Source organism: Streptomyces massasporeus (genome assembly GCF_014648995.1).
Taxonomy (GTDB): Bacteria; Actinomycetota; Actinomycetes; order Streptomycetales; family Streptomycetaceae; genus Streptomyces; species Streptomyces massasporeus.
In genome coordinates this window covers 1-55,358 of sequence record NZ_BMSE01000005.1, presented here as the reverse complement: position 1 = coordinate 55,358, position 55,358 = coordinate 1, and the positions used below count along the sequence as shown (strand labels likewise).

Sequence of the window (55,358 nt, the reverse complement as noted above, 5' to 3'; positions counted from 1 at the left end):
GCCCTGCTCCCGGTGCGCTCGGCCCTGCCGGTCCTCACGCGTGCGCGTGCCGACGGGCACGGACACCGGTCCACCGTCTTCTGGGGCGCGGCCGCCCTGCACGCCCTGCACCTCGTGGCGCGCGGACTGCTGCTGCCCGGACTGTCCCCGGGCGACCACGACGCCTGGCGTACGGGCCCGCTGCGCGCCCAGGACATCGAGGCCGTTCGCCGCCTCGCCGCCGCGATGCCGCCCGAGGCGCACGCGACGCCTCTGGAAGCCACCGGGCCGCTGCTGCTGCCCGGCCCGGAGCAGCTCCTGCGCGCCTTCCTCGACGCCGTCGCCGACACCCTGCCCCGCTCCCCCGCGGCGCCCCTGGTGACGGGCGGCCCCGCCTACGCCGGGCCGGGACCGGTGCAACTGCCCGAGCAGCGCGCCTGGGCCGCCGATGTCGCCGCGGGCCACGACGCGGGCGTGCGGCTGTCGCTGCGGATCGAGGCGGACGGTCTGACGAACGCGGCGGACGAGGCGGACGTGAGGTTCCGGGCTGTGCTGCAGGTGCACAGCGTCAGCGATCCGGCGCTCGTCGCGGACGCCGCGGACGTCTGGGCCGGCGCCGCGGGCGAGGCCTTCGGTCCGCGCGCGCGGATGGACGCGCTGCTGGCGCTGCGCCGGGCGGCCCGGGCCTGGGCCCCGCTGACGCCCCTGCTGTCGGCCGCCGTGCCGGACGCGGCCGAACTCGCCGACGAGGAGGTCACCGACCTTCTCGGAGCGGGTGCCCGCGCGCTGGGGACGGCCGGGGTCGACGTGCACTGGCCGAAGGGGCTGTCCCGTGAGCTCAGCACGCACGCGGAGGTGGGGCCCTCCGACGGCGAGCCGGAGTCCGGCAGGGAATTCGCCGCCCTGCCGTCGTTCCTGTCCGCCGACGCCCTCCTCGCCTTCACCTGGTCGTTCGCCGTGGGTGACAGGCGGCTGGACCGTGATGAGCTGGACCGTCTCGCCGAGGCGAAGCGCCCGCTGGTGCGGCTGCGCGACCAGTGGGTCCTGATCGACCCTCGGGAGGCGCGCCTGGCCCGCTCCGGGCAGGACCGCAAGGTGACACCGGTGGACGCCCTCGGGGCGGCCCTGACGGGCTGGGCGGAGGTGGAGGGCCGCCGGGTCGAGGTGCGGCCGACCGGATGGCTGGCGACGCTGCGGGAGCGGCTCGCGGACCCCGAGGCGCAGCAGCCCGTGGAGCAGCCTGCCGCCCTCGCCGCCACCCTGCGGGACTACCAGCGGCGGGGCCTGAACTGGCTCGCCGGTATGACGTCCCTCGGCCTGGGCTGCTGCCTCGCCGACGACATGGGGCTGGGCAAGACGATCACGCTGATCGCCCTCCACCTGCACCGGCAGTCCGACGCCGGGTCCGCCGGACCGACCCTGGTGGTCTGCCCGACGTCCCTGATGGGCAACTGGCAGCGGGAGATCGAACGGTTCGCGCCCGGTACACCGGTGCGCCGCTTCCACGGTGCGCGTCGCGGCCTGGACGGGCTGGCCGACGGGGAGTTCGTGCTCACCACGTACGGCACGATGCGCCTGGACGCGCCCCGGCTCGCCGGCGTGCCATGGGGGATGCTCGTGGCGGACGAGGCCCAGCACGTGAAGAACCCGTACTCGTCCACCGCCCGGGAGTTGCGTTCCATCGGTGCACGCGCGCGCGTGGCGCTCACCGGCACCCCGGTGGAGAACAACCTGTCGGAGCTGTGGGCGATCCTCGACTGGACGACTCCGGGGCTGCTGGGCCGGCTCGGCACCTTCCGCCGACGGTACGCGGAGGCCGTCGAGGGCGGTCAGGACCCGGCCGCGGCCGACCGGCTGGCCCGGCTCGTACGGCCCTTCCTGCTGCGGCGCCGCAAGTCGGACCCCGGCATCGCGCCCGAGCTGCCGCCGAAGACGGAGACCGATCACGCCGTGTCGCTCACCCGGGAGCAGGCGGCACTGTACGAAGCCGTCGTGCGCGAGGCTCTCGCGGAGATCTCCGGCGCCGGCAGCATGGCCCGGCGTGGTCTGATCGTGAAGCTGCTGACCGGCCTCAAGCAGATCTGCAACCACCCGGCGCAGTACCTCAAGGAGGAGCGGCCGGTGATCTCCGGGCGGTCCGGGAAGCTGGAGCTGCTGGACGAGTTGCTCGACACGATCCTCGCCGAGGAGGCGGGCGTGCTGGTGTTCACCCAGTACGTGCAGATGGCCCGCCTCCTCGAACGGCACCTGGCAGCCCGCGGCACGCCCTCGCAGTTCCTGCACGGAGGGACGCCCGTCGCCGAGCGCGAGGCCATGGTGCGCCGCTTCCAGGACGGCGAGGTGCCGGTGTTCCTGCTGTCGTTGAAGGCGGCGGGCACCGGGCTGAATCTGACCCGGGCCGAGCACGTCGTGCACTACGACCGCTGGTGGAACCCGGCCGTCGAGGCCCAGGCCACGGACCGCGCGTACCGCATCGGCCAGCTGCGGCCCGTGCAGGTGCACCGGATCATCGCGGAGGGAACGATCGAGGACCGCATCGCCGAACTGCTGCTGCGCAAGCGGAAACTGGCGGACTCGGTCCTGAGCGCCGGTGAGGCGGCACTCACGGAACTGACGGACGCGGAACTGGCGGATCTGGTCGCACTGCGAGGGGGCCTGCGATGACTCGGCACGATGACGGCGACATGGAACGCACCTTCGCGGCACTGCCGCCCGCGCAGGGGAAGGGCTTCGCGCAGACCTGGTGGGGCCAGGCCTGGCTGACGGCCCTGGAGGGCACGGCGCTGGACTCGGCGCAGCTCAAGGCGGGCCGCCGACTGGCCCGCGCGGGTGCGGTCGGGGCGGTGTCGGTGCGCCCCGGGCGGCTCACGGCCGTCGTCCTGGACCGCGACCGTACGGCGCACCGGGCCGACGTCCTGCTGGAGGAGCTCTCGCCCGAGCAGTGGAACCGCTTTCTGGACATGACAGTGGAGCGGGCCGGTCATGTGGCGGCGCTGCTGGACCGGGAGATGCCGCCGCACCTGGTCGAGGACGCGGCGGACGCGGGCGTGGAACTGCTGCCGGGCCTGGGCGACCTGGAACCGGAGTGCGACTGCGAGGCATGGGACCACTGCGGGCACACGGCGGCGCTCTGCTACCAGGTGGCCCGGCTGCTCGATCAGGACCCGTTCGTGCTGCTGCTGATGCGGGGGCGCGCCGAGGGCTCGGTGCTGGACGATCTCCAGAGCCGTAGTGGTACGTCCGCGGCGGAGGCCTCGGCTCCGGAGGGTGTGGACGCCGCCGAGGCCTACGCGGCCGGTGACATCCTGCCCCCGTTGCCGCCCCTGCCCGAGCTCCCCGTCGAGCCGGGCGTACCGCCGTCCCTCGACACCGAGACGCCACCGGCCTCCGGCATCGACCCGGCCGCGCTGGAGTTCCTGGCCGCGCGGACCGCCGTACAGGCCCACGGCCTGCTCCGGGGAGCGCTCCAGGCGGGGCCTCACGTGGAGTTGACGTCGGCTCAGGACGCGGTACGGCTGGCCGCGGGTGCTCCGGGCCCGGAGATGACCGACCGGCTCGCCGCCGGGTCGGGACGCGGCAGGGAGGGGCTGGCGACGGCCGTGCGCGCCTGGCGTCACGGCGGTACGGAGGCACTGTCCGTCCTGGACGAGGAGTGGCAGCCGCAGGACGAGACGCTCGCACGCGCGCGTGCCGCCCTGGACTCGGCCTGGGACACCGGCGAACGACCGGAGTTGCGTGCCCGGGCCAACCGCTGGACGGTCGCCGGCGCACCGGTCCAGCTGCGCCTCGGACGGGACGGCCGCTGGTGGCCCTACCGCAAGGAGCGCGGCCGCTGGCAGCCCGCCGGAGGCGCCGCCCAGGATCCGGCGACGGCTCTGGCCTCGGTGACGGCTCCGGCCTCGGCGGAACCCGCCCCCGGAGAAGTGAACTCCCTCTGAAGATCTTCGGGGCGCGGGCGTCAGGGCAGTAGTTCGCCCGGATCCAGGGACGGAAGGAGCGATTCGAGATCGCTCGGAAGGTCGCTGGGCAGATCGCTCGGCAGCTTGGTCGGGAAGCCCGACGGCAGCCGGGTCGGCAGCTCGCTCGGCAGCCTGGTGGGAAGCTGGGTGGGGATGCGGAAGGACGGGGCGGGAGTGGCGCTCGTGCTCTCTCCGGACGGCTCCCTGTCCGACGAGTCCCCCCTGTCCGAGACCATCAGCACCACGAGCGACACGGCGGCGACGGCCACGAACACGACGAGCAGGAGGAACAGCGGGTTCCGGCGCCGGGGAGGCCCGGGCGGATGCGGCGGTACGGGCGGCATGGCCATACCGACCAGAGTCGCCGCGCGCCCCTCGGGCCGGGAGGGGCGCACGGAAGCTGATACGGACTCATGGCGTGGACCGCATGATTCCGGAGCATGACGGGCCCGTCGGCCGGCCGGAGTGACCGGCCGACGGACCGCACGCACCGCCGACGAGGCCGAGGCCCTCTTCCTCGCCGGCGCCCCGGGCCCGCCGCCCAGCGCGCGTGGACTCAGCCACGTGCCCCCAGCAGATGGTCCATCGCCAGCTGGTCCAGGTGCTCGAAGGCCATGCCGCGTGCGGCAGCCGCCTCCACGTCGAACGCCTCGAACGCCGTCCGGTCGGCGAGCAGCGCCTGGAGGCCGTCCGCGGCGGTGGGCTGGGCCAGCTCGTCCAGCCGGGCCGCGCGCAGAGCCTCCTGGACCTCCGGGTCGGCGCGGAAGGCGGCGGCGCGCTCCTTGAGGATGAGGTAGTTGCGCATGCAGCCGGCCGCCGAGGCCCACACGCCGTCGAGGTCCTCGGTCCGCGGCGGCTTGAAGTCGAAGTGCCGCGGACCGGTGTATCCGGCCGACTCCAGCAGGTCGACCAGCCAGAACGCGGCACGCAGGTCGCCGGCGCCGAAGCGCAGGTCCTGGTCGTACTTGATGCCGGACTGGCCGTTGAGGTCGATGTGGAACAGCTTGCCCGCCCACAGCGCCTGCGCGATGCCGTGCGGGAAGTTCAGCCCGGCCATCTGCTCGTGCCCGACCTCGGGGTTGACGCCGTACAGCTCCGGCCGCTCCAGGCGCTCGATGAACGCCAGGGCGTGGCCGACGGTCGGCAGCAGAATGTCGCCGCGGGGCTCGTTGGGCTTGGGCTCGATGGCGAAGCGCAGGTCGTAGCCCTGGGAGGTGACGTACTCGCCGAGCAGGTCGAAGGCCTCCTTCATCCGGTCCAGGGCCGTGCGGACATCCTTGGCCGCGCCCGACTCGGCGCCCTCACGGCCGCCCCAGGCCACGTACACCTGGGCGCCGAGCTCGGCGGCGAGGTCGATGTTGCGGATGGTCTTGCGCAGGGCGTAGCGGCGCACGTCGCGGTCGTTGGCGGTGAACGCGCCGTCCTTGAAGACGGGGTGGGTGAAGAGGTTGGTGGTGGCCATCGGGACCTTCATGCCCGTGGCGTCCAACGCCTGACGGAAGCGCTTGATGTGCGCCTCGCGCGCGGTGTCGCCCGAGCCGAACGGGATCAGGTCGTCGTCGTGGAAGGTCACGCCGTGGGCGCCCAGCTCGGCCAGGCGCTGCACCGTCTCGACGGGGTCCAGGGCACGCCGCGTGGCGTCGCCGAAGGGATCCCGTCCCTGCCAGCCGACGGTCCACAGGCCGAAGGTGAACCTGTCGTCGGGGGTGGGCTGGTAGCTCATGCCGCGGCTCCTTGCTCGCTGAGGCTATTTCGTCATGCCGATTTACAAATTAGTATGCGGGCACCTCTCTGGGAAGAGACAAGGTGCCTCCGAACGGAGACACGTGCCGCGCGCAGTAGGGAGAAGCCCGATGTCAGCAGCCGAGGGTCCGCTCGTCGTCGGTGTGGATTCGTCCACCCAGTCCACCAAGGCGCTGGTCGTCGACGCGTCCACCGGCCGGGTGGTCGCGAGCGGCCAGGCGCCGCACACGGTCTCCTCGGGGGCCGGGCGGGAGACCGACCCGCGCCAGTGGTGGGACGCGCTGTGCGAGGCCCTGCACCAGTGCGGCGAGGCGGCACACGAGGCCGCCGCGGTGTCGGTCGGCGGGCAGCAGCACGGCCTCGTCACGCTGGACGGCCGGGGCGAGCCGGTGCGGCCCGCCCTGCTGTGGAACGACGTGCGCTCGGCGCCGCAGGCCCGCCGGCTGACGGAGGAGCTGGGCGGCGCGAAGTTCTGGGCCGAGCGCACCGGAAGCGTGCCCGCCGCCTCGTTCACGGTCACCAAGTGGGCCTGGCTGGCCGAGCACGAGCCGGAGGCGGTGCGCGCCACGAAGGCCGTGCGCCTCCCCCACGACTACCTCACCGAGCGGCTCACCGGGCAGGGCACGACCGACCGCGGCGATGTCTCCGGGACCGGCTGGTGGGCGTCCGGGACGGAAGCGTACGACGAGGAGATCCTGGCGCACGTGGGGCTCGACCCGGCCCTGCTGCCCCGCGTGGTCCGGCCCGGCGAGGTGGCGGGCACGGTGCGCGACGGCCACGACCTGCCGTTCTCCCGGGGCACCCTGGTCGCGCCCGGCACGGGTGACAACGCCGCCGCCGCGCTGGGCCTCGGGGTGCGGCCGGGTGTGCCGGTGATGAGCCTCGGCACCTCGGGCACGGTGTACGCCGTGTCCCGGCACCGGCCCGCCGACCCGAGCGGCACGGTGGCGGGTTTCGCCGACGCCCGTGGCGACTGGCTGCCGCTGGCCTGCACCCTGAACTGCACGCTCGCCGTCGACCGTGTCGCGGCGCTGCTGGGCCTGGACCGCGAGTCCGTGGAGCCCGGCACGGCAGTGACCTTGCTGCCCTACCTGGACGGCGAACGCACCCCGAACCTGCCGAACGCCTCGGGCCTGCTGCACGGCCTGCGCCACGACACGACCGGCGGCCAGCTCCTCCAGGCCGCCTACGACGGTGCCGTGCACTCCCTGCTCGGCGCGCTCGACCTGGTCCTCGACGAGGACGCGGACCGTTCGGAACCCCTGCTGCTGATCGGCGGCGGAGCCCGGGGCACGGCCTGGCAGCAGACCGTGCGGAGGCTCTCGGGACGCCCCGTGCAGGTGCCCGAGGCCAAGGAACTGGTCGCGCTCGGCGCCGCGGCGCAGGCTGCCGGGCTGCTGACCGGGGAGGATCCGGCGGCTGTCGCGCGACGCTGGGACACGGCGGCCGGGCCGGTGCTCGACGCCGTCGAGCGGGACGAGGAGACGCTGGCCAGGATCGCCGGGGTACTCTCCGACGCGGCTCCGCTGCTGGAGCGGCCCACGAACACCCACTGAGGACTGGCGTCAGGCATGACCGCACCGCTGCACGAGGCCCGTCCCGCCGGGCCGGGACGCGCCCTGCCCGACACCCAGCAGGGCATGCGCCGCCGCAACCTCGCCCGTGTCCTGCACACCGTCCGCGACGAGGGTCCGCTGTCCCGGGCCGCCGTCGCCTCGCGGATCGGTCTGACCCGGGCGGCGGTCTCGACACTCGTCGACGAGCTCATCCGCTCGGGGCTCCTCGAGGAACTGGGGCCCGAGCGGCCCGGCCGGGTGGGACGGCCCGGTTCCGCGCTCGCCGTCAGCGGTCGCGGTCCGGCCGGGATCGGCGCGGAGGTCGGCGTCGACCACCTCGCGGCCTGCGCCGTCGACCTGCGCGGCACGACCCGGTCGCGGGCGATACGGCAGGGAGCCAACCGCGGCCGCTCCCCCGGGCCCGTGCTCGCGGAGCTCACCGAGCTGATCCGGCAGGTCGTCGCCGAGGCGGAGGATGAGGGCCTGTGGCCGGCCGGACTCGCGGTGGCCGTGCCGGGCCTGGTGGCGCGCGACGCCCGGACCGTCGTGCGCGCCCCCAACCTCGGCTGGCACGACACGGACCTCGGCACACTGCTGCCGGCGGACCTGCCGCTGACGGTGGACAACGAGGCCAACTTCGGCGCCCTCGCCGAACTCTGGCTGGGTGACGGCACACCCCGCGACTTCCTGCACGTCTCGGCGGAGATCGGTATCGGTGCCGCGGTCGTGGTGGACGGCGGGCTGCTGCGCGGAACCCGCGGTTTCGCGGGCGAGCTGGGGCACGTGCCGGTCCGGCCGGACGGTCCGGAGTGCGCCTGTGGCGGGCGGGGCTGTCTGGAGCAGTACGCGGGAGAGGAGGCGGTGTTGCGTGCGGCCGGTCTGGAACCCGACGAGGACCGGGTCGGGCTGCTCGCGGGCCGCGCGGCGGACGGCGACGAGTCCGTACGGCGAGCCCTGCGCGACGCGGGTACGGCGCTCGGTGTGGCCCTGACGGGGGCGGTCAATCTGCTCGACCCGGAGAGTGTGGTCCTGGGCGGGGAACTGTCCGGCCTCGCTCCCTGGCTGCTGCCCTCGCTGCGGGAGGAGCTGGCGCGGCGCACGGCAGGTCCGGCCTGCCCCGTGTCCGTATCCGGGCTGGGCCCTCAGGGAGCTCTGCTGGGGGCCGCGCACTCGGTGGTCCGGGCGGTGCTGGACGATCCCGCGGCCGTCGCCGGGCAGGCCTGAGCGGGCGCTGGACGATCCCGCGGCCGTCGCCGGGCAGGCCCGAGACGGGCCCGACCCCGTTCGCCGGCATTTCCGGACTCTTCCAATCACCCGACCAGGTGAGGGAGTTGTCCACATCCGAGGGCCCGTCCACCGATTCGCACCGCATCCTCCCGACCGACCGGCAGGCGCCGTAACTTGATCACGGCGGGCCGCGCGCAACGGCCGCAGCGCGCAGTTGAGCAAGAGACCCCTCCCGTCGAGCTCGGAAGGCACACACCCATGCAACGGACCACCCCCCTCCCCAGCAGGCGAGGCATCCTCGCGGGCGCCGCCCTCACCGCTCTCCCGGCGGCCCTGCTCCACAGCACTCGGGCGGACGCCAGGCCCCAGACCGTCGACCACCCCGGAGCGGCATGGCAGCCGGCGAGCCGCGGCAACTACACGCCGTCGAACCGACCTCGTGCCCATCCACTGCGCTACGTGGTCCTCCACGTGGCGCAGACGACCTACTCCGGCACACTGAACGTCTTCCGGAGCCCGGAGAAAAAGGTGTCCGCGCACTACGTGGTGCGCTCCTCCGACGGACGCGTGGCGCAGTGCGTGCGCGAGTCCGACATCGCCTGGCACGCGGGGAACTGGGACTACAACACCCGCAGCATCGGCATCGAGCACGAAGGCTGGGTGGACCGGCCCGGGTACTTCACCGACGTCATGTACGAGCGGTCGGCCCGGCTCACCGCCGCGATCTGCGAGAGGTACGACATCCCGAGGAACCGCACGCACATCATCGGCCATCACGAAGTACCGGGCAGCGACCACACCGACCCGGGCCGGCACTGGGACTGGAAGCGCTATCTCAGACTCGTCAAGTCCGCCTGAACACCTGGCCGGTACCCCGGCGATCCACCTCACGTCCCGGTTACAAATCGCTCAACCCCTGGTTGCGGGCCGGTAAGCAGGCGACGATGGGGTCATGACTCTGGCCCAGCGCGCCATGGAGCGCCTGCAGGCCTGGCCCGACCTGATGGCGGGCCCGGCGAGTTGCGGTACCGGACGGGCGCTCCGTTCCGTCCGTGACGAGATCGTCCACTTCCACTCCGCACGGGACGTGGACCTCCACCTCACCCGCCGGGCCATCCAGCGCTTCCACTACGACCTCGCCGGTTCGAGTGCCATCCATCTGCTGCCCGGATCATGCTGGGTGACGGTCCACCTCGACTGCGAGGCGGACGTCGACCTGCTGCTGAGCCTGGTGAGCATCGCCCTCAAGGCCCATCAGACCCCGCCCGCCGACGACGGCGAGCCGCGGCTCGCCGGGTGCAACTTCCACCGGGTCACGGTGCTGCCGCGTGACGCCGTGGCGGGCGGCTGAGCCTTGGCGGACGAACCGGAGGCGGCCAACGCCGAGGCCTGGGACGCCTACGGGGCGCACCATGTGCGACGGGGCACGGCGCTGCCCGAGGCGGCCGGGATCGACTGGGGATTCGAGGGCGGCGGACCGGACAGCGAGGTGCTCGGGGAGCTGACGGGCCGGCGGGTGCTGGACCTCGGCTGCGGTCCGGCCCGGCACGCGGCCCATCTGGTCCGGGACCACGGTGCGCTGGTGGACGCGGTCGACGCCTCGGACGGGCAGTATGAGCGGGCCCGCGCCCGCTACGGCTCGCTGCCCGGGCTGCGGCTGGTCCTGGGCGACGCGGTGGACCATCTGCGCTCGGCCGAGCCGTACGACGTCGTCTACTCCGTCAACGGCGTTCCGTACATCGATCCGCATCGGCTGCTGCCCGCTCTCGCCGGGGCGCTGCGGCCGGGCGGCAGGCTCTGCTTCACGGTCCTGCACACGAACAGTCGTGGTGACGGGCCGTCGGACCGGGTGGTCGCCCGGCCCGAGGTCCTGCGGCTTGCGGGGGGCGGTGAGGTCACCGTCCACATGTGGGTTCTCACCCCGGAGCTCTGGACGGCGTTGCTCACCGAATCCGGGCTGCGTGTGGAGGGGATCGACGTCCTCGACGCCCCGGAGGACGGCAACCAGGCCTCCTATCGGCTCTTCCGGGTGACTCGGCCGGTCCGGGTCTCCTCCCGGCCGCGCGTCGACAGGCCGCCGCCCGCGCACGCCGCGCTCGGGGTGGGTGCCATCCTGTACGGACCTCGCGGACTGCTATTGGGCCGGCACCGGCGCGGGACGTGGGAGCTGCCCGGTGGGACGGTGGAACCCGGGGAGTCGTTGCAGGAGACGGTCGTGCGCGAGCTCGGCGAGGAGACGGGGCTCGCGACCCGGCCCGAGGACGTCCGGCTGCTCGGGACGCTGCTGGACGACGCGGGCGGTGTCGTCCGCATGACCGTGGCCGCCCGGGTCACCGCCTGGCGGGGCGAGCCGTCGGACCAGCCCGGGGAAAGCGTGGGTCGCTGGCGCTGGTTCGCCCTGGACCGGCTGCCGGAGCAGCTGTTCGTGTGCAGCGCACAGGCCCTCACCGCCTGGCGGCCCGGCCTGCCGATCGACCACACGCCCGCGCACCACACGCCGTACGCCACCGGAACGGGCGACAGCTGAAGCACCCAGAGGGGTGCGTTTTTCAGCCCTTCCCGCGTAGTCCGCGCTCAGCCGCCCTGCCGGACCCCCGCGGTCTGGTGCACTGCCCCTGAGGATCCCGACAGTTGACGAGGCATCAGGGGGCATGATGGCAGGTCGTCGCAGGCGACGGGGAGCAGGCAGAGCGGCACTGGCGTGTGTCACGGCGTTCGCCGCACTGACCGGTGCGGCCCTGGCGGGGGCGGCTCCGGCCGGCGCCGTCGAGAAGGGCGGACGGGTCGCGCCGGGCGTGACGTACGAGGAGTTCGACATCAAGGCGGCCACGGGGGTGACGCACGCACATCTGCTGAGGGTCGACCTCGGCAATCCGCAGGTCCGGGTCGATCTGCTGTACCCGGGTGCCGTGGCCGCACGCGCGCAGGTCTCGGAGATGGCGAACACCCAGGGCGCGGTCGCCGGCGTCAACGGTGACTTCTTCAACATCAGCGAGACGCAGCACCCGGGCGTCGAGGCGACCGGAGCGAGCGTGGGCCCGGCGATCGCGGCCGGGCGGACGCTGAAGGCGGCGGTCCCGACGGGCCAGCGGTTCGGGCCGGCGCTGCCACCCGGCACGACCACCGAGGACGTCTTCGGCGTCGGCACCGACGGGCGGGCGCGACTGGACCGGCTCGCACTCGCCGGTTCGGTCCGTACGGCCGAGGCGCAGCTGCCTCTGGGCGGGCTCAACCAGTACGCACTGCCGGTGGGTTCCGTCGGCGCCTTCACCTCCGAGTGGGGCAGCGTCTCCCGGGTGCGTGCCACATGCGGCACGGACACGGACCGGGCCGCTCCGTGCAGCACGGACACCTACGAGGTGACGGTCCGCGACGGCAAGGTCGTCTCCGCCGCCGACGCCCCGGGCAGCGGTCCCATCGCCGCGGGGACGACCGTGCTGGTCGGCCGGGAGGCGGGCGCCCAGCAGCTGCGCAAGTTCTCCACCGGTGAATCGGTCGAGGTCGAGCACAGCCTCGTGGCGGCCACGGACGGCGTCGCGTACCGGCTCGCCCTCGGCGGCTACCCGGTGCTGTCGGGAGGGCAGCCGCTGCCGGGTCTCGACAACACGACGTCGGCGGTCCGTACTGCGGTGGGTATCGCCGACGGCGGACGGCGCGTGCTGCTGCTCGCGCTGGACGGCGCAGCCGCCTACCGCAGCGGTCTGACGATCGCCGAAGTCGCCGGCACCATGCGGAAGCTGGGCTCGGAAGACGCCTTCAGCCTGGACGGCGGCGGGTCGTCGACCCTGGTCGCACGGAAGGCGGGCGCGAGCACCGTCTCCGTGCGCAACCACCCCAGCGGCGGCGCCGAACGTCTCGTGCCGAACGGCATCGGCGTCTTCTCGGGGTGACTCAGGGACGCAGACCGCTGACGATGTCCGCCGTCGCCGTGAGGCCGCTGTGGATGGTGGGGGCGATGCTGGTGCTGGCCAGGTAGAAGCCGAGCAGCAGACAGACCAGCGCATGGGAGACCTTCAGCCCGCCGTTGCGCAGGAAGATCACCGCAAGGATCAAGAGCAGCAGCACCACAGAGATGGAAATGGCCATCGTCAACTCCTCCGCCACGCCGCCACGTCCGGTTCACGGCGTTCGGGCGCAAGTGTGGCGTAGCGGAGGGTTCGTCCGGGTGGCTGACCTGTCCGCCGAACGTGTGGTGTTCCTCTGTGCGCCTAAGCCGTCCGGTGGGCGTCGAGGAACGCCTCCAGTCCGGCGAGGTCGTCGGTGTTAAGGTGATCGACGCGTGCGGCGAGCAGTTCGGCCCAGAGCGCGTCGCGGGCGGGTCCGGCCAGGTCCGGGGTCGCCCAGAACCGCACCTTCTGCCCGCGGCGGTGGGCGGCCTTCGTGATGCCCCGCAGCTTCTGCCGCTCGGCGTCCGGGAAGGCGCCGACGCCCTGCCAGGTGAAGTTGAGTGCCCAGTTGTCGCTGATCAGCGGGATGAAGGAGGCCGGTGCCGGGCTGCCGAGGTCGGTGAGACGGCCGTCGTAGAAGGCGCGCCGGACGGTCTGGGCCTCCATGGGGGCGCGGGCCGCGCGGTCGCCGGAGATCACGGCGGTGACCGGCCCGCGGTTCACGTGGCCACGGACGCAGGTGGTGAACAGGTGGCGGTAGCGCCGGAGGTGGCGGTCGAGTTCGAGGTAGGTCGAGGAGCCCTCGGTCTTGATGTCGATGAGCAGGTGCAGCGAGCCGCGGCACCCCCGGTACACCGAGCCGTGGTGGGCGCGCACGCGGGCGGCGAGCGGATCGAGGTAGAGCGATTCGAGGGTGCGGGTCGGGTCGAGGTCCTCCGGGTCGTGGGCGACGAGGAGTTGGCCGTCGACGAGGTGGATGTCGGCCTCGACGCTGCCGAAGCGGTGGTCGAGGGCGTCGAGCAGCGGGCGCGGGTGCTCGTAGTCGTTGTGGGCGTGGGCGCGCCACAACGGGCGGGGCCTGTGCGTGTGTTCGCCCGCCGACGCGGGGGCTGCGGGGAGGGCGATCGAGCCCGCGAGGGCTGCGCCGAGGGTGGTGAGGGCCGTGCGACGGGTGGTGAGGGCCATGCTCTGCCTCCCTTGAGGTGCCGTACGGGAACCCTGTGAGTATGGGTCCCGGCAGGCTCAAGGAGCAGGCTCATGCACGGAGTTGGCCGGACTGCCGCCACGCGTTCACTTCTCCGGAGGGGGTGCGCGAAAGAGGCCGCCCCTGGTGGCCGAGGCGCGCGGAAGAACCCGCTTCTGGCGGCCGAGGAGTACGAAAGAACCCGCCCCTCGTGGCCGAGGCGCGCGGAAAGGCCCGCCCCGGGTGGGACGGGCCTTTCCGTGCGCTTCCCGGGTGGTTCCCGGCGTTGAGGAGCCGGACCTCAGGGGGACTGGAGGTCGACCAGTGCGGCCAGTGCCTCGCGGTGGGCGCCCGGCGTGCCGTAGGCGATCGAGTCGGCCTTGGCGCGCTTGAGGTACAGATGCGCGGGGTGCTCCCACGTCATGCCGATGCCACCGTGCAGTTGGACGGCCTCCTCCGCGGCGTGCACGGCCACGGGCGCCGCGTAGGCCTGGGCGACCGTGACGGCCACGTCCACGTCCTCGCCGTTCGACAGCGCGTCGGCGGCGTTGCGGGCGGCCGCGCGGGTGTTGACGACCTCCAGCCACAGTTGGGCCAGCCGGTGCTTGATCGACTGGAAGCCGCCGACGGGCCGGTTGAACTGCTTGCGTTCCTTCAGGTAGCGGACCGTCTCCGTCAGCGTCCACTCGGCCAGCCCGAACTGCTCGGAGGCGAGCAGCCCGGCGCCGGCGCGCAGGGCTCGGCGTACGGCGGGTTCGGCGTCGCCCAGCAGCCGGCCCGGCGCGCCGTCGAGAGTGACGGTGGCGAGCGGCCGGGTCAGGTCCAGGGAGGTCTGGGGTGTAACGGTCGCGGCGCCCGCGTCGACCGCGTACAGACCGCCGTCGTCGGCCGGCACGAGCAGCACGTCCGCGACGGCGGCGTCCGCGATGCCCGTGAGTTCGCCGTGCAGCAGCCCGTCCTCCTGCCGGACGACCCGGTAGGCGGCGCCCGGCGCGACGTTCAGGGCGACCGCGAGGGCGCCGATCGTCGTGCCGGCCGCGAGGTCGCGCAGCAGGTCGTCGGTGCCGCAGGCCAGCAGGGCCTCGGTGGCGACGACCGCGCTCGTCAGATACGGCACGGGCGCGACCGCGCGACCCAGCTCCTCCAGCACCACTGCGGCTTCGCGGTGCGTGGCGCCCTGGCCGTCGAGTTCCTCGGGCACCAGCAGGCCGGCGAGGCCCATGCCCTCGGTGAGGGCCTTCCACAGGGCCAGGTGGTGGGGGCTGTCCGACTCGGTGCGGGCGATGACGCCGGGTGCGTCGCAGTGGTCGGTGAGCAGGTCGCGGACCGCGGCGCGCAGCGCGTCTTCCTCTTCCGAGTACAACAGGTCGCTCATCGGGCGAGGTCCTTCCAGGCGACGTCCTTGTCGGTGCGCGGCTCGGCGGGCAGGCCCAGGACGCGCTCGGCGACGATGTTCAGCAGGACCTCGCTGGTCCCGCCCTCGATGCTGTTGCCCTTGGAGCGCAGGTAGCGGTAGCCGGCGTCGCGGCCGGTGAAGTCGACCAGCTCGGGGCGCCGCATGGTCCAGTCGTCGTACAGCAGGCCCTCCTCGCCGAGGAGTTCCACCTCCAGGCCGCTGATCTCCTGGTTGAGGCGGGCGAAGGCCAGCTTCATGCCGGCGCCCTCGGGGCCGGGCTGGCCCGCGACGAGCTGCTGGCGCAGCCGCTCCGCGGTGAGGCGGGAGACCTCGGACTCCACCCATAGCTTCAGCAGCCGCTGGTGCAGGTCGTGGGTGCGCAGCTCGGGCCGCTCGCGCCAGGTCTTCGAGATCGGGCCGATCATGCCGCCCTCGCGGGGCAGCCTCATGCCGCCGATGGCCACGCGCTCGTTGTTCAGCGTGGTCTGCGCGACCTTCCAGCCCTCGCCGACGGCGCCGAGGCGCCGCGCGTCGGGGATGCGGACGTCGGTGAGGAACACCTCGTTGAACTCGGCCTCGCCGGTGATCTGCCGCAGCGGCCGCACCTCGACACCCGGGTCGGTCATGTCGCAGACGAAGTACGTGATGCCCCGGTGCTTGGCCACGTCCGGGTCGGTGCGGGCGATGAGGATCGCCCAGCGGGCGACGTGGGCGCTGGACGTCCACACCTTCTGCCCGTTGACGACCCAGTCTCCCCCGCTCTCGGCTTCGCTCGAGCGGGAGGGGCCCCCATCCTCGCGCACGGCCCGGGTGCCCAGCGCGGCGAGGTCGGACCCGGCGCCCGGCTCGCTGAAGAGCTGGCACCAGACTTCCTCGCCGGTCCACAGGGGCCTGAGGAAGCGCCGCTTCTGCTCCTCGGTGCCGTACTGGAGGATCGTCGGCGCGGCCATGCCGAGGCCGATGCCGATGCGCCGCGGGTCGTTGTCGGGCGCCCCGGCGGCCTCCAGCTCGGCGTCCACCACGACCTGGAGGGAGCGGGGAGCGCCGAGCCCGCCGAGGCCCTCCGGGTAGTGCACCCAGGCGAGTCCGGCGTCGAAGCGGGCCCGCAGGAAGTCCAGCCGGTCGGTGGAGGCCGGCGGATGGGCGGCCAGCAACTCCTTGGTGCGGTTGCGCAGTTCCTCGGCGTCGGTCATGCCGCCTCCTCCAGGACGACCGCGATGCGGCCGGTGGTCAGGCCGTCCGCCACCTTCTGCACGGCGGCGGCCGCCCCGCCGAGCGGCACGCGCTCGCTCACCAGCGGCTTGATCGCGCCCCGGGCGGCCAGCTCGGTGAGCTGCTCGTGGCAGTGCTGGACCAGCTTGGGGTTCTTGGTGTTGTACAGGCCCCAGTGCAGGCCGAGGATCGAGTAGTTCTTCACCAGGGCGTGGTTCAGGCCCGGGCTGGGGATCGTGCCGCTGGCGAAGCCGACGACCACGATGCGCCCCTCGAAGGCGACGACCTTGGTGGACTGGGTGTAGGCCTCGCCGCCGACCGGGTCGTAGATCACGTCGGCGCCCCGGCCGCCGGTGGCCTCCTTGACGGCGGCGACGACGTCCTCGGAACGCCGGTCGATCACGACGTCGCAGCCCAGCTCCCGGGCGACCGCAGCCTTCCCGGAGCCGCCGACGACACCGATGACGGTGGCGCCGGCGGCCTTCCCGAGCTGCACGGCCGCGCTGCCGACCCCTCCAGCGGCAGCGTGGACGAGCAGGGTCTCGCCGGCCTCCAGACCGGCCCGGCGGTGCAGACCGAACCAGCCGGTCTGGTAGCCGATGTGCAGGGCCGCGGCCTCGGCGTCGTCGAGGGCGTCCGGCGCGGGCAGGAGCGCGGCGGCGTCCGCGACGGCGTACTCGGCGAAGCCGCCGTGGGGCAGCGCCGGGTTGGCGATCACCCGGCGTCCGTCCTCGGTCTCGCCGCAGATCTCCACGCCCGGGGTGAACGGCAGCGGCGGCCTGACCTGGTACTGGCCGCGGCACAGCAGGGCGTCCGGGAAGTTGATGTTGGCCGCCCGTACCTTCAGCAGGACCTGGCCGTCACCGGGCGTGGGCTGCTGAACGTCCTCGAGCCGCATCACCTCGCCCGGCTCGCCGTTCTCGTGCACTTGCCATGCCTGCATGCGGGGCCTCCACGGGGGACTGCTTCGTCTGACCGGGGTCGCTTCGCATACTAAGCGGTCGCTTGCCCATCAGGGAACAGTCTCCGGGCAAAGTCACGCGCAGAGAGTCCCCGTACGTCAGGCGCCCTTCGGCCGGGCCCGCACATGCATCCGCTCACCCTGCGGCCCGAACAGGCTGAGGAACTCCACGGGCCCCTCCCCCGTCGACCCGAACCAGTGCGGCACCCGGGTGTCGAACTCGGCCGCCTCCCCCGCCGTGAGCACCACGTCGTGCTCGCCCAGCACCAGGCGCAGCTTCCCGGACAGCACGTACAGCCACTCGTAGCCCTCGTGCGTGCGCGGATCCGGCTCCTGCCTGCGCTTGGGTTCGAGGACCTTGTAGGCCTGCAGGCCGCCGGGCTGGCGGGTGAGGGGCCAGTGAGTGCGGCCGCCCATGACGATCGGCTTCGACCGCACGCGCGGATCGCCGGCGGGCGGGGTGCCGACCAGTTCGTCCAGCGCCACCTGGTGGGCGCGCGCGATGGGCAGCAGCAGTTCCAGACTGGGTTTACGCAGGCCGGACTCCAGCCGCGAGAGGGTGCTGACGGAGATGCCGGTGGTCTCGGAGAGCGCCGCCAGGGTCACCTCCCGGTCCTTGCGCATCTGCCGCAGCCGGGGGCCCACGCCCGCGAGTACCTCGTCCGTCGTCATGGTCGTATTGCAGGTTCGGCAAAGTTGTTTGTCAATCCCGCAGGGCCGGGGCGACGCTCGGCAGCGGAGGTGGTCACATGACCGAGAAGTACGCAGTGGTCGTCGTCGGCGGGGGTGCGGCGGGCCTGTCCGCGGCGCTGGTGCTGGGGCGGGCCCGGCACCGCACGCTGGTCGTCGACGCGGGCGAGCCGCGCAACGCGCCCGCCGCGCACATGCAGGGCTACCTGACGCGGGACGGCATGCCGCCCGCCGAGTTCCTTGCGCTCGGCCGGGAGGAGATCGCGCGCTACGGCGTGGAGCTCGTGCGGGACCGCGTGGTGGACGTGGCAAGGAGCGAAGAATTCACGGTCGTGCTGGCCGGCGGCCGGACCGTACAAGCCCGGCGGCTGGTCGTCGCGACCGGGCTCAAGGACGAGCTGCCCGCCGTCGCCGGGGTCGCCGAGCGGTTCGGCCGGGACGTGCTGCACTGCCCGTTCTGTCACGGCTGGGAGGTGCGCGACCAGCCGTTCGGGGTGCTGGCGTCGAGCCCGGCGAGTGTGCACCAGGCGCTGATGGTGTCCCAGTGGTCGAAGGACGTGCGGTTCTTCCTGCACACGGTGGCCGAGGAGGAGCTGCCCGACGAGGATCTGCGCCGGCTCGCCGCGGCCGGGGTGGAGGTGGTGCCCAGCGAGGTCGCGGGGCTGGCGGTCGAGGACGACCGGCTCACCGGCATCCGGCTCGCGGACGGTACGGAGCACGCGCGCTCGGTGCTGTTCCTCGCGCCCCGGGCCGTTCCGCAGACCGGCCTGCTGGAAGGGCTCGGCGCCGAGCTGCACGACACGCCGTTCGGCGCGTATCCGGTGGTCGACGCGACCGGTCTGACGAGCGTGCCGGGCGTGTGGGCCGCGGGCAACGCGATCGGCTTCGCCGAGCAGGTCGTGCACGCGGCCAGCGGCGGATACCGGGCGGCGTCGGCGATCGTCGGGGATCTGCTCATGACCGACCTCGACGCGGCCGCCCAGGTGTAGAGGCATCGCCTCCGGTGCACCATGGCTGCATGCTGCTGCACCGGCTGGCCCGAGTGTCCCAGGAGGTCGCCGCCACCTCGGCGCGGTCCCGCAAGACGGCCCTGCTCGCGGAGCTCTTCCGGGACGCGGAGGCCGACGACGTGCCGATCGTCATCCCGTATCTGGCGGGGCGGCTGCCGCAAGGGCGGATCGGCGTCGGCTGGAAGGTACTGAGCCGCCCGGTCGAGCCGGCGGCGGAGCCGGGCCTGACCGTGCGGGACGTGGACGCCCGGCTGGCCGAGCTCGCCAAGGTGTCGGGCCCCGGCTCCCAGGCGGAACGGGCCCGGCTGGTCGGGGAGTTGATGGGCGCCGCCACCGAGGACGAGCAGCGGTTCCTGCTCGGACTGCTCACCGGCGAGGTGCGGCAGGGCGCCCTGGACGCCGTGGCGGTGGAAGGGCTCGCCCAGGCGACCGGGACGCCGCCCGCGAACGTACGGCGGGCCGTGATGCTCGCGGGCTCCCTCCAGACGGTCGCGCAGGCCCTGCTCGCGGACGGCCCCGCCGCCCTCGACCGGTTCCGTCTCACCGTCGGCCGTCCGGTCTGGCCGATGCTGGCGCACAGCGCCTCCTCGGTGGCGGAGGCGGTGGACAAGCTCGGCGCCTGCGCGGTCGAGGAGAAGCTGGACGGCATCCGCGTCCAGCTGCACCGGGACGGCGACACCGTGCGGCTCTACACCCGCACCCTCGACGACATCACCGACCGGCTGCCCGAAGTGACGGCCGCCGCACTCCGGTTGCGGGGCGAGCGGTTCATCCTGGACGGCGAGGTGATCTCCTTCGACGAGGCCGGGCGCCCCCGCTCGTTCCAGGAGACCGCCGGCCGCGTCGGCTCCCGCACGGACGTGGCGACCGCCGCCCGCGCGGTGCCGGTCTCCCCCGTCTTCTTCGACGCGCTGTCCGTCGACGGCCACGACCTGCTCGACCTGCCCTTCGCCGAGCGGCACGCCGAACTGGCCCGGCTGGTGCCCGAGCCGATGCGGGTGCGGCGCACCCTGGTGTCCGGGCCGGACGACACGCCCGCCGCGGAGGAGTTCCTCGCCGAGACGCTGAAGCGCGGCCACGAGGGCGTCGTCGCCAAGGCGCTCGACGCCTCCTACAGCGCGGGCCGGCGCGGGGCCTCCTGGCTGAAGGTCAAACCCGTCCACACCCTGGACCTGGTCGTCCTGGCCGCCGAATGGGGCCACGGCCGCCGCACCGGCAAGCTCTCCAACCTCCACCTCGGCGCCCGCACCGCGGACGGCGGCCTCGCCATGCTCGGCAAGACGTTCAAGGGCATGACCGACGCGATGCTCACCTGGCAGACCGAACGCCTCCAGCAGCTCGCCGTCGAGACCGACGACCACGTGGTACGAGTCCGCCCCGAACTCGTCGTCGAGATCGCCTACGACGGGCTCCAGCGTTCCACCCGCTACCCGGCCGGCGTCACCCTCCGCTTCGCCCGTGTCGTGCGCTACCGGGAGGACAAGCGCCCCGAGGACGCCGACACGGTCGAGACGCTGCTCGCAGCACACCCGGAGGTGACGCCGTGAAGCGCAGCGCCGGCCTGCTGCTCTTCCACCCCGGCGACGACGGCCTCGAGGTGCTGCTCGGCCACATGGGCGGCCCGTTCTTCGCCCGGCGCGACGCCGGGGCGTGGACCGTGATCAAGGGCGAGTACGAGCCGGACGAGCCCGCCTGGGAGGCCGCCCGCCGCGAGTTCCAGGAGGAACTGGGGCTGCCCCCGCCCGACGGTGAGGCCATCGACCTCGGCGAGGTCCGGCAGACAGGCGGCAAGATCGTCACGGCCTGGGCGATCCGGGCGGACCTCGACCCGGCGACCATCACGCCCGGAACCTTCCGGATGGAGTGGCCACCGAAGTCCGGACGGCTCCAGGAGTTCCCCGAGCTGGACCGGGTGTCCTGGTTCGGTCTCGACCGGGCCCGCTCGGTGATCGTCAAGGCGCAGACGGCGTTTCTCGACCGGCTGGCGGAGCACTCGCCCTGAGGAGACGCTCCCGCGTTGCGGTCCCCTCCGCCGCGCGGGATGGTCGAGACACAGCCCGCTCCGAGGGAGGTCAGCCATGCCCATCGCAACGGTGAACCCGGCGAACGGCGAGACGCTCAAGACGTACGAGGCCATGGACGAGCAGGAGATCGAGCGCCGGCTCCAGCTCGCGGAGGCCACGTTCCGCACGTACCGGACGACGACCTTCGACGAGCGCGCCCGGCTGGTGCACCGGGCCGCCGACCTCCTCGAAGAGGACCAGCAGGACATCGCCCGCGTGATGACCACCGAGATGGGCAAGCCGATCCAGCAGGCCCGGGCCGAGGCGGCGAAGTGCGCCAAGGCGATGCGCTGGTACGCCGACCACGCCGAGGAACTCCTCGCCGACGAGGAACCCGCCGACTCCGACGTGAAGGACTCCGGCGCCTCACGCGTCCGGGTCCGCTACCGGCCGCTCGGTCCGGTGCTCGCGGTGATGCCGTGGAACTTCCCGCTGTGGCAGGTGATCCGCTTCGCCGCGCCCGCGCTGATGGCGGGCAACGTGGGCCTGCTCAAGCACGCCTCGAACGTCCCGCAGACCGCCCTCTACCTGGAGGACCTCTTCCACCGGGCGGGCTTCACCGAGGGCACCTTCCAGACCCTGCTGATCGGCTCCGGGGCGGTCGACGAGATCCTGCGCGACGAGCGGGTCAAGGCCGCCACACTCACCGGCAGCGAGCCTGCGGGCCGCGCGGTCGCCTCCACCGCCGGAGAGATGATCAAGAAGACGGTGCTGGAGCTGGGCGGCAGCGACCCGTTCGTCGTCATGCCCTCCGCCGACATCGACCGGGCCGCCAAGGTCGCGGTGACCGCGCGGGTGCAGAACAACGGGCAGTCCTGCATCGCCGCGAAGCGGTTCATCGTGCACACGGACGTCTACGACGCCTTCGCCGAGCGGTTCGCCGCGGGCATGAAGGCGCTGAAGGTCGGCGACCCCATGGCCGACGACACCGAGGTCGGGCCGCTCGCCAGCGAGCAGGGGCTGCGCGATGTGGAGGAACTGGTCGACGACGCGGTACGCAGTGGAGCGCAGGTGCTGTGCGGTGGCGAACGGCCGGACGGCCCCGGCTGGTACTACACGCCGTCGGTCCTCGCCGGCATCACCCGCGAGATGCGGATCCACCGGGAGGAGGCGTTCGGACCGGTCGCGACGCTGTACCGGGCGGCCGACCTGGACGAGGCCGTGCTGATCGCGAACGACTCTCCGTTCGGGCTGAGTTCGAACGTCTGGACGCGGGACGAGGAGGAGGTCGACCGGTTCGTACGGGACCTGGAGGCCGGCGGGGTGTTCTTCAACGGCATGACCGCGTCCCATCCGGCGTTCCCGTTCGGCGGTGTGAAGCGGTCCGGGTACGGGCGTGAGCTGTCCGGGCACGGAATCCGCGAGTTCTGCAACATCACCACTGTTTGGCATGGTGCGTGAGTGTTGCGGGGCTACGATCCCGTCTGTGAACCGCGAAGTGACTCTGCCTCTGATCGTCGACGACCGCGGGACCTTGCAGGTGTCTGCGGCGGATGTCAGCAAGCTCTTGCGGACGGTGGGGGGTCGGTGGGTGCGGCTCGTGGAGGGCGGGGAGTCGGGGCTGGACGAGGACACGGTGGCCGAGCTGGCCATCGAGCTGGCGAAACTGGCCGATCGCATCGATGTGGCGTGCATCGCGCACAGCAGTGGGACCGCGACGTAGTCAGGGCACACGGGTCAACGCGTTCCAGAACATCGCCTCGTAGGTCTGCAGCAGGCGGCCGTACGTGTGTGCCCGCTCCTCGTCGAGGCGTCCGGTGTCCAGGGCTTCCTGAACCGCCGCCACCGCCAGCCGGTCCAGCTCCGGTGCCGGCTGCGCGAAGAAGTCGAAGAAGGCGCAGGCCTCGTCGGTGAAGCCGTACCGCTCCCGCAGCGCGGTCGCGATCGTCGCGCAATAGCCGCCCCACGCCGAGAAGTTGGCCGTCAGCGCCAGGACCACGTCCGCCGGTGAGGCGTTCAGGGCCAGCCAGGCCACGTATGCGGGGTAGGCCTGGCAGCCGGGCAAGGGCTCGTACGACGCCTCCCCCGGCTCGTCCACGCCGCACGCTCGGGTGAACGCCGTCAGTCGCTCACCCGCCAGCGCCTCGCCCTCGGCCAGCGCGGTGAAGAAGGCCGCGGCCCGCGGGGCCGTCGCTTCGCCGCGCGCCGCCAGGAACTCGAACGCCCTGCGGTCCGCGGGAATCACCCAGGTCTGCTCGAGGGCGAGCGCGGCGAGGGTGGTGAGGGGAGCCGCGCCGTCGGCGATCCGGGGGACCAGCGGGTTGGCGTGCGGATCGGGGGCGAGGGTGGCGGTGGTCGTCTCCAGCAGGGCCCGGGCCGGGTGCGTCATCGCGTCCTCCGTCGTCGCAGTGTCGGGACGAGCCTGGCACGCCATCCCTGATACGGAGTAGTCCGGCGCGAAGTCGGCGAACGGGCGGGTGATCGTGGGTGGACCACCCTTGAGGTGAACCACCTTCTGACCGGGGCCGAAGGGCCTTCCGGGAGGCGAAAGCAGGCACGGTTCATGGCGACTTTGTGCAGACCCTCGGTGTCCGTTCCAGAGCACGTGATCACGATGGAGGAGACGCTGGAGCTGGCGCGTGAGCGCCACGCCGGCCACCCCCAACTGCCGCTGGCCCTCCGGCTGATAGAGAACACCGGTGTGCGCACGCGGCACATCGTGCAACCCATCGAGGAAACGCTGAAGCACCCCGGGTTCGAGGACCGCAACAAGCTCTACGAGGCCGAGGCGAAGGCCCGGGTGCCGGCGGTCGTGCAGCGGGCGCTGGACGACGCGGAGCTGCTCACCGCCGAGGTGGACCTGATCATCTACGTGTCGTGCACGGGCTTCATGATGCCCTCGCTCACGGCCTGGCTGATCAACGAGATGGGCTTCGACCCGACCACCCGTCAGCTGCCGGTGGCCCAGCTGGGTTGCGCGGCCGGCGGCGCGGCGATCAACCGCGCCCACGACTTCTGCACGGCGTACCCCGAGGCCAACGTGCTGATCGTGGCCTGCGAGTTCTGCTCGCTGTGCTACCAGCCGACCGACATCGGCGTCGGCTCGCTGCTGTCGAACGGGCTGTTCGGTGACGGCATCGCCGCCGCCGTGGTCCGCGGTCGGGGCGGCGAGGGCATCCGCCTGGAACGCAACGGTTCGTACCTGATCCCCAAGACCGACGACTGGATCATGTACGACGTGAAGGCGACGGGCTTCCACTTCCTGCTGGACAAGCGGGTCCCCTCGACCATGGAGCCGCTCGCACCGGCACTGAAGGACCTGGCGGGTGACCACGGCTGGGACGCCTCCGGCCTGGACTTCTACATCGTCCACGCGGGTGGGCCCCGCATCCTCGACGACCTCAGCACCTTCCTGCACGTCGACCCGCACGCCTTCCGCTTCAGCCGGGCCACGCTCACCGAGTACGGCAACATCGCCAGCGCCGTCGTCCTGGACGCGCTGCGCCGGCTGTTCGACGACGGCGGCCCCGGGGACCAGGCGCGCGGGCTGCTCGCCGGGTTCGGTCCCGGCATCACCGCCGAGATGGCCCTGGGCCGCTGGCACAGCGCGGACGAGACGAGGTGACATGAGCGAGGAAACGGTGGAGCGGCAGGTCACCCGGCCGGCCCCGCGCTTCGACCCGGCCCGGGGCGCGGTGGGTTTCCCGGACCCGGCGGACCACGTCCGGCTGCGCCGCGGCGTCGCCGCCGCGTTCACGGCGCGCGGGGTCGGGCGGGTGCGCGAGCGGTCCCGGCGCATGCTGGCGGAACTGGTCGACGAGATGCTCCAGGACGGCCCGCCCGCCGACCTGTGCGAGGCCGTGCTCGGCCCGTTCTCCGTCGCGGTGATCTGCGAGCTGATGGGCGTCCCGGCGGCCGACCGGCAGGGCATGCACACGTGGACGCGGCAGATCCTGTCCTCCTCGCCCGGCGCCGAGGCCGGTGAGAAGGCCAGGAGGGAGATGGGCGCCTACTTCTCCGACCTCATCGGGCTGCGCGAGGGCAGCACGGGCGAGGACGCCGCCTCGATGCTCGGTGCCGCCGTGGGCCGCGAGGAGGTCACCCTGGACGAGGCGGTCGCACTCGCGGTCCTCCTCCAGATCGACGGCGAGGCGGTCACCGACACCTGCGGCCGGATGTTCCACGTCCTGCTGACCCGACCCGGGCTCGCCGAACGGTTGCGCGCCCAACCGGAGATCCGCCGCCGGGCCGTCGACGAACTGCTGCGCCCGCTCCCCCACCCGGATCCGGTCGGGCTGTCCCGGATCGCCGGGCAGGATGCCATGCCGGTCCGGATGGAGGCGGAGCTCCTGGTGGACGCGCTCCTCGACGGCGTACCGGGCCTGCGGCTCGCCGTCCCGGCCGAGGACGTGCGGTTCAGGAAGGGCTCGCTGATCCGCGGACCCGAGGCCCTGCCCGTGACGTGGTGAGACGGCGATGACGGCGACCGAGGGGCTGCTCGTCCCGCCCGGCCAGGGCCGGATCATGCAGACCCCCGCCCAGCAGGTCACCTTCAAGGTGACGGGCACGCACTCGCGGGTGGCCTCCACGTTCGAGGTGGTCGTGCCGCCGGGCTTCGACGTCGGCGCCCATGTGCACACCCGCAGCGAGGAGTTGTTCTACGTACTCGAAGGCGAGCTGGACGTCCTCGCCTTCGAGCCGCGGATCCGCACGCCCGACCACTGGCAGAGGTGGGAGTCCCCTTCGGGCAACCGGGTGGTACGGGCGACTCCGGGGACGGTGATCGTCGTACCCCCGGGGTGCCCGCACGCCTTCGCCAACCCGACGGACACGCCGGCGAAGATGTTCTTCCAGGCCAGCCCGCCACCGGACCACGAGCGGTACTTCGAGGAACTGCTGGAGATCCTCGGCGGCGGAGGCCCGCCGGACCACGCGGCGATCCAGGAACTGCGGGCGCGCTACGACATCGAGCAGCTGACGCCGCTCAGACACCGTTAGCGGATCGGCACACCGGCGAGGGTGCGGGCGATGACCAGGCGCTGGATCTCGCTCGTGCCCTCGAAGATGGTGTAAATGGCTGCGTCGCGGTGCATCCGCTCGACGGGGTACTCCCGGGTGTAGCCGTTGCCGCCGAGGATCTGGATCGCCTGGCCCGTGACCTTCTTGGCCGTCTCGCTCGCGAACAGCTTGGACATCGAGCCCTCGGCCGCCGTGAAGGGCTTGCCGTTGACCGCCATCCAGGACGCCCGCCACACCAGCAGCCGGGCCGCGTCGATCTGCGTCCGCATGTCGGCGAGCTCGAAGGCGACACCCTGGTTGTCGATGATCGGCCGGCCGAACTGCTCACGCGTCTTCGCGTAGTCGAGGGCGACCTCGTACGCGGCACGGGCGGTACCGACGGCCATCGCGCCGACGGCCGGGCGCGAGGCCTCGAACGTGGCCATCGCCGCGTTCTTCACCCGCTCGCCGCCCGCCTTGGCCCGCTCCCGGGCCCGGGCCAGCCGCTCGTCCAGCTTCTCCTTGCCGCCGAGCAGGCAGGAGCCGGGAACGCGCACGTTGTCGAGGATGACCTCGGCGGTGTGGGAGGCGCGGATGCCGTGCTTCTTGAACTTCTGGCCCTGGGCCAGGCCCGGCGTCCCGGGCGGGACGATGAAGGAGGCGTGTCCCTTGGAGCCGAGGTCGGCGTCGACGACCGCGACGACGACGTGGACGTTGGCGATGCCGCCGTTGGTCGCCCAGGTCTTGGTGCCGTTGAGCACCCACTCGTCCTTGGCCTCGTCGTACACGGCCCGGGTGCGCATGGAGGCCACGTCGGAGCCGGCGTCGGGCTCGGAGGAGCAGAACGCGGCGACCTTGACGTCGTTGGCGTCGCCGTACATCTGGGGGATCCAGGTACCGATCTGCTCCTCGGTGCCGTTGGCGAGGACGCCTACGGCGGCGAGGCCGGTGCCGACGATCGACAGGGCGATGCCCGCGTCGCCCCAGAACAGCTCCTCCATCGCCATGGGGATGCCGAGGCCGGTCGGGTCGAAGTACTGCTGGGCGTAGAAGTCCAGGGAGTAGATGCCCACCTTGGCGGCTTCCTGGATGACCGGCCAGGGAGTCTCCTCACGCTCGTCCCATTCGGCGGCCGCGGGGCGGATCACATCGGCCGCGAAGCCGTGCAGCCAGTCCCGGACCTCCTTCTGTTCGTCGTTGAGCTCCATGGTGAACTCGGCCATGTCGTCCCCTCCAGCGGCACACGTGCATGTTACTTGCGGTAACAGCAGTCTGTTACCGACGGGTAGTCGAAGTCAACTCCTACCGACCGGTCGGCACCCGTTCGGTGTCCTGGGCATGCTTCAGTGTTAGTTTGCGCAGGCGTCATCGAAACAGCACGGGTGGGGAGAGATCATGGACACCACGCAGCGGACCGATCAGCAACGGTCCGCCGACCGCCGCCGGCGTGAGCTGCTGGAGGCCGCCGACCGAGTGGTGCTGCGCGACGGCCCGCAGGCCTCGATGAACGCGATCGCTGCGGAAGCCGGCATCACCAAGCCGATTCTGTATCGCCACTTCGGCGACAAGGGCGGACTTTACGCGGCCCTTGCCATGCGGCACACCGACGCGCTGCTCGACTCGCTGCGGGCGGCACTGGACGCCCCGGCGGACCGACGGGAGCGGGTCGAGGCGACGTTGGACACGTACCTCACGGCGATCGAGCTGCGGCCCCAGGTGTACCGGTTCCTGATGCACCCCGCGGAGGGGGGCCAGCCGGGGGACGCGGGGTTCGATGTCGGCAAGCACAGCGCGCCGTTGCTGCGGCGGATGGGCGAGGAGCTGGCGCAGGTCATCGAGGAGCGGCTGGATCTCGGGCCGGGCGGGCAGCAGCTGGCGCGGGTGTGGGGACACGGGATCGTCGGCATGATGCATGCGGCCGGGGACTGGTGGCTGGGGGAACGGCCTTGTTCTCGTGCCGAGTTGGTGCGGAGTCTGGCTGATCTGCTGTGGGGGCGGCTTGCCGCGGCCGGGGACAGGGTGGGCGGTCCGGGTTTCTGACCGTCGTCTTCCGTCCGACCGCCGGTGGGGGCTGTTCGCGCAGTTCCCCGCGCCCCTGAAGAGTCACCCCACCTGGCGCCATGAGGCCTTGGCCACTTGCCGCATCAGTCTGCGGTGGCGCCAGCCGCTCAGGTGGTCCGCGTAGACGCGGCCCTCCACGTGGTCGCACTCGTGCTGGAGGCAGCGGGCGAAGAAGCCCGTGCCGTGGACCGTGACGGGGTCGCCGGTCATCGTGAAGCCCTCGACGACCGCGTGGTCGTGGCGTTCCGTGCCCGCTTCCAGGCCCGGCAGGGACAGGCAGCCCTCCGGGCCCCGGATCACCACGCCGTCCTTTTCGGCCAGGCGGGGGTTGATCACATGGCCCACGTGGCGGACGTCCTCGTCGTCGGGGCAGTCGTAGACGAAGACCCGCAAGGCCTCGCCGACCTGGTTGGCGGCGAGGCCGACACCCTGGGCCGCGTACATGGTCGCGAACAAGTCCTCGACGAGTCGGGCCAGTTCGGGGCCGAAGTCGGTGACCTCCGCGCAGGGGGTGTGCAGGACCGGATCGCCGTGCAGGGTGAGGGGTCTCACGCGGCCGTGGGCGCCGGGGATGGAGCTCTGTCGCATGGCGGCAAGAGTAAGGTCCTGTCGGTCCGCGTCTCCCACACGAGTTCGCCACAGTGCCGCGGTTCGGGAGTGCGAATGGATCTCGATAGGCTGAGGTCCACACCACGTGGCCGTCAGGCTTCAAGGCGCGGCGCGTACGCAAGGAGGATCGAGAACTGATGGCAGGCAACTCGGACCCGCTCTCGCCGCGGGCCAAGCTGGCCGTGACCGCGGGCAAGGCGGTCGCGGCGGCATCGCGCGCCGCAGGGCGCGGCAGCGGTTCGGTGATCGGCGGCCGGGTCGCGCTGAAACTCGACCCCGACCTCCTCGCCCGGCTCGCCCAGAACCTGGACGTGATCCTGGTCTCCGCGACGAACGGCAAGACCACCACCACCCGGCTCATCGCCGAGGCACTGCGCGCGGCGGGCCCCGTCGTCTCCAACGCGCTCGGCGCCAACATGCCGGCCGGCATCACCTCGGCCCTCGCCGGCAGCTCCGACGCCCGCTACGGCGTCATCGAGGTCGACGAGAAGTACCTCGCCGGCGTCGCCCGGGACACCGCCCCGAAGTGCATCGCCCTGCTCAACCTCTCGCGCGACCAGCTCGACCGGGCCGCCGAGACGCGCATGCTCGCCGAGAACTGGCGGGAGGGGCTCGCGGGTTCCAAGGCCGTGGTCGTGGCCAACTGCGACGACCCGCTGGTGGTGTGGGCGGCGTCGTCCTCCCCCAATGTGATCTGGGTCGCAGCCGGGCAGATGTGGAAGGACGACGCCTGGTCCTGCCCGTCGTGCGGTGGCGTCATGCAGCGCCCGGGCGACGACTGGTTCTGCGGCGAGTGCGGCTTCCGCCGTCCCACTCCGAGCTGGGCGCTCTCGGGCGACCACGTCCTCGACCCGCACGGCTCGGCCTGGCCGATCCACCTCCAGCTGCCCGGCCGCGCCAACAAGGCCAACGCCGCCTCCTCGGCCGCCGTCGCCGCCGTGTTCGGGGTGCCGCCGCAGGTCGCGCTGGAGCGCATGTACCAGGTGCAGGCGGTGGCCGGGCGTTACGACATCGTCCAGTTCCAGGGCCGTGACCTGCGACTCCTGCTCGCGAAGAACCCGGCCGGCTGGCTGGAGACGTTCTCGCTGATCGACCCGCCGCCCACGCCGGTCATCCTCTCCGTGAACGCGCGCGGCGCCGACGGCACCGACACCTCCTGGCTTTGGGACGTCGACTACACGCGCCTGACCGGCCACCCGATCTGCGTCGTCGGCGACCGGCGACTGGACCTGGCGGTGCGCCTGGAGGTCGCCGACCAGCACTTCCAGGTCTACGAGAACCTCGACCAGGCCGTGGCGGCGTGCCCGCCGGGGCGCATCGAGGTCATCGCCAACTACACGGCGTTCCAGGACCTGCGCCGCCGCGTCGGCAACTGAGCACGAGACGTCAGGGGACTTTTGTGAGCGACAACCAACTGCGGGTCGTCTGGATCTATCCCGACCTGCTCAGCACCTACGGCGACCAGGGCAACGTCCTCGTCGTGGAGCGCCGGGCGCGGCAGCGCCGCCTGGACGTGGCCCGGCTGGACGTGCGCAGCGACCAGCCGATCCCGACCTCCGGCGACATCTACCTGATCGGCGGCGGCGAGGACCGGCCGCAGCGGCTCGCCGCCGAGCGGCTGCGGCGGGACGGCGGACTGCAGCGGGCCGTGGAGAACGGCGCCATCGTGTTCTCCGTGTGCGCCGGCTACCAGATCCTCGGCCACGAGTTCATCAACGACCTCGGCCAGCGCGAGCCCGGCCTGGGCCTTCTGGACGTGGTGTCGACGCGCGGCGAGGGCGCGCGGTGCGTCGGTGACGTGCTGGGCGACGTCGACGCCCGCCTCGGCCTGCCCCCGCTGACCGGCTTCGAGAACCACCAGGGCGTCACCCACCTCGGCCCCACCGCCCGCCCGCTCGCCCAGGTGCGCTTCGGCAACGGCAACGGCACGGGCGACGGCACGGAGGGCGCGTACAACGACACCGTCTTCGGCACGTACATGCACGGGCCGGTGCTCGCGCGCAACCCGCTGATCGCGGACCTGCTGCTGAAGCTGGCCCTCGACGTCAACGCGCTGCCGCCGACCGACGACCACTGGTACGAGGCCCTCCGCAACGAGCGCATCGCGGCTGCTCAGCAGCCTGCCTGAGCGCGTCCGGGCAGCGTGCGGGGAACACGCGTCAACCTGCTGGTCAACAGCCCGTCTGTCGGCCCATCCGCACAGGTGAGCGGGGTCGTCCAGCAGGCGGACGCGTGCTTCGGTCCGGCCCCTCGATGCCGCTAGGGTGGCGGGGATTCCAGCCGGACAACGTGGTCCGGTCCCCGGCCCACGTTGAGAAGGTATTTCGGGCTATGCGCATTGGTGTCCTCACGTCCGGCGGCGACTGCCCCGGCCTGAACGCCGTCATCCGGTCCGTCGTGCACCGTGCCGTCGTCGACCACGGCGACGAGGTCATCGGCTTCCGGGACGGCTGGAAGGGCCTCCTGGAGTGCGACTACCTCAAGCTCGACCTCGACGCGGTGGGTGGCATCCTCGCCCGCGGCGGCACGATTCTCGGGTCCTCCCGGGTCCAGCCCTCCCATCTGCGGGACGGTGTGGAGCGGGCGAAGGGCCATGTCGAGGAGCTCGGCCTCGACGCGATCATCCCCATAGGCGGCGAGGGCACGCTCAAGGCCGCCCGGCTGATGTCGGACAGCGGTCTGCCCGTCGTGGGCGTGCCGAAGACGATCGACAACGACATCGCGGTCACGGACGTCACCTTCGGCTTCGATACGGCCGTGGGTGTGGCGACCGAGGCCCTGGACCGGCTGAAGACCACCGCCGAGTCCCACCAGCGGGTCCTGGTCGTCGAGGTCATGGGCCGGCACACCGGCTGGATCGCGCTGCACTCAGGCATGGCGGCCGGCGCGCACGCCATCGTGGTGCCCGAGCGGCCCTTCGACATAGAGGAGCTGACCCGTCGGGTCGGCGAGCGGTTCGAGGCGGGCAAGCGCTTCGCGATCGTGGTGGCGGCGGAGGGGGCCAAGCCCCGCGCCGGGAGCATGGAGTTCGACGAAGGCGGCAAGGACATCTACGGGCACGAGCGGTTCGCCGGGATCGCCCGGCAGCTGTCCGTGGAGCTGGAGGGACGGCTGGGGAAGGAAGCCCGGCCGGTGATCCTCGGGCACGTGCAGCGGGGCGGTACGCCGACCGCCTACGACCGGGTGCTGGCCACGCGGTTCGGGTGGCATGCGGTGGAGGCCGTGCACCGGGGGGAGTTCGGGCAGATGACCGCGCTGCGCGGGACCGACATCGTGATGGTGCCGCTGGCAGAGGCCGTGGAGACGCTGAAGACCGTTCCTGACGATCGGTACGAAGAGGCGGAGTGCGTTCTCTGAGGGTGCGGTAGTCAGCCGGGTGCGGGTCGTCTGTGGATTGTCGCGCAGTTCCCCGCGCCCCTGAGGGACGACGGACCGCCCCCGGTCGTAGTGGTGACCGGGGGCGGTTCTACTCTTGTGGGCGGACAGATTGCTGCACACCCCCACGAAACAGGAGCCGGCGGAATGGATCACAGCGGGCACGGCATGACCATGGATCTGCCGCCGTTCACGCTGGGGCGAGGGCTGGAGTGGTCCGCGGACCCGTTCTTTCTCGTCGCCTGCCTGGCCGGGCTCGCGCTGTACGGGTGGGGTGTCGTGCGGCTCGTCCGGCGCGGGGACAAGTGGCCCGTGGGGCGGACGGTCGCCTTCACCATCGGCGTGCTGAGCATCGTGCTCATGATGTGCACCCGGCTGAACGACTACGGCATGGTCATGTTCAGCGTGCACATGGTGCAGCACATGGTCATCAGCATGGTGTCGCCCATCCTCATCCTGCTCGGCGCGCCGATCACCCTGGCACTGCGGGCGCTGCCGCCGGCCGGGCGGGGGCGCAAGGGGGCGCGTGAGCTGCTGCTGATGTTCCTGCACAGCCGGTACATGCGGATCATCACGCACCCGGCGTTCACGATCCCGCTGTTCATCGCGAGCCTGTACGGGCTGTACTTCACGCCCCTCTTCGACACCCTGATGGGCTCCAGGACGGGCCACATCGCGATGATGGTGCACTTCCTCGCCGTCGGCCTGGTGTTCTTCTGGCCGATCATGGGCGTCGACCCGGGCCCGCACCGCCCGGGCTACCTGATGCGGATGCTGGAGCTGTTCGCGGGCATGCCGTTCCACGCGTTCTTCGGGATCGCGCTGATGATGGCGTCCGAGCCGATGGTCCAGACGTTCAAGAACCCGCCCGGCTCGCTCGGCATCGAGGCGCTGTCCGATCAGAACGCGGCGGGCGGCATCGCCTGGGCGTTCAGCGAGATCCCCTCCGTGCTGGTGCTGGTGGCCCTGCTGTTCCAGTGGTACGCGTCGGACCAGCGGCAGGCCAAGCGCACGGACCGGGCCGCCGACCGCGACGGGGACAAGGAACTGGAGGCGTACAACGCCTATCTCGCCTCGCTGAACACGCAGGGGCGCTGAAGACCTCTTCGGTACGGGCCGTGCGCGCCGGGCGTCCGCCGGGCACCATGGAGGGACCGAACCCGAGGAGGGTGTTGCGATGCCCGGTTCCACGAACGGTTCCAACTCCACGAAGACCATGGGAGCGCTCACGCTGGGCGGGCTGGTCGTGGTGACGGCCTACACGGTGGCGCTCGGCAGCAACGGCTGGCTGTGGTTCGGCTGGGTCGTGCTGGGTCTGATCACGCTGGGACTGGTGGTCACCACGCGCAGCACCTGAGGGCTCGCCGCCCGGCCGACCGGTGGGGGCTCACGCCCGGCCTGGCCGGTGGGGCGGCTCACTCCCTGGTCAGCCGCCCCGCCGAGTGCACACCCTGCTGGTACTTCGGGAGCCGGACGGTGATCTTCATGCCGGCTCCCGCGGCCGTCTCGATGACGAGCCCGTGGTCGTCGCCGTAGACCTGGCGGAGCCGGTCGTCGACGTTGGAGAGGCCGATGCCGCCCGAGGGGCTGGCCTCGCGGGCGAGGATGCGGCGCAGCAGGCCGGGGTCCATGCCGGCGCCGTCGTCCTCGATGACGACGAGGGCCTCGGCGCCCGCGTCCTGGGCGGTGATCTGGATGTGGCACTTGCCGGAGGGCACGGCCTTGCCCTCCAGACCGTGCTTGACGGCGTTCTCGACGAGCGGCTGCAGGCACAGGAACGGCAGGGTCACCGGCAGCACCTCCGGCGCTATCTGGAGGGTCACGGACAGGCGGTCGCCGAAGCGTGCCCGCACGAGCGCCAGGTAGTGGTCGATGGCGTGCAGTTCCTCGGCGAGGGTGGTGAAGTCGCCGTGCCGGCGGAACGAGTAGCGGGTGAAGTCGGCGAATTCGAGGAGCAGCTCGCGGGCGCGCTCGGGGTCGGTGCGGACGAACGAGGCGATCACCGCGAGCGAGTTGAAGATGAAGTGCGGGGAGATCTGGGCCCGCAGCGCCTTGATCTCGGCCTCGATGAGGCGGGTGCGGGACTGGTCGAGATCGGCCAGTTCCAGCTGGACCGAGACCCAGCGGGCGACCTCGCCGGCGGCGCGGACGAGCACCGCCGACTCGCGGGGCGCGCAGGCGACCAGGGCGCCGTGCACCCGGTCGTCGACGGTGAGCGGGGCGACGACCGCCCAGCGCACCGAGCAGTCGAGGCTGTCGCAGGTGAGCCGGAAGGCCTCGCCGCGGCCGGTCTCCAGGGAGTCCGCGAGGCGTTCCATGATCTCGGTGCGGTGGTGGGCGCCGTCGCCGTCCCAGACCAGGACCTGCCCCCGGTCGGTGAGGCAGAGGGCGTCCGTGCCGAGCAGGGAGCGCAGTTTGCGGGCGGACTTGCGGGCGGTCTCCTCCGTCAGGCCGGACCGCAGCGGGGGCGCGGCGAGGGACGCCGTGTGCAAAGTCTCGAAGGTGGCGTGCTCGACGGGGGTGCCGAGGCCGGCGAGGCTCTTGGCGCGGGCGGTGCGGCGGCCGAGCCAGACTCCCAGGGCGAGCACCGGGAGGACGGCGACGCACAGGCCCGCCAGGAACCCGCTCATGCCGTCACCTCCGTGCGCAGTTCCTCGGGCAGGTGGAACCGGGCCAGGACCGCCGCGGTGCCGGGCGGGACCCGGCCGGGGGTGGCCAGGGACACCAGGATCATGGTGAGGAAGCCCAGCGGCACCGACCACAGCGCGGGCCAGGCGAGCAGGGCGTGCAGGGCGGCGCCCTCGCCCGGGTAGCCGGCCATGGTCGCGGCGACGGCGAGCAGGGCGGAGCCGCCGCCGACCAGCATCCCGGCGGCGGCGCCGGGCGGGGTCAGCCGCCGCCACCAGATGCCGAGGACGAGCAGCGGGCAGAACGAGGACGCCGAGACGGCGAAGGCGAGCCCGACGGCGTCGGCGACCGGCAGTCCGCCGACCAGGACGCTCGCCGCGAGGGGCACGGCCATGGCGAGGACCGTCCCGAGCCGGAAGTGCCGTACGCCCCGGGAGGGCAGGACGTCCTGGGTGAGGACGCCCGCGACCGCCATGGTCAGGCCGGAGGCCGTGGACAGGAACGCGGCGAAGGCGCCGCCCGCGACCAGTGCGCCCAGCAGGTCGCCGCCCACTCCCCCGATCATGCGGTCGGGCAGCAGGAGGACGGCGGCGTCCGGGTCGCCGGTGAGGGTGAGTTCAGGGGCGTAGAGGCGGCCGAGTGCGCCGTAGAGGGGTGGCAGGAGGTAGAAGGCGCCGATCAGACCGAGGACCGCGACGGTGGTGCGGCGGGCGGCGACGCCGTGCGGGCTGGTGTAGAAGCGGACCACGACGTGCGGCAGGCCCATGGTGCCGAGGAACGTGGCGAGGATCAGCCCGTACGTGGCGTACAGCGGTCGTTCCTCGCGGCTCTCGGCCTGGGACGGGGAGAGGTCGCCGCCGCCGCTGCGCTCGGCCCGGGGGACGGGGGCGCCCGCGGGGAAGGTGAGGCGGGTGCCGCCTTCGATGCGGTGGGTGCCGGCGGGGAGTTCGAGGCGGGTGCCGGGGTGCGTCCGGCCGTCGACGGTGCCGGTCACGATGACGCTCAGGGGCCGGTCGAGGGTGAGGTCGACGGTGTCGTCGACGCGGACGGCGCGCTGCTCGCGGAAGGTGGCCGGTTCGTCGAAGGCGTGCCGGGGTGCTCCGTCGCTCTGCCAGGTGAGGACCAGGAACAGGGCGGGGACGAGCAGGGCGGTGAGCTTCAGCCAGTACTGGAAGGCCTGCACGAAGGTGATGCTGCGCATGCCGCCGGCGGCGACGGTGGCGGTGACGACGACGGCGACGATCACTCCGCCGAGCCAGTCGGGCGCCCCGGTCAGCACGGTCAGGGTCAGTCCGGCGCCCTGGAGCTGGGGCAGCAGGTACAGCCAGCCGACCCCGACGACGAAGGCACCGGCCAGCCGCCGCACGGCCTGGGAGGCGAGGCGGGCCTCGGCGAAGTCGGGGAGCGTGTAGGCGCCGGAGCGGCGCAGCGGGGCGGCGACGAAGAGCAGCAGGACCAGGTAGCCGGCGGTGTAGCCGACCGGGTACCAGAGCATGTCGGGGCCCTGGACCAGGACGAGTCCCGCTATGCCCAGGAAGGAGGCGGCGGAGAGGTACTCGCCGCTGATGGCGGCGGCGTTGAGGCGGGGGCCGACGGTGCGGGAGGCGACGTAGAAGTCGGAGGTGGTGCGGGAGATGCGCAGGCCGAAGGCGCCGACGAGGACCGTCGCGACGACGACGAGGGCGACGGCGGGGATGGCGTAGCTGGAGTTCATCGGTGGGGCTTCAGCGGTCTTCCACGAGGCGTATGAAGTCGCGTTCGTTGCGCTCGGCCCGGCGGACGTACCAGCGGGCGAGCAGGACGAGGGGGGCGTAGAGGCCGAAGCCGAGGACGGCCCATTCCAGGCGGCGGGCGTCGGGCATCGCCGCGAACAGCAGCGGGAGCGGTCCGACGAGCAGGCCGAGGATGGCGAACACCGTGAGGGCGGCGCGCAGTTGGGTGCGCATCAGGGAGCGGACATAGGTGTGGCCGAGGGTGGTCTGCTCGTCGATCTCGGTGCGCGGGCGGTAGTAGCCGGAGGAGGCCCGGCTGCTCTGCCGGGGCGGGCCGGTGACGACGACGCGGCGTTCGGTGTGGTCCGGGGGCACGGTCACGGCCTCCTCATGAGCAGGTCGCGCAGTTCGCGGGTGTGGCGCCGGCTGACCTGGAGCTCCTCGGAGCCGACGAGGACGCTGACGGTGCCCGCGTCGAGGCGGAGTTCGCCGATGTGGCGCAGGGCGACGAGATGGCGGCGGTGGATGCGGACGAAGCCGCGGGTGCGCCAGCGCTCCTCCAGGGTGGACAGCGGGATGCGGACCAGGTGGCTGCCCTTGACGGTGTGCAGGCGGGCGTAGTCACCCTGCGCCTCGACGTGGGTGATGTCCTCGACCGCGACGAAGCGGGTCACGCCGCCGAGTTCGACGGGTAGGTGGTCCGGGTCGGGTTCGTGCACGGGGATGCGCGGGGCGGCGCCGCGCAGTTCCGCGGCCCGGCGGACGGCCTCGGCGAGCCGCTCCTTGCGGACCGGTTTGAGGACGTAGTCGACGGCCTTGAGGTCGAAGGCCTGCACGGCGAAGTCCTCGTGGGCGGTGACGAACACGACGAGCGGCGGCCGGGCGAAGCCGGTGAGGAGCCGGGCGAGGTCGAGGCCGTCGAGGCCGGGCATCTGGATGTCGAGGAAGACGACGTCGATGGCTTCGGGCCCGCCGGGGCCGGACTCCAGGGCGCGGTTCATGCGGCGCAGCGCCTCGGTGGCGTCGCCGGCGCCCTCCGCGCTGCCGATGCGGGGGTCGGCGTGCAGGAGGTAGAGCAGTTCCTCCAGGGAGGGGCGTTCGTCGTCGACAGCCAGGGCGCGCAGCATGACCCGGAGTGTAGGGGTGATCCGTACGTCTGGACATGTGCCGGGTGTGGACGTATCCGCTGGACACGGTGCCCGCGCCGGGCGGGCGCGGGCGGGGGTGCCGGTGGATACAGTGCCCGCATGAGCAGCAGGTCCACGGCGTTCGACGAGCTCGACCGGAAGATCATCACGGCACTGATGGCGAACGCCAGGACGTCGTTCGCGGAGATCGGCACGGCGATCGGGCTGTCGGCGACGGCGGTCAAGCGGCGGGTCGACCGGTTGCGCGAGACCGGTGTGATCACCGGGTTCTCGGCGACGGTGAAGCCGTCGGCGCTGGGCTGGCGCACGGAGGCCTACGTCGAGGTGTACTGCGAGGGTGCGGCCCCGCCGCGGCGGCTGGCGGAGGTCGTGCGCGACTACCCGGAGATCGCGGCGGCGATGACCGTGACGGGCGGCGCGGACGCGTTGCTGCACGTGCGGGCGCGGGACGTGGAGCACTTCGAGGAGGTGCTGGAGCGGATCCGGCAGGAGCCCTTCATCCGGAAGACGATCAGCGTGATGGTGCTGTCCCATCTGCTGCCGGAGAGTCCGGAGGCCGGGGCGAGTCAGCCGGCTCCGGAGGGGGTCGCGTAGGGCGCAGCAGACGTGCGCCGAGCGGCGTCAAGACGCAGCGTTCCTGCGTGAACGCGCAATCTTTGTTTCTTGTCGGGCACCACCGTCAGTTCCTACCGTTGTGTCAATCACCAGTCACACACCGTGAGGAAGCGGAGGGACCCCTCTGTGCCCGACTCCCGTGTGCCGCGCCGGCGGCGCTACCTCGTCTGCGAACCCAGACACTTCGCCGTGCAGTACGCGATCAACCCGTGGATGCATCCCGACGAACCCGTCGACGTCCTCCGCGCCCTGGACCAGTGGCAGGCGCTGGTCGACACCTACCGTGTCCACGGCCATACCGTGGACAGTGTGAAACCCGTCCCCGGCCTGCCCGACATGGTGTTCGCCGCGAACGCGGCGGTCGTCGTCGACGGCCGCGTCTTCGGCTCGCTCTTCCACGCGCCCGAGCGCCGTCCCGAGTCCGTGCCGTTCGAGGCGTGGTTCAAGGCGGAGGGCTACGAGGTGTATCACCCCGAGTCGGTGTGCGAGGGCGAGGGCGATCTGGTCCCGGCCGGCCGCTGGATCCTGGCCGGGACGGGCTTCCGTACGACCCGGGAGGCCCACAGCGAGGTGCAGGAGTACTTCGGGACGCCGGTGATCAGCCTGACGCTGGTGGATCCGTACTTCTACCACCTGGACACGGCGCTGTTCGTCCTCGACGAGGGGCCCGACGGGAACATCGCCTACTACCCCGAGGCGTTCTCGCCGGGCAGTCGTGAGGTGCTGGCCCGGCTGTACCCGGACGCGGTGCTCGCCACCCGCGAGGACGCGATGGCGTTCGGGCTCAACTCCGTCTCCGACGGGCGCCACGTGTTCATCTCACCGGGGGCGACGGCCCTGGCCGAGCAGCTTTCCGACCGAGGCTATGTCCCCGTCCCCGTCGACCTGTCCGAGTTCCAGAAGGCCGGTGGCGGCATCAAGTGCTGCACCCAGGAGATCCGGGAGATCCGCTCATGACCGCACCCGTCCGCACCGAGGACGCGCAGGGGGACCGTGGCTCGCGGGAGACCCGTGGCTCGCAGGAGCTGATCCGCGCGGAGGAGCCGGTCCTCGCGCACAACTACCACCCGCTGCCGGTGGTCGTCGCCCGCGCCGAGGGCACCTGGGTGGAGGACGTGGAGGGGCGGCGCTACCTCGACATGCTCGCCGGGTACTCGGCCCTCAACTTCGGCCACCGGCACCCGGCGCTGATCGAGGCGGCCCATCGTCAGCTCGACCGGCTGACGCTCACCTCGCGTGCCTTCCACAACGACCGGCTCGCCGAGTTCGCGGAGCGGCTGGCCGCACTGACCGGCATGGACATGGTGCTGCCCATGAACACCGGCGCGGAGGCGGTGGAGAGCGGCGTGAAGGTGGCCCGCAAGTGGGCCTACGACGTGAAGGGCGTGCCGGCCGACCGGGCGACGATCGTGGTCGCGGCGGACAACTTCCACGGGCGTACGACGACGATCGTCAGCTTCTCCACCGACGAGACGGCCCGGGCGGGCTTCGGGCCGTTCACGCCGGGTTTCCGGGTGGTGCCGTACAACGACCTGGCCGCGATGGAGGCGGCGGTCGACGAGACGACGGCGGCGGTGCTGATCGAGCCGATCCAGGGCGAGGCGGGGGTGATCATTCCCGACGACGGCTATCTCGCCGGTGTGCGGGAGCTGACCCGCCGCAAGGGCTGTCTGTTCATCGCGGACGAGATCCAGTCCGGGCTCGGCCGCACGGGCCGCACGCTGGCGGTCGAGCACGAGCCGGTGGTGCCGGACGTGCTGCTGCTGGGCAAGGCGCTGGGCGGCGGCATCGTGCCGGTGTCGGCGGTGGTCGGGCGCCGGGAGGTGCTCGGCGTGCTGCACCCGGGTGAGCACGGCTCGACCTTCGGCGGCAATCCGCTGGCCGCCGCGGTCGGTACGGCGGTGGTCGAGTTGCTGGAGACGGGCGAGTTCCAGCGCCGGGCGGCCGAGCTGGGCGTGATCCTGCGCGACGGCCTGACGGGGCTGGTCGGCAAGGGCGTCGTCGGGTTCCGCTCGCGCGGCCTGTGGGCGGGCGTCGACGTCGACCCCGCGCTCGGCACCGGCCGCGAGATCAGCGAACGCCTCATGCGGGAGGGAGTCCTGGCGAAGGACACCCACGGCTCCACGATCCGCCTGGCCCCACCGCTCACCATCACGAGCGAGGAACTGACGGGGGCACTCGCGGCGCTGGAGAAGGCGCTGGGGTAAGGGGGCGCCCGGGATACGGGGGCAGGGGCGGAGGGCTCGACACGGGCCGGCCGCCCCTGCCTGCGGCGTACGGGCGGCCTCAGGGGGCCGGAGCGCCGGGGTGAGGCGCCCCTCCGCTTCACCGGCCGAAGGACCGGTGAAGCGGAGGGGATGGTCGCATCAGGCCGCCGCTCCCCCGCCGCACCGAGCCCAAGCCGCCTGCTCAGCCCGGACGCCCTGGCCTCTCCCCCGTCCCGACCGGAATGCCTCCACCCCACCCGGCCCCCTCGCCCCAGCCGACTCCCGCGGCCCCGACCGGCCCTCCACAAGCCGCCCCTCGGTGCCAGAAGGGTGAAGATTGGGGCAAGAGGTGGTAGACCACTCTCAGCGACAGAGAGGTCGGCCGTGGGCGCAGACGAGGTGTACGGCGTTGCCCGGCAGCGGTTCGACGTGGCCGACGCGGCGCCCCTGTTGCTCGATCCACAGGGCGTGGTGACGGGCTGGACCAGCGGTGCCCGGCGGCTGCTCGCGTACCCGGCGTCCGAGGCGGTCGGCAGGAAGCTGGCCGACCTGCTGGCCGCCGAGGACGCCGAGCGCGTGCCGGACCTGGTCGAGCGCTGCCGAAGGGACGGTGGCTGGACGGGACTGCTCACGGCCCGCCGCCGGGACGGGCACCCCGTGAAGGTCGCGGCGCGGATCACCTCGGCCGAGGAGGCGCACGGCGGCTCGCGCTGGTTGATGCTCCTGTCGGAGCTGGCGGACGCCCCCGGCTGGGACATGAGCCGCACGGTCCTGGAGCAGATGGCGGCGGGCGCCCCGGTCGGTATCGCCATCGTGGACACGGACCTGCGCTTCGTGTGGTCGAACGCCGCCCTGGAACAGTTCGGCGGCGGCCCGGCGCCACGACGGCTCGGACTGCGCTTCGCGGACGTCCAGCCGGGCATGGACGGGCAGGCGGTCGAGGCACAGATGCGGCACGTGCTGGAGACCGGCGAGGCGGTGGTCGGCTACGAGCACGTGGGTCACGTGCGCTCGGCCCCGTTGCGCGAGACGGCGCACATGCTGTCGTTCACCCGGCTCGAGGACGACCGGGGCCATCCGATCGGCGTGTACTACACGGTCGTGGACATGACCGACCGGCACCGTGCGCGGCAGCGGCTGGCGCTGCTCGACCGGGCCGGCGAGAGCATCGGCCGCAGCCTGGACCTCATGCGCACCGCGCAGGAACTCGCGGACGTGGCCGTGCCGGGGCTGGCCGACTTCGTCACCGTGGACCTGCTGGAGTCGGTGCTACGGGGCGCCGAGCCGGCCCCCGGCCCGCTCGCGGACTCGGAGGAGCCGGTGGAGCTGCGCCGCGCCGGCTACCGGTCCGTGCAGGACCTCGCGGAAGCCGTCATCGAGATCGGCGAGGTGGTCGCCTTCCGGGCCGGAACGCCGCCCTTCCGCTGTCTGGCCACGGGACGGTCCTGGCGCGCGGAGCGGCTCGACCCGCTGACCCGGGACTGGACCACGGACACCCCGAGCGGCCGCCGGGCCACGTTCCGGGAGCTGGGACTGCACAGCGTGATGACCGTGCCGATCCGTTCGCGTGGCATCACCCTGGGCATCACGACGTTCTACCGGCGCCAGGACCGGGAGTTCTTCGACGAGGAGGACTTGCGGCTGGCGGAGGATCTCGTCGCCCGCGCGGCCGTCTGCGTGGACAACGCCCGCCGCTACACCCGTGAGCGGGACGCCGCGCTCGTCCTGCAGCGCAGTCTGCTCCCCCACCGGCTGCCCGAGCAGGACGCCGTCGAGGTGGCCGCGTGCTACCGGCCGGCCGACGAGCTGACCGGTCTCGGCGGCGACTGGTACGACCTCATCCCGCTGTCCGGGGCGCGCGTCGCGCTGGTCGTGGGCGAGGTGCCCGGTCACGGCATCGACGCCGCCGCGGCCATGGGACAGCTGCGGACCGCCGTACGGACCCTGGCGGCTCTGGATCTGCCGCCCGAGGAGGTGCTGGCGCACCTCGACGACCTGGTGGCGCGGTCGGCGCGGGAGGAGGGTGCGGAGCCCGGGGCGGCGGGCTCCGCGGGCACGCCAGGCGTGGGCTCCGGGTGCCTGTACGTCGTCTACGACCCGGTCGACGGCGGGTGTTCGATGGCCGCGGCGGGGCATCCGGCCCCGGCCGTGGTGATGCCCGACCGCTCGGTCGTGTTCGTCGATCTTCCGCAGGGGCCGCCGCTCGGCGTGGGCGGCCCGCCGTTCGAGGCGGTCGAGCTGCCCCTGGCGGAGGGCAGCACGCTCGCGCTGCACACCGACGGGCTGCTGGCCCGGGGCGAGACCTGGGCCGTCGACGCGGGCCGGGAGCGGCTGCGCCGGGCGCTGCAGCGGTCGGGCCCGCTCGAGTCGTACTGCAGGGCCGTGGTCGACGCGCTGGTCCCGGCCCGCCCCTATGACGACGTGGCCCTGCTGATGGCCCGGACGAAACGTCTCGGCAGCGAGCAGGTCGCGGCCTGGGAACTGCCCTCGGACCCGGCCGTGGTCGCCGACGCCCGTCGCACGGCCACCCGGCAGCTGGCGCGCTGGGGCCTGGACGAGCTGGCCTTCACCACGGAGCTGGTGGTGAGCGAGCTGGTCACCAACGCCATCCGGTACGCCACCGGCTCCATCCGGATCCGGCTGATCCGGGAGCGTGCTCTGGTCTGCGAGGTGCTCGACGGCGGCGCCACCGCGCCCCATCTGCGCCATCCCCGTACGACGGACGAGGGCGGGCGCGGGCTGCTGCTGGTCTCCCAGCTCACGCAGCGGTGGGGCACGCGCTTCGTGCCCGAGGGGAAGATCATCTGGGCCGAGCAGGCCCTGGCGGACCTCCCGGACTGAAGCCGGTTGAGGTTCGCTCATACCGTGCGAAACTGGTGTGACCCCGGCAGCGGTGAGGCGGCGGCCATGGCGGAGACGGCGATCGACTACGGTGCGGTGTTCAAAGCTCTGCCCGGCATGGTGGCGCTCCTGACACCCGAGCTCGTGTACGCGGACGTCAACGAGGAGTTCGTCCGCGTCTCCGGCCGCTCGCGCGAGCAGCTCATCGGCAAGTACCTGTTCGACGTCTTCCCGGACAACCCGAACGACGCCGCCGCGACGGGCATGCGCAATCTGGAGGCCTCGCTGTACCGCGTCCTGGCCACCGGGGAGCGCGACACCATGGCCCTGCAGCGCTACGACGTCGAGGACCCGGAGCGGCCCGGCGAGTGGTCGAAGCGCTACTGGAGCCCGGTGAACGCGCCGCTGCTCGGCTCGGACGGCAAGGTCGTGCTGATCCTGCACCGCGTGGAGGAGGTCACGGAGCTGATCCGAGCCCGGGGCGGCTCCCCGGGGAACCGGGGCGGCCGGGCCAGAGTGCTGGAGGCCGAGCTGTACACGCGCGCCCGAGAGCTGCAGGAACTCAACGAGCGGCTGCGCCAGGCGCACTCCCGGGAGCGGGAGGTGGCGCTGGCCTTGCAGGAGGCGATGCTCCCCGCGCCCCGGCAGGTCCGCAATCACCCGGCCGCCGTCCGGTACCGCCCCGCCGTGGGCGCGCTCAACGTGTGCGGGGACTGGTACGACCTGGTCGATCTGGTGGGCGGCGACCGGATCGGCGTGGCGGTCGGCGACGTGGTGGGGCACGGGCTGGCGGCGGCCGGGGTGATGGGCCAGCTGCGCAGTGCGCTCAGCGCGGCCTCCCGGGTGGCCGCGGGGCCGGCCCAGGCCCTGGACGTGCTGGGGCGCTACGCCCACGTGATCGACGGGGCCGAGTCGGCGACCGCCGTGACGACCTTCATCGACTGCGACCGCCACGTCATCACGTACAGCAGCGCCGGCCATCCCCCGCCCGTGCTCGTCCACGCCGACGGACGCACCGAGTTCCTCGACCAGGCCACGGACACGCCGCTGGACGCCCGTCCGGACCCGATCCCGCGGCCCCAGGCCGAGACCACGTTCACGCCGGGCGCCACACTCGTGCTGTACACCGACGGTCTGATCGAACGGCGTCGCGAGGACATCGACAAGGGTCTGGAACGGCTCGCCGACGCCCTGCGCGACCATCGGGACCAGGATCCCGAGACCCTCGCCGACACCGTTCTGCTGGAGTTGCTGCCACCCGGCGGCGCCACCGACGACACCGCGCTGATCATCGTGCGGCTGTGACTACATGCGGGTCTTTCCGTGGTCGAGCAGCCGGACGCGGTCGACGTTCTGCCGGTCCTCGGCGTCCGTGCTGGGCTCACCGGCGAACCAGGCGTCGAGGATCTCCGTCAGCAGCGGCTCCGACGTCAGCCGCAGACTGAGCGCGAGCACGTTGGCGTCGTTCCAGCGGCGCGCCCCGTCGGCCGTGTAGGCGTCCGTGCACAGGGCGGCCCGCACGCCGGGCACCTTGTTCGCGGCGATCGAGGCACCCGTGCCGGTCCAGCAGCACACCACCGCCTGGTCGGCCGTGCCGTCGGCGACCTCGCGGGCCGCGGCCTCGGAGCACACCGCCCACTGCGGGTCGCCGTCGGGGCGCAGCGCGCCGTGCGGGCGCACCTCGTGCCCCCGCTCGCGCAGGGCGGCCACGAGGGAGCGGGCGACCGGTTCGTCCATGTCGGAGGAGACAGAGATCCGCATGCCTGGCAGGTTACTCGTCGCGGCGGCCGGGGCCACCGCCCACAGCAGCCGCCCTCCGGCAAGAGCCACCGGCCCGCCACGCACCCCCGCTATCGCGCCACGCCCCCCGTTCGGCTTGCCCGTCACCCGGGTGGCGCAGCACGCTGGTCGCGTGGTCCTCCCCAGCCGCATGAGCACCACCGGACGCCGACGTCTGACTGACCATCAGTCAGTTGGCGAAGGATCTGTGCGGTCCGCCCGCACGAGGTGCCCGGTGGCCGCGCCTGCACCTACACTGGCACCCCACGACATGCCGGTTGACCTGCTGGAACGCGGCGGTTGAGTCCACCGCGAGAGTCGAGGAGCGCCCGCTTTGTTCTACTACCTGCTGAAATACGTACTGCTGGGTCCGCTGCTGAGACTGGTCTTCCGGCCTCGGATCGAGGGCCTGGAGCACGTTCCCTCGGAGGGCGCCGCCATCGTCGCCGGGAACCACCTGTCGTTCTCGGACCACTTCCTGATGCCCGCGATCCTCAAACGGCGCATCACCTTCCTCGCGAAGGCCGAGTACTTCACGGGCCCGGGCCTCAAGGGCCGCCTGACGGCCTTCTTCTTCCGCAGCGCGGGGCAGATCCCGGTCGACCGCTCCGGCAAGGACGCGGGCCAGGCCGCGATCCGCGAGGGCCTCGGCGTGCTGAGCAAGGACGAGTTGCTCGGCATCTACCCCGAGGGCACCCGCTCGCACGACGGCCGGCTCTACAAGGGCAAGGTCGGCGTGGCGGTCATGGCCCTCAAGGCCGGCGTCCCGGTGATCCCCTGCGCGATGATCGGCACCTTCGAGGCACAGCCGCCCGGCAAGGTCATCCCCAACGTCCACCCCGTCGTGATCCGCTTCGGCAAGCCCCTGGACTTCTCCCGCTACGAAGGCATGGAGAACGAGAAGGCCATCCTGCGCGCCATCACCGACGAGATCATGTACGCCATCCTCTCCCTGTCGGAGCAGGAGTACGTCGACCGGTACGCGGCCGTGGTGAAGGCCGAGGAGGCCGCCGCCACCAAGGAGCGCAGGTTCCGGCGCATGCCCCTCAGGTGAGCTCTGCTGTCGGCAGAGGCAGGTTCCCCGGCCGCCCCCGGCGATCTACGGTCGCTGCATGAGACGTGCTGTGGTGATCGGGGCGGGTGGACAGATCGGGAAACCGGCGGTGGAGGCGCTGGTGCGGGACGGCTGGGAGGTGACGGCCGCCTCGCGCGGCGGTGCCCGGCACGAGAACTGGCCCGGCGAGGTGCGGACACGGCGGCTGGACCGCGACGACGACGCGGCGCTCGGCGCGCTCATCGGTGACGGCTGCGACCTCGTGGTCGACATGGTCGCCTACGAGGCCCGGCACGCACGGCAGTTGACGGGCCTGGCCGACCGGATCGGCGCGGCCGTGGTGGTGTCGTCCGTGTCGGTGTACGAGGACGGCAAGGGCCGCGGCTTCGACACCATGGGCGAGCCGGACGGACTCCCGCAGTACCCCGTGCCGATCGCGGAGGACCAGGTCACGGTCCCGCCGGGGGACGCCACGTACAGCACCCGCAAGGTGGCCCTGGAGCGTGAACTCCGCCCGGTGGGCGACCGGTTGCCCACCACGGTACTGCGCCCGGGCGCGATCCACGGGCCGTACAGCCCGCTCCCCCGCGAGCTGTACTTCGTCAAACGCAACCTCGACGGCCGGCACAGGAGGGTGCTCGCCTTCCGGGGCGAGAGCCTCTTCCACACGTCGGCGGCACGCAACATCGCCGAACTGATCCGGCTGGCCGCGGCCCGGCCGGGCTCCCGGGTGCTCAACGCCTGCGATCCGCTGCCACCGGCCGTGTCGGAGATCGGGGCCGCCGTGGACGCGGTCATGGGGGTGGAGAGGGAGACCGTCCTGCTGGACGGGCCGCCGCAGGGTTCCGTGGGCAGCTCGCCCTGGTCGGTGGAGCTGCCGGTGGTGTGTGACATGTCGGCCGCGGAACGGGAGCTGGGGTACCGGCCGGTCGTGTCCTACCCGGAGAGCCTGCCGGAGACGGTCGAGTGGCTCGTCCGCCGGCTGTCCGGCCAGGACTGGCGGGAGGCGTTCCCCACCCTCGCCCGCGCCTACCCGGACCTCTTCGCCTACCCGGCGGAGGACGCCTGGTTCGCGTCCCGGCCGGTATGAGGAAGGGGCGGCCGGTGTCCCGGCCGCCCCTCACCACCGAACGGAGTCGGTGACGACTACGGCTTCGGCGTGGCGTGCGGCGCGCAGGTCACGTCGGCGCCGTCCAGCTTGCCGGTGAGCAGGTAGCTGTCCACGCGGGGGTTGATGCAGGGGTTGACCAGGCTGGTGACGCCGTGGGAGCCCGCGTCCTTCTCCGTGATCAGGCGGGAGCCCTTGAACCGCTTGTGCAGCTCCACGGCGCCCTCGTACGGGGTGGCCGCGTCCCGCTCGGACTGGACGATGAGCACACCGGGCAGGCCCTTGCCGGTCTTGACGTTCACCGGCGTCTGCTGCTTGGCCGGCCAGGTGGCGCACGGCAGGTTCATCCATGCGTTGGCCCAGGTCATGAAGGGGTGATCCTGGTGGAGCCGCGTGTTGTCGCGGTCCCACTTGCGCCAGCTGGTGGGCCACTTGGCGTCGGCGCACTCCACGGCGGTGTAGACGGCGTTGCCGTTCTCCGAGGACGCGTTGCCCGCCGTGTCGGACAGGTCGGGGGCGGCGGCGTCGACGAGCGCCTGGGTGTCGCCGGCGACGTACTTGCTGAAGACCGAGGCGGTCGACGCCCAGGCGGAGTCGTAGTACGGGGCGCTCTGGAAGAAGGAGATGAGCTCGGCCGGGCCGACGACCCCGCCGATGGGGTTCTTCTTCGCGGTGGCGCGCAGCTCCAGCCACTTCGCCTGGACGGCGGCGCGGGTGGTGCCGAGGTGGTAGGTCGCGTCGTTCTTCGCGACCCAGTCCTGCCAGTCCTTCCAGCGGCCCTCGAACGCGACGTCCTGGTCCAGGTTGGCCTGGTACCAGATCTTGTCGCGGGAGGGGTTGACGACGCTGTCGACGACCATGCGGCGCACGTGGCCCGGGAAGAGCGTTCCGTAGACGGCGCCGAGGTAGGTGCCGTAGGAGACGCCGAGGAAGTTGAGCTTCTTCTCGCCCAGGGCGGCGCGGATGACGTCGAGGTCGCGCGCGGTGTTCGGCGTGGTCATGTGCGGCAGCATCGCGCCGCTGCGCTCCTGGCAGCCCTCGGCGTACTCGCGGGCCAGCTTGCGCTGGGCGAGCTTGTCGGCCTCGGAGTCGGGCACCGGGTCGGCCTTGGGCGCCTTGACGAACTCCTGCGGGTCGACGCAGGAGATGGGCGCGGACTTGCCGACGCCGCGCGGGTCGAAGCCCACGAAGTCATAGGCCTTGGCCGCGTTGGCCCAGACGGCGTTCTTGCTGGTGACCCGGGTCGGGAAGCGCAGCCCGGAGCCGCCGGGGCCGCCGGGGTTGTAGAGGAGCGCGCCCTGTCGCTCGGCCTTGGTGCCCGTGTTGCCGATGCGGTCGACGGCGAGCTTGATCTGCTTGCCGTAGGGCTTGGCGTAGTCGAGCGGCACGGTGACGTATCCGCACTGGATCGGCTTGGCCAGGTTCCAGTCGGCGGGGCAGTCCTGCCAGTCGATTCCGGCCTTCGCGGCCCGGGCGGCGGCGATCGCGGCGCCGCGGGCCTCGCGGTCCTGGCCGTAACCGCTGCCCGCGCTCGCGTTCGCGGTGGGCGCCGCGACGGCGCCGGCTATCAGCGTGGCCGTGACGAGCGCGCCGGCCGAACCGAGCGCCGCCACCCGCTTCTTCGGTCTCGAACCCCTCAAGGGGGACCTCCCCGTACCTCGTTGCGATCAGTACGGAGGATCCTTCCTGTTGTGAGGTCCCTGACAACAGGGCCGGACACCCTTCTTTGCCAATCCGATAAACGGAGAGGCCGTGCTGCTCTACGGACGCCTATGCCCGCGGGAGCGACGCGAACGCCTCCTCGAGAAGCCGCCGCAGCCTGAGGGCGTCCGGCGCCACCGCGGTCACCAGCGCGGCGGGTCCGGCGAGCGGTACGACCGAGGCCCCCTCCCCCAGCACCGTCGCGGCCACCGGCTCGGCGGCGAACTCCGGGCGGACGACGACCAGTTGTCCGACGGCCCGATGCCCCGCCAGGACGGCGGGCCCGTCCCAGCCTCCCGGCGCGCCGGGCCCGCAGGCCAGTTCCTGGTCGAGCACGGCCTGGCCGGCGACCCGCACGGTCAGACGGCTCGTGAGGCGCCCCGGTTCCTCACCGACGCGTCCGAGCACCTGCTCCTCGCGCAGCACGAACCGGGCGGTGGGCGCGAGCTCGACGCGGGTGGTGACGTACAGGTCGCTGCCCTGGGCGGAGATCAACTGCTCCGGCAGCCAGTGCAGTTCGCCGTGATCGGCGACGTCGAGCCGGACGTCGTAGCGGGCCTCGCCCTTCGCCTGCCCGGGCAGCGCGATGGTGGCGGCGGCCGACCCGACGGACAGCCGCGCTCCCTCCTCCACCCGCCCCTCCACGGTGAAGTGGTCACCGCCGAGCGGCCCACTCATCGCGCCGACCAGCATGACCCGGGCCTCGGAGCCGGTGGCCCGGGTGCGCCGCAGTGCCAGGGGCCCGTCGCTCTCCAGCACGGGCAGCGAGGTCCCGCCGCGCCCGTCGTCCCGGGCGACGATCCGCGCGAGGGACCGCACCCCGGCCCCGGTACGCACGTTCACGCGGTCCACGCGGCGAGCTGCGCACGCACCCACGCGGCGACGTCCGCCACCCCGGCCTCGCTCCGCAACGACTGGAAGACGACCGGCAGTTCGGCGCGCTGCGCCTTGGCGTCGGCGGCCATCCGGGCGAGGTCGGAGCCGACGTACGGGGCGAGGTCGGTCTTGTTGACGACGAGCAGGTCGGCGGTGGTCACGCCCGGTCCGCCCTTGCGCGGGATGTCGTCGCCCCCGGCGACATCGATCACGAAGATCTGCGCGTCGACGAGCCCCTTGGAGAAGGTCGCGGTGAGGTTGTCCCCGCCGGACTCCACGAGCACCAGGTCCAGCGGCCCGACCGCGTCCTCCAGGTCCTCCACCGCTTCCAGGTTGGCGGAGATGTCGTCGCGGATCGCGGTGTGCGGGCAGGCGCCCGTCTCCACGGCGGTGATCCGCTCGGGCGGGAGCACGGCCTCACGGAGCAGGAACTCGGCGTCCTCGCGTGTGTAGATGTCGTTGGTGACGACGGCGAGCGCCAGTTCGTCCCGGAGCGCCCGGCAGAGCGCGGCGACGGTGGCGGTCTTCCCGGATCCGACGGGGCCGCCGAGTCCGATGCGGAGCGCTCTGCGGGTGCCGTCGGGGCGGTGGGCGTCCGCGCTGAGGGCGGTGGGGGTGTCGTGGGCGTGATCGAGGTGCATGTGCGACTCCTGGTGAGGCGGGCCCGGCTTTGCGGACGATGGGGTACGGGGTGGAGCGCGGGTGAGTGGGGGCTGGTCGCGCAGTTCCCCGCGCCCCTGAGAGGGTTGGTCTGCACGGCGTTCGGAAGGTGGCTACGACGCGAACAACCGCACCGGCCAGGCCGCATGCACCTCCGCGCCGATCTCCAGCAGCGGAGCCGACCCAGCCGGCAACGCGTCGACCCCCTCGCCGACCGCCTTCCGGGCCGCCTCCACCGCCCGGTCCGCGACCCGGTCCAGCTCCGGGGCCAGCCGGGCCAGCACCCGCGTCGCGTCGAAGGGGTCCAGACTCAGCAACCGCACGGTCGCCGACGTGGGCCCGCTCACGCTCTCGTACGCCGCGCAGTACGCCGCGTCCACCGGCCCCAGCCCCGCCGCCCGGGCCGCCAGCCCCAGCACCACCGGCTGATGCGCCCCCTTGGGGAACTCCCTGCCGAGCGCGTCCAGTTCGGCGGACGGCCAGGTCGCCCGGGCGGCCCGCAGCAGCTGCCGTCCCAGCTTCCGCGCGGCGACCCGCAGCGCGGGCGACGGCGTGCGCGCGTCCGCGGCACGGTCCAGCGCGACGGGGTCGATCCCGAGCGCCGCGGCCGCGGACAGTCCCGCCGCCGTCAGCCCCGCCGTGTGCAACCGCCCCCGGCAGAACTCCCCCAGGCTCGCCGCCCCACTGATCCGACCGGCCTTGACCGCCGCCTCGGCACCGCCGGAGTGCGCGTGCCCCCCGGCGGGAAACCGCCCGTCGGCCAGGACGAGAAGCGCTGCACGCGACATCAGACCACCCTCAGAACAGGAAGTACCGTTGGGCCATGGGGAGTTCGGCCGCTGGCGCCGCCTCGACCAGTTCCCCGTCGATGTGCACGGCGAAGCTGTCGGGGTCGACCCGCACCTCGGGCCGGGCGTCGTTCTCGCGCATGTCGGCCTTGGTGACACCACGGGTCGACTCGATCGCCGCGAACCGCTTGCCGAGCCCCAGCCGCTCCGGCAGTCCTGCTTCGACGGCCAGTGGGGCGACGAAGTTGAGGGAGTTGGAGGCAGGCGCCCGACCGATCGCCCCGTACATCGGCCGCGGCAGGATCGGCTGCGGGGTGGGGATCGAGGCGTTCGCGTCGCCCATCTGCGCGTAGGCGATCTGCCCGCCCTTGACGACGAGCTGCGGCTTGACGCCGAAGAACGCCGGTTCCCACAGCACCAGGTCGGCCAGCTTGCCGCTCTCCACCGATCCGATCTCCCGGGCCAGCCCCTGGGCGAGCGCGGGGTTGATCGTGTACTTGGCGACATAGCGACGTACCCGGCGGTTGTCGGCGCGTCCGTCCCCGGGCAGGGCGCCCCGCCGCCGCTTCATCACGTGCGCGGTCTGCCAGGTGCGCATGACGACCTCGCCGACGCGACCCATGGCCTGGGAGTCGGAGGAGATGATCGAGATCGCGCCCAGGTCGTGCAGCACGTCCTCCGCCCCGATCGTGGAGGGGCGGATCCGGGACTCGGCGAAGGCCAGGTCCTCCGGCACCGCCGGGTTGAGGTGGTGGCACACCATCAGCATGTCGAGGTGTTCCTCGGCGGTGTTGACGGTGAACGGCCTGGTCGGGTTGGTGGAGCTGGGCAACACGTACGACTCGGAGACCACGGTCATGATGTCCGGCGCGTGCCCGCCGCCCGCACCCTCGGTGTGGTACGCGTGGATGCCCCGCCCGGCGATGGCGGCCAGGGTGTCGCCCACGAATCCGGCCTCGTTGAGGGTGTCGGTGTGGATGGCGACCTGGATGCCGGTCTGCTCGGCGACGGTCAGCGAGGCGTCGATGACGGCCGGGGTCGAGCCCCAGTCCTCGTGCAGCTTCAGGCCGAGGGCGCCGCCGCGGATCTGGGACAGCATCGCCTCGTGCGAGACGGTGTTGCCCTTGCCGAGCAGGCCGATGTTGAGCGGGAAGGCCTCCATCGCCTCCAGCATCCGGGCGAGGTGCCAGGGGCCGGGGGTCACCGTGGTGGCCTTGGAGCCCTCCGCGGGGCCGGTGCCGCCGCCGACGAGGGTCGTGATGCCGGAGGAGAGGGCCTCGTCGGCGATCTGCGGGCAGATGAAGTGGACGTGCGCGTCGATCGCGCCCGCCGTGAGGATCCGCCCGTTGCCGGCGATGATCTCGGTCTCCGGGCCGATGACCAGGTCCGGGTGGACGCCGTCCATGGTGTCGGGGTTGCCGGCCTTGCCGATGCCGGTGATCCGGCCGTCGCGGATGCCGACGTCGGCCTTGACGATCCCCCAGTGGTCGATGATCACCGCACCGGTGATCACGGTGTCCGGCGTACCCTCCGCGCGGGTGGCCCGCGCCTGGCCCATGGACTCGCGGATGACCTTGCCGCCGCCGAAGACGGCCTCGTCACCGGCGAGACCGGGGCCGCCGGAGCGGTCCTCCTCGATCTCGACCAGCAGGTCGGTGTCGGCGAGGCGGATCCGGTCGCCCGTCGTCGGGCCGAACAGGTCGGCGTACGCGGCACGCGAGATCTCAGGCATCGAGGGCACCTCCGGTCTCCCCGCGCAGGCCGGGCACCACACGGGCGCCGGCCAGCGGCACGAGTTCGACGTCGACGGGGATCCCGGGCTCGAAGCGGACGGCCGTGCCGGCGGCGACGTTGAGCCGCCTGCCGCGCGCCGCGGCGCGGTCGAACTCCAGGCCGGGGTTGGCCTCGGCGAAGTGGTAGTGGGAGCCGACCTGGACGGGCCGGTCGGCGGCGTTGAGGACGGTGAGGCGGACGACCTCACGGCCCTCGTTGTAGGCAATCGGCCCGTCGGCGAAGAGGATCTCTCCGGGAATCACGGCGGCTCCCCGTCAGACGATCGGGTCGTGGACGGTGACGAGCTTGGTGCCGTCCGGGAAGGTGGCTTCGACCTGGACGTCGTGGATCATCTCCGGGATGCCCTCCATGACGTCGTCCCTGGTCAGGAGCTTGCGTCCGGAGGACATGAGTTCGGCGACGGTACGGCCGTCCCGGGCGCCCTCGAGGATGTGCGAGGTGATGAGCGCGACGGCCTCGGGGTGGTTGAGCTTCAGCCCGCGGGCCCGGCGCTTCTCGGCCACGTCGGCCGCCACGTGGATCAGCAGCCGTTCTTGCTCGTGCGGGGTCAGTTGCACGTCCCACCTCACAGTCGTCGCTCCGGGCCGTGCGGGGCCCGGTTGCCGCGGCCACGGGGCAAAGTGCCAGGTGGCGTGGATCGGCAGGCTAATTGGACCGCGTTTCGGGCACGTTAACCGAGCTGTGATCCACCGGGGTCCTCGCCCCGCATGCCCATCAGGGCCCGCAGACCGTCCCGGAGCACCTCGACCGGGGCGGGGCCGAAGAGGGACTGCTGGGCGATGAACCCGAGCACGGAGGCGATCATCGTGCGGGCCACATGGTCCGGCGCCACGTCCGCCCGCATCATGCCGGCCTCCTGATACCCCTCGACGACCTTCGCCCAGGCCGCGCGGACCGAGCCGTAGCCCTCCCGCAGGAGCGCCGCCAGCTCCTCGTTGCGCAGCGTCTCCGTCCACACCTGGATGACGAGCCGCGGAAAGGCGGGCCGGCCGTCGACGACCAGGGACTCACGGGCGGCGAGCGTCCTGCCGAGGACCGAGGCGACGAGTTCGTCCGGCGGCGGGGGCGGGCTCTGCCGCGCCGCCTCCTCGAAGGCCTCCCGGACGGAACCGAGCGTCTCGGCGACGATCGCGCCGATCAGCTCCTCCTTGCCGCTGAAGTAGCGGTACACCGCCCCCGCCGACAGGTCGACCTCCTTCAGCACGTCCTGCATGGACGTGGCGTGGAAGCCGTTGCGGGCGAAGCAGAGCGCGGCGCCGTCGAGGATCTGACGGCGGCGGGCGTCGAGATGTTCCTGAGACACGCGAGCCATGATCCCCAACGTAAAACGAATATTCATTCTTGACAAGACACCGCGACGGGAGCACGGTGAGGACACAGCAAAACGAACGATCCTTCTTTTTAGCTCGGATCCCGCTCGCTTCCGGTCCCGCTCGCTTCAGGAGACCCTCATGCCTTCCCGCAACCGTCATGTGATCGCGGTCGTCGTCCTCGTGCCCGTCCTGGCCGCCCTCGCCCTGCGGGCCTTCGCCTGGCCGGCCTCCCGCATCGCGCCGCGCGACCTGCCCCTGGGCGTGGCCGGACCGCCCGCCGCGGCGGCCCAGGTCGAGCGGCAACTGGAGCGACACGAGGGCGCCTTCGAGATCCACCGCTACGCCGACGAGGCCGCCGCCCGGGACGCCATCGAGGACCGGAGCGTGTACGGCGCGGTCGTGGTCACACCGCAGGGGCCCGAACTGCTCACCGCTTCCGCGGCCAGTCCGGTCGTCGCCCAGTTCCTCCAGCAGGCCATGGCCCAACAGGCCTCCGCCCAGGGCACAGAGGTCAAGACGGTCGACGTCGTGTCCACCCCGGCCAGTGATCCGCGCGGCGCGGTGCTGAATGCCGCCGCACTGCCGCTCGCCCTGGCCGGCATCGCGGCGGGCGCGGTCGTCACCCTGCTGGGGCTGCGCGGCTCCCGGGCCGTGATCGCGCTGCTCGGCGCGTCCGCCCTGGTGGGTGTGATCGCAGCCGGGATCGCGCACAGCTGGCTCGGAGCGCTCAGCGGCGACTGGTGGACGGAGGCGTCGGTGCTCGGCCTGTCCACACTGGCCGTCGGCGGTGCCGTCGCCGGACTCGCCGCCCTGGTCGGCCCCGCCGGCACGGGCATCGGGGCCGCCGTGGTGATGCTGATCGGCAACCCGTTCTCCGGCGCCACCTCGGCCCCGCAGATGCTGCCGGAGCCGGCCGGTGCGATCGGCCAGTGGCTCCCGCCGGGCGCGGGGACGACGCTGCTGCGCTCGGTGTCGTACTTCGACGGCGCGGCGGCGACCGGGCCGGCCCTGACCCTGGCCTGGTGGGCGACTCTCGGCCTGGGTGCCGTACTGCTCGGCAGCTCGCTCCGGGCCCGGAAGGCGGGCAGTGCGCCCGCGGCCGAACAGCAGGAGCTCTCGGCCGTCGGCTGACCCTCACCCGCGCGCCCCGGAGGCGACCGGGGAAAGCGACCGTGCGCCCCCGCCGTAGCGGACGGGGGCGCACGGTCTTTCCGTCTGTCCGCCTCCTAGGTCGTGTCCGCAAAGTCAGGGCAGCCAGAGCAGTAGGCAGGCGAGGGTGACCATG

Annotated in this window: 54 protein-coding genes (1 of these 54 running past the window's edge); 30 read left to right on the top strand and 24 right to left on the bottom strand. The window is 72.5% G+C overall.

What is annotated here, in order from left to right; translation table 11 throughout:
* Positions 1-2,643, top strand: partial view of an SCO1167/SCO6262 family helicase gene (locus tag IE153_RS14065; RefSeq protein ID WP_229828988.1) — the 3' portion only. Its footprint begins 165 nt before the window's first position; 2,643 of the gene's 2,808 nt are visible here — the last part of the coding sequence; its start codon lies off the left edge, out of view; it ends in the stop codon at positions 2,641-2,643.
* Entirely contained in the window at positions 2,640-3,917 is a 1,278-nt protein-coding gene (locus IE153_RS14060; protein ID WP_189590043.1) for an SWIM zinc finger family protein, read from the top strand. The genes IE153_RS14065 and IE153_RS14060 overlap by 4 nt, the downstream gene beginning before the upstream one ends.
* Before the next feature lie 20 nt (positions 3,918-3,937).
* Here the strand turns inward: IE153_RS14060 and IE153_RS14055 are convergent, their stop codons facing one another.
* A complete protein-coding gene (locus IE153_RS14055) occupies positions 3,938-4,288 on the bottom strand; it encodes a hypothetical protein (RefSeq protein ID WP_189590042.1) in 351 nt (116 codons plus the stop codon).
* Between the two features lie 206 nt (positions 4,289-4,494).
* On the bottom strand, positions 4,495-5,661 hold the full coding sequence (gene xylA, locus IE153_RS14050; protein WP_189590041.1) for a xylose isomerase: 1,167 nt from the start codon (positions 5,659-5,661) through the stop codon (positions 4,495-4,497).
* A gap of 130 nt (positions 5,662-5,791) precedes the next feature.
* On the opposite strand from xylA, the gene xylB reads away from it, so the two are divergent.
* The 6 genes from xylB (at position 5,792) to IE153_RS14020 (ending at position 12,354) form a co-directional block, all read left to right on the top strand.
* A complete protein-coding gene (gene xylB, locus IE153_RS14045; RefSeq protein ID WP_189590040.1) occupies positions 5,792-7,237 on the top strand; it encodes a xylulokinase in 1,446 nt (481 codons plus the stop codon).
* A 15-nt stretch (positions 7,238-7,252) separates the two neighbouring features.
* Entirely contained in the window at positions 7,253-8,461 is a 1,209-nt protein-coding gene (locus IE153_RS14040) for an ROK family transcriptional regulator (RefSeq protein ID WP_189590039.1), read from the top strand.
* A gap of 261 nt (positions 8,462-8,722) precedes the next feature.
* Positions 8,723-9,322 carry an N-acetylmuramoyl-L-alanine amidase gene (locus IE153_RS14035; protein WP_189590038.1) on the top strand — a complete coding sequence of 200 codons (600 nt, stop codon included), beginning with the start codon at positions 8,723-8,725 and terminating at the stop codon, positions 9,320-9,322.
* A gap of 94 nt (positions 9,323-9,416) precedes the next feature.
* Positions 9,417-9,815: a luciferase domain-containing protein gene (locus IE153_RS14030; protein WP_185013545.1), complete on the top strand. Its 399-nt coding sequence runs from the start codon at positions 9,417-9,419 to the stop codon at positions 9,813-9,815.
* 3 nt (positions 9,816-9,818) lie between these two features.
* Positions 9,819-10,991: a bifunctional class I SAM-dependent methyltransferase/NUDIX hydrolase gene (locus IE153_RS42575; RefSeq protein WP_189590037.1), complete on the top strand. Its 1,173-nt coding sequence runs from the start codon at positions 9,819-9,821 to the stop codon at positions 10,989-10,991.
* Positions 10,992-11,118: 127 nt separating this feature from the next.
* Positions 11,119-12,354 (top strand): phosphodiester glycosidase family protein, encoded by a 1,236-nt coding sequence (locus tag IE153_RS14020; RefSeq protein ID WP_189590322.1) that lies wholly within the window; start codon positions 11,119-11,121, stop codon positions 12,352-12,354.
* Between the two features lies 1 nt (position 12,355).
* Here IE153_RS14020 and IE153_RS14015 read toward each other — a convergent pair whose 3' ends face one another.
* From IE153_RS14015 to IE153_RS13990, 6 genes are all read right to left on the bottom strand, one after another.
* Positions 12,356-12,550, bottom strand: coding sequence for a hypothetical protein (locus IE153_RS14015; protein ID WP_031107271.1), 195 nt, complete (start codon positions 12,548-12,550; stop codon positions 12,356-12,358).
* Positions 12,551-12,672: 122 nt separating this feature from the next.
* Positions 12,673-13,536 (bottom strand): phosphatidylinositol-specific phospholipase C/glycerophosphodiester phosphodiesterase family protein, encoded by an 864-nt coding sequence (locus IE153_RS14010; protein ID WP_189590036.1) that lies wholly within the window; start codon positions 13,534-13,536, stop codon positions 12,673-12,675.
* Between the two features lie 299 nt (positions 13,537-13,835).
* The gene (locus IE153_RS14005) at positions 13,836-14,909 is read right to left on the bottom strand and encodes an acyl-CoA dehydrogenase family protein (protein ID WP_189590035.1); all 1,074 of its coding nucleotides are present in this window, start codon (positions 14,907-14,909) and stop codon (positions 13,836-13,838) included.
* The gene (locus tag IE153_RS14000; protein ID WP_189590034.1) at positions 14,906-16,123 is read right to left on the bottom strand and encodes an acyl-CoA dehydrogenase family protein; all 1,218 of its coding nucleotides are present in this window, start codon (positions 16,121-16,123) and stop codon (positions 14,906-14,908) included. The genes IE153_RS14005 and IE153_RS14000 overlap by 4 nt, the downstream gene beginning before the upstream one ends.
* Positions 16,120-17,085, bottom strand: coding sequence for an NADPH:quinone oxidoreductase family protein (locus IE153_RS13995; protein WP_189590033.1), 966 nt, complete (start codon positions 17,083-17,085; stop codon positions 16,120-16,122). Before IE153_RS13995 ends, IE153_RS14000 begins: the two co-directional genes overlap by 4 nt.
* Positions 17,086-17,202: 117 nt before the next feature.
* Positions 17,203-17,775 (bottom strand): helix-turn-helix domain-containing protein, encoded by a 573-nt coding sequence (locus IE153_RS13990; protein ID WP_189590032.1) that lies wholly within the window; start codon positions 17,773-17,775, stop codon positions 17,203-17,205.
* A 77-nt stretch (positions 17,776-17,852) separates the two neighbouring features.
* On the opposite strand from IE153_RS13990, the gene IE153_RS13985 reads away from it, so the two are divergent.
* From IE153_RS13985 to IE153_RS13965, 5 genes are all read left to right on the top strand, one after another.
* Positions 17,853-18,782 carry an NAD(P)/FAD-dependent oxidoreductase gene (locus IE153_RS13985; protein ID WP_189590031.1) on the top strand — a complete coding sequence of 310 codons (930 nt, stop codon included), beginning with the start codon at positions 17,853-17,855 and terminating at the stop codon, positions 18,780-18,782.
* Between the two features lie 29 nt (positions 18,783-18,811).
* Positions 18,812-20,350 (top strand): ATP-dependent DNA ligase, encoded by a 1,539-nt coding sequence (locus tag IE153_RS13980; RefSeq protein WP_189590030.1) that lies wholly within the window; start codon positions 18,812-18,814, stop codon positions 20,348-20,350.
* A complete protein-coding gene (locus IE153_RS13975) occupies positions 20,347-20,805 on the top strand; it encodes an NUDIX hydrolase (RefSeq protein ID WP_189590029.1) in 459 nt (152 codons plus the stop codon). Before IE153_RS13980 ends, IE153_RS13975 begins: the two co-directional genes overlap by 4 nt.
* Before the next feature lie 76 nt (positions 20,806-20,881).
* Positions 20,882-22,267 carry an NADP-dependent succinic semialdehyde dehydrogenase gene (locus IE153_RS13970; protein ID WP_189590028.1) on the top strand — a complete coding sequence of 462 codons (1,386 nt, stop codon included), beginning with the start codon at positions 20,882-20,884 and terminating at the stop codon, positions 22,265-22,267.
* Positions 22,268-22,292: 25 nt separating this feature from the next.
* On the top strand, positions 22,293-22,529 hold the full coding sequence (locus tag IE153_RS13965) for a DUF6213 family protein (RefSeq protein ID WP_030835344.1): 237 nt from the start codon (positions 22,293-22,295) through the stop codon (positions 22,527-22,529).
* Here the strand turns inward: IE153_RS13965 and IE153_RS13960 are convergent, their stop codons facing one another.
* On the bottom strand, positions 22,530-23,195 hold the full coding sequence (locus IE153_RS13960; RefSeq protein ID WP_189590027.1) for a thiaminase II/PqqC family protein: 666 nt from the start codon (positions 23,193-23,195) through the stop codon (positions 22,530-22,532).
* A gap of 126 nt (positions 23,196-23,321) precedes the next feature.
* Between IE153_RS13960 and IE153_RS13955 the strand changes: the two genes are divergently transcribed.
* From IE153_RS13955 to IE153_RS13945, 3 genes are read left to right on the top strand one after another with little or no spacing between them, the layout of a single operon-like run.
* Positions 23,322-24,431, top strand: a complete 1,110-nt coding sequence (locus tag IE153_RS13955) for a type III polyketide synthase (RefSeq protein ID WP_268251796.1) — start codon at positions 23,322-23,324, stop codon at positions 24,429-24,431.
* A 1-nt stretch (position 24,432) separates the two neighbouring features.
* Positions 24,433-25,275, top strand: coding sequence for a cytochrome P450 family protein (locus IE153_RS13950; protein ID WP_229828987.1), 843 nt, complete (start codon positions 24,433-24,435; stop codon positions 25,273-25,275).
* 7 nt (positions 25,276-25,282) lie between these two features.
* Positions 25,283-25,804, top strand: a complete 522-nt coding sequence (locus IE153_RS13945; protein ID WP_189590025.1) for a cupin domain-containing protein — start codon at positions 25,283-25,285, stop codon at positions 25,802-25,804.
* Here IE153_RS13945 and IE153_RS13940 read toward each other — a convergent pair.
* Positions 25,801-27,027 carry an acyl-CoA dehydrogenase family protein gene (locus IE153_RS13940; RefSeq protein ID WP_189590024.1) on the bottom strand — a complete coding sequence of 409 codons (1,227 nt, stop codon included), beginning with the start codon at positions 27,025-27,027 and terminating at the stop codon, positions 25,801-25,803. The genes IE153_RS13945 and IE153_RS13940 overlap by 4 nt on opposite strands.
* A gap of 172 nt (positions 27,028-27,199) precedes the next feature.
* On the opposite strand from IE153_RS13940, the gene IE153_RS13935 reads away from it, so the two are divergent.
* Positions 27,200-27,844, top strand: a complete 645-nt coding sequence (locus IE153_RS13935; protein WP_053674268.1) for a TetR/AcrR family transcriptional regulator — start codon at positions 27,200-27,202, stop codon at positions 27,842-27,844.
* Positions 27,845-27,907: 63 nt separating this feature from the next.
* On the opposite strand, the gene def is transcribed toward IE153_RS13935, so the two are convergent.
* Positions 27,908-28,453, bottom strand: a complete 546-nt coding sequence (gene def / locus IE153_RS13930; RefSeq protein WP_189590023.1) for a peptide deformylase — start codon at positions 28,451-28,453, stop codon at positions 27,908-27,910.
* Positions 28,454-28,611: 158 nt separating this feature from the next.
* On the opposite strand from def, the gene IE153_RS13925 reads away from it, so the two are divergent.
* The 5 genes from IE153_RS13925 to IE153_RS13905 all read left to right on the top strand — a co-directional run bounded on the left by IE153_RS13925 (position 28,612) and on the right by IE153_RS13905 (position 33,206).
* Positions 28,612-29,850 (top strand): MurT ligase domain-containing protein, encoded by a 1,239-nt coding sequence (locus IE153_RS13925; protein ID WP_097215311.1) that lies wholly within the window; start codon positions 28,612-28,614, stop codon positions 29,848-29,850.
* A 23-nt stretch (positions 29,851-29,873) separates the two neighbouring features.
* Positions 29,874-30,602, top strand: a complete 729-nt coding sequence (locus IE153_RS13920; protein ID WP_097215312.1) for a type 1 glutamine amidotransferase — start codon at positions 29,874-29,876, stop codon at positions 30,600-30,602.
* 203 nt (positions 30,603-30,805) lie between these two features.
* On the top strand, positions 30,806-31,831 hold the full coding sequence (locus tag IE153_RS13915) for a 6-phosphofructokinase (protein WP_189590022.1): 1,026 nt from the start codon (positions 30,806-30,808) through the stop codon (positions 31,829-31,831).
* 165 nt (positions 31,832-31,996) lie between these two features.
* The gene (locus IE153_RS13910; RefSeq protein ID WP_189590021.1) at positions 31,997-32,947 is read left to right on the top strand and encodes a cytochrome c oxidase assembly protein; all 951 of its coding nucleotides are present in this window, start codon (positions 31,997-31,999) and stop codon (positions 32,945-32,947) included.
* A gap of 79 nt (positions 32,948-33,026) precedes the next feature.
* Positions 33,027-33,206 (top strand): hypothetical protein, encoded by a 180-nt coding sequence (locus IE153_RS13905; RefSeq protein WP_030835374.1) that lies wholly within the window; start codon positions 33,027-33,029, stop codon positions 33,204-33,206.
* A gap of 58 nt (positions 33,207-33,264) precedes the next feature.
* Here IE153_RS13905 and IE153_RS13900 read toward each other — a convergent pair whose 3' ends face one another.
* From IE153_RS13900 to IE153_RS13885, 4 genes are read right to left on the bottom strand one after another with little or no spacing between them, the layout of a single operon-like run.
* Positions 33,265-34,479: a sensor histidine kinase gene (locus IE153_RS13900; RefSeq protein ID WP_189590020.1), complete on the bottom strand. Its 1,215-nt coding sequence runs from the start codon at positions 34,477-34,479 to the stop codon at positions 33,265-33,267.
* Complete coding sequence (locus tag IE153_RS13895; protein ID WP_189590019.1) at positions 34,476-36,191, bottom strand: sodium/solute symporter; 1,716 nt, start codon at positions 36,189-36,191, stop codon at positions 34,476-34,478. Before IE153_RS13895 ends, IE153_RS13900 begins: the two co-directional genes overlap by 4 nt.
* Before the next feature lie 10 nt (positions 36,192-36,201).
* The gene (locus IE153_RS13890; protein ID WP_189590321.1) at positions 36,202-36,564 is read right to left on the bottom strand and encodes a hypothetical protein; all 363 of its coding nucleotides are present in this window, start codon (positions 36,562-36,564) and stop codon (positions 36,202-36,204) included.
* 2 nt (positions 36,565-36,566) lie between these two features.
* The gene (locus IE153_RS13885; RefSeq protein WP_189590018.1) at positions 36,567-37,316 is read right to left on the bottom strand and encodes a LytR/AlgR family response regulator transcription factor; all 750 of its coding nucleotides are present in this window, start codon (positions 37,314-37,316) and stop codon (positions 36,567-36,569) included.
* Between the two features lie 120 nt (positions 37,317-37,436).
* Between IE153_RS13885 and IE153_RS13880 the strand changes: the two genes are divergently transcribed.
* The 5 genes from IE153_RS13880 (at position 37,437) to IE153_RS13860 (ending at position 44,305) form a co-directional block, all read left to right on the top strand.
* Positions 37,437-37,931, top strand: coding sequence for an Lrp/AsnC family transcriptional regulator (locus IE153_RS13880; protein ID WP_097215318.1), 495 nt, complete (start codon positions 37,437-37,439; stop codon positions 37,929-37,931).
* Positions 37,932-38,078: 147 nt separating this feature from the next.
* Positions 38,079-38,909 (top strand): dimethylargininase, encoded by an 831-nt coding sequence (gene ddaH / locus IE153_RS13875; RefSeq protein ID WP_189590017.1) that lies wholly within the window; start codon positions 38,079-38,081, stop codon positions 38,907-38,909.
* On the top strand, positions 38,906-40,159 hold the full coding sequence (gene rocD / locus IE153_RS13870) for an ornithine--oxo-acid transaminase (RefSeq protein ID WP_229828986.1): 1,254 nt from the start codon (positions 38,906-38,908) through the stop codon (positions 40,157-40,159). The genes ddaH and rocD overlap by 4 nt, the downstream gene beginning before the upstream one ends.
* Before the next feature lie 384 nt (positions 40,160-40,543).
* The gene (locus IE153_RS13865; RefSeq protein ID WP_189590016.1) at positions 40,544-43,000 is read left to right on the top strand and encodes a SpoIIE family protein phosphatase; all 2,457 of its coding nucleotides are present in this window, start codon (positions 40,544-40,546) and stop codon (positions 42,998-43,000) included.
* A 66-nt stretch (positions 43,001-43,066) separates the two neighbouring features.
* Positions 43,067-44,305, top strand: a complete 1,239-nt coding sequence (locus IE153_RS13860) for a PP2C family protein-serine/threonine phosphatase (RefSeq protein ID WP_189590319.1) — start codon at positions 43,067-43,069, stop codon at positions 44,303-44,305.
* On the opposite strand, the gene IE153_RS13855 is transcribed toward IE153_RS13860, so the two are convergent.
* Positions 44,306-44,761: an RpiB/LacA/LacB family sugar-phosphate isomerase gene (locus IE153_RS13855; RefSeq protein ID WP_189590015.1), complete on the bottom strand. Its 456-nt coding sequence runs from the start codon at positions 44,759-44,761 to the stop codon at positions 44,306-44,308.
* Positions 44,762-45,113: 352 nt separating this feature from the next.
* Here IE153_RS13855 and IE153_RS13850 point away from each other — a divergent pair, with 352 nt between their 5' ends.
* Complete coding sequence (locus tag IE153_RS13850; protein WP_189590014.1) at positions 45,114-45,833, top strand: lysophospholipid acyltransferase family protein; 720 nt, start codon at positions 45,114-45,116, stop codon at positions 45,831-45,833.
* 58 nt (positions 45,834-45,891) lie between these two features.
* Positions 45,892-46,923, top strand: a complete 1,032-nt coding sequence (locus tag IE153_RS13845) for an NAD-dependent epimerase/dehydratase family protein (RefSeq protein ID WP_189590013.1) — start codon at positions 45,892-45,894, stop codon at positions 46,921-46,923.
* Positions 46,924-46,979: 56 nt separating this feature from the next.
* Here IE153_RS13845 and IE153_RS13840 read toward each other — a convergent pair whose 3' ends face one another.
* From IE153_RS13840 to IE153_RS13805, 8 genes are all read right to left on the bottom strand, one after another.
* Positions 46,980-48,581 carry an alpha/beta hydrolase gene (locus IE153_RS13840; protein ID WP_189590012.1) on the bottom strand — a complete coding sequence of 534 codons (1,602 nt, stop codon included), beginning with the start codon at positions 48,579-48,581 and terminating at the stop codon, positions 46,980-46,982.
* Positions 48,582-48,711: 130 nt separating this feature from the next.
* The gene (locus IE153_RS13835; protein WP_189590011.1) at positions 48,712-49,485 is read right to left on the bottom strand and encodes an urease accessory protein UreD; all 774 of its coding nucleotides are present in this window, start codon (positions 49,483-49,485) and stop codon (positions 48,712-48,714) included.
* Positions 49,482-50,159 (bottom strand): urease accessory protein UreG, encoded by a 678-nt coding sequence (ureG, locus tag IE153_RS13830; protein ID WP_189590010.1) that lies wholly within the window; start codon positions 50,157-50,159, stop codon positions 49,482-49,484. The genes IE153_RS13835 and ureG overlap by 4 nt, the downstream gene beginning before the upstream one ends.
* A gap of 132 nt (positions 50,160-50,291) precedes the next feature.
* The gene (locus IE153_RS13825) at positions 50,292-50,966 is read right to left on the bottom strand and encodes an urease accessory protein UreF (protein ID WP_189590009.1); all 675 of its coding nucleotides are present in this window, start codon (positions 50,964-50,966) and stop codon (positions 50,292-50,294) included.
* 10 nt (positions 50,967-50,976) lie between these two features.
* Positions 50,977-52,698 carry an urease subunit alpha gene (locus IE153_RS13820; protein ID WP_189590008.1) on the bottom strand — a complete coding sequence of 574 codons (1,722 nt, stop codon included), beginning with the start codon at positions 52,696-52,698 and terminating at the stop codon, positions 50,977-50,979.
* Positions 52,691-53,002, bottom strand: a complete 312-nt coding sequence (locus tag IE153_RS13815) for an urease subunit beta (RefSeq protein ID WP_097215330.1) — start codon at positions 53,000-53,002, stop codon at positions 52,691-52,693. Before IE153_RS13815 ends, IE153_RS13820 begins: the two co-directional genes overlap by 8 nt.
* Before the next feature lie 12 nt (positions 53,003-53,014).
* Positions 53,015-53,317 carry an urease subunit gamma gene (locus IE153_RS13810; RefSeq protein ID WP_010988499.1) on the bottom strand — a complete coding sequence of 101 codons (303 nt, stop codon included), beginning with the start codon at positions 53,315-53,317 and terminating at the stop codon, positions 53,015-53,017.
* Between the two features lie 113 nt (positions 53,318-53,430).
* Entirely contained in the window at positions 53,431-54,072 is a 642-nt protein-coding gene (locus IE153_RS13805; RefSeq protein ID WP_189590007.1) for a TetR/AcrR family transcriptional regulator, read from the bottom strand.
* Between the two features lie 139 nt (positions 54,073-54,211).
* Here IE153_RS13805 and IE153_RS13800 point away from each other — a divergent pair, with 139 nt between their 5' ends.
* Positions 54,212-55,204 carry an ABC transporter permease gene (locus tag IE153_RS13800; protein ID WP_189590006.1) on the top strand — a complete coding sequence of 331 codons (993 nt, stop codon included), beginning with the start codon at positions 54,212-54,214 and terminating at the stop codon, positions 55,202-55,204.
* Positions 55,205-55,358 lie beyond the last annotated feature (154 nt).

Excerpts from the sequence above, each read along its gene's own strand:
- IE153_RS14060 (WP_189590043.1), top strand. The coding sequence starts at position 2,640 with ATGACTCGGCACGATGACGGCGACATGGAACGCACCTTCGCGGCACTG.
- IE153_RS14055 (WP_189590042.1), bottom strand. The coding sequence starts at position 4,288 with ATGGCCATGCCGCCCGTACCGCCGCATCCGCCCGGGCCTCCCCGGCGC.
- xylA (WP_189590041.1), bottom strand. The coding sequence starts at position 5,661 with ATGAGCTACCAGCCCACCCCCGACGACAGGTTCACCTTCGGCCTGTGG.
- xylB (WP_189590040.1), top strand. The coding sequence starts at position 5,792 with ATGTCAGCAGCCGAGGGTCCGCTCGTCGTCGGTGTGGATTCGTCCACC.
- IE153_RS14040 (WP_189590039.1), top strand. The coding sequence starts at position 7,253 with ATGACCGCACCGCTGCACGAGGCCCGTCCCGCCGGGCCGGGACGCGCC.
- IE153_RS14035 (WP_189590038.1), top strand. The coding sequence starts at position 8,723 with ATGCAACGGACCACCCCCCTCCCCAGCAGGCGAGGCATCCTCGCGGGC.
- IE153_RS14030 (WP_185013545.1), top strand. The coding sequence starts at position 9,417 with ATGACTCTGGCCCAGCGCGCCATGGAGCGCCTGCAGGCCTGGCCCGAC.
- IE153_RS14020 (WP_189590322.1), top strand. The coding sequence starts at position 11,119 with ATGGCAGGTCGTCGCAGGCGACGGGGAGCAGGCAGAGCGGCACTGGCG.
- IE153_RS14015 (WP_031107271.1), bottom strand. The coding sequence starts at position 12,550 with ATGGCCATTTCCATCTCTGTGGTGCTGCTGCTCTTGATCCTTGCGGTG.
- IE153_RS14010 (WP_189590036.1), bottom strand. The coding sequence starts at position 13,536 with ATGGCCCTCACCACCCGTCGCACGGCCCTCACCACCCTCGGCGCAGCC.
- IE153_RS14005 (WP_189590035.1), bottom strand. The coding sequence starts at position 14,909 with ATGAGCGACCTGTTGTACTCGGAAGAGGAAGACGCGCTGCGCGCCGCG.
- IE153_RS14000 (WP_189590034.1), bottom strand. The coding sequence starts at position 16,123 with ATGACCGACGCCGAGGAACTGCGCAACCGCACCAAGGAGTTGCTGGCC.
- IE153_RS13995 (WP_189590033.1), bottom strand. The coding sequence starts at position 17,085 with ATGCAGGCATGGCAAGTGCACGAGAACGGCGAGCCGGGCGAGGTGATG.
- IE153_RS13990 (WP_189590032.1), bottom strand. The coding sequence starts at position 17,775 with ATGACGACGGACGAGGTACTCGCGGGCGTGGGCCCCCGGCTGCGGCAG.
- IE153_RS13985 (WP_189590031.1), top strand. The coding sequence starts at position 17,853 with ATGACCGAGAAGTACGCAGTGGTCGTCGTCGGCGGGGGTGCGGCGGGC.
- IE153_RS13980 (WP_189590030.1), top strand. The coding sequence starts at position 18,812 with ATGCTGCTGCACCGGCTGGCCCGAGTGTCCCAGGAGGTCGCCGCCACC.
- IE153_RS13970 (WP_189590028.1), top strand. The coding sequence starts at position 20,882 with ATGCCCATCGCAACGGTGAACCCGGCGAACGGCGAGACGCTCAAGACG.
- IE153_RS13960 (WP_189590027.1), bottom strand. The coding sequence starts at position 23,195 with ATGACGCACCCGGCCCGGGCCCTGCTGGAGACGACCACCGCCACCCTC.
- IE153_RS13950 (WP_229828987.1), top strand. The coding sequence starts at position 24,433 with ATGAGCGAGGAAACGGTGGAGCGGCAGGTCACCCGGCCGGCCCCGCGC.
- IE153_RS13945 (WP_189590025.1), top strand. The coding sequence starts at position 25,283 with ATGACGGCGACCGAGGGGCTGCTCGTCCCGCCCGGCCAGGGCCGGATC.
- IE153_RS13940 (WP_189590024.1), bottom strand. The coding sequence starts at position 27,027 with ATGGCCGAGTTCACCATGGAGCTCAACGACGAACAGAAGGAGGTCCGG.
- IE153_RS13935 (WP_053674268.1), top strand. The coding sequence starts at position 27,200 with ATGGACACCACGCAGCGGACCGATCAGCAACGGTCCGCCGACCGCCGC.
- def (WP_189590023.1), bottom strand. The coding sequence starts at position 28,453 with ATGCGACAGAGCTCCATCCCCGGCGCCCACGGCCGCGTGAGACCCCTC.
- IE153_RS13925 (WP_097215311.1), top strand. The coding sequence starts at position 28,612 with ATGGCAGGCAACTCGGACCCGCTCTCGCCGCGGGCCAAGCTGGCCGTG.
- IE153_RS13915 (WP_189590022.1), top strand. The coding sequence starts at position 30,806 with ATGCGCATTGGTGTCCTCACGTCCGGCGGCGACTGCCCCGGCCTGAAC.
- IE153_RS13910 (WP_189590021.1), top strand. The coding sequence starts at position 31,997 with ATGGATCACAGCGGGCACGGCATGACCATGGATCTGCCGCCGTTCACG.
- IE153_RS13905 (WP_030835374.1), top strand. The coding sequence starts at position 33,027 with ATGCCCGGTTCCACGAACGGTTCCAACTCCACGAAGACCATGGGAGCG.
- IE153_RS13900 (WP_189590020.1), bottom strand. The coding sequence starts at position 34,479 with ATGAGCGGGTTCCTGGCGGGCCTGTGCGTCGCCGTCCTCCCGGTGCTC.
- IE153_RS13895 (WP_189590019.1), bottom strand. The coding sequence starts at position 36,191 with ATGAACTCCAGCTACGCCATCCCCGCCGTCGCCCTCGTCGTCGTCGCG.
- IE153_RS13885 (WP_189590018.1), bottom strand. The coding sequence starts at position 37,316 with ATGCTGCGCGCCCTGGCTGTCGACGACGAACGCCCCTCCCTGGAGGAA.
- IE153_RS13880 (WP_097215318.1), top strand. The coding sequence starts at position 37,437 with ATGAGCAGCAGGTCCACGGCGTTCGACGAGCTCGACCGGAAGATCATC.
- rocD (WP_229828986.1), top strand. The coding sequence starts at position 38,906 with ATGACCGCACCCGTCCGCACCGAGGACGCGCAGGGGGACCGTGGCTCG.
- IE153_RS13860 (WP_189590319.1), top strand. The coding sequence starts at position 43,067 with ATGGCGGAGACGGCGATCGACTACGGTGCGGTGTTCAAAGCTCTGCCC.
- IE153_RS13855 (WP_189590015.1), bottom strand. The coding sequence starts at position 44,761 with ATGCGGATCTCTGTCTCCTCCGACATGGACGAACCGGTCGCCCGCTCC.
- IE153_RS13845 (WP_189590013.1), top strand. The coding sequence starts at position 45,892 with ATGAGACGTGCTGTGGTGATCGGGGCGGGTGGACAGATCGGGAAACCG.
- ureG (WP_189590010.1), bottom strand. The coding sequence starts at position 50,159 with ATGCACCTCGATCACGCCCACGACACCCCCACCGCCCTCAGCGCGGAC.
- IE153_RS13825 (WP_189590009.1), bottom strand. The coding sequence starts at position 50,966 with ATGTCGCGTGCAGCGCTTCTCGTCCTGGCCGACGGGCGGTTTCCCGCC.
- IE153_RS13820 (WP_189590008.1), bottom strand. The coding sequence starts at position 52,698 with ATGCCTGAGATCTCGCGTGCCGCGTACGCCGACCTGTTCGGCCCGACG.
- IE153_RS13805 (WP_189590007.1), bottom strand. The coding sequence starts at position 54,072 with ATGGCTCGCGTGTCTCAGGAACATCTCGACGCCCGCCGCCGTCAGATC.
- IE153_RS13800 (WP_189590006.1), top strand. The coding sequence starts at position 54,212 with ATGCCTTCCCGCAACCGTCATGTGATCGCGGTCGTCGTCCTCGTGCCC.